Genomic DNA, 55252 nt, shown 5'->3' on the forward strand with positions numbered 1-55252 from the left:
CCAGCGTCGCCTCGGTCTCGGCCAAATCCTTACGCGCGCGGGACATATCCATCCACGCCGCGCGCACAGCTGCCAGAAGCCCCTCTGTCCCCGCATAGTCATCCAGCATTGCCCTATGCCCGCGCGGGTTCAGCAACCCGCGATCATCATGCTGGCCGTGCAGTTCGATCAACGTCTCGGACAGGGCGCGCAGTACCTCACCGGAACAGCGCCGGTCATTGACCCAAGCGGTCTTACGCCCCTCGGCTGAATTGACCCGGCGCAGGATCAGTTCCTCACCATCAGGCAAGCCTGCCTCGGCCAGAATCGCATGGGCGGGGTGACCATCTGGCAACTCAAACTCGGCTACAACCTCCCCCTGCGCAGCGCCTTGCCGAACCAATTCAGCCCGCCCTCGCCAGCCCAGCACGAAACCCAGCGAATCCAGCAAGATCGACTTGCCCGCCCCGGTTTCACCGGTCAATGCGTTCAAACCCGGCTGAAACGTCAATTCCAGCCGGTCAATGATCAGCATGTCGCGGATATCAAGGGCGCGCAGCATCGGGTCTTAGCGTCCCACGCCTTTAGCCATGACGATTACAACCACTCACCTTTAATGGTCTGACGGTAGATGGTGCTTAGCCAGTTGTTTCCACGGCTCTTCAATTCCAACCCACGCGAGGTCAGCAATGCATAGCCCGCATCGTACCATTCCGACGATTGATAGTTGTAACCCAAGATTGCACCGGCTGACTGCGCCTCATCCACCAAGCCCAGCGACAGATAGGCTTCTATCAGACGATACAGCGCCTCAGCTGTGTGGGTTGTGGTCTGGAAATCTTCGACCACGACACGGAATCGGTTGATTGCTGCGGTATAGTGATCCTGACGCAGATAATAGCGCCCGATCTCCATTTCCTTACCAGCAAGATGGTCGAAGGCCAGATCGAATTTCAGAACCGCCGACGTGGCATATTCGCTATCAGGATAAACCTCGATCACTGTACGCAATGACTGCAGCGCCTGAAAAGTCAGCCCTTGGTCGCGGCCAACCTCGTCAATCTGGTCATAGTAGCTGAGCGCCAAAAGATACTGCGCATAGGCCGCATCTTCGTCTGTCGGATAAAAGTCGATATAGCGCTGCGCCGCTGCCCGGCTTTCTTCATAGTTCTTGTCCGTGTGGAACGAGAACGCCTGCATGATCAGCGCGCGCTTGGCCCAATCCGAATAGGGATACAAACGCTCAACTTCCGAGAAGTACCACGCCGCATCATCCGAGCGATTCTGCGACAGCTCAAACTCGCCGCGTGTGTAAATCTGTTCTGGCGTAAAGCCTTCCAGGTTCTGATTGCGGTCTGCGCCTTTTCCGCCGCATGCCGTCAAAACTGCTGTCAGAAGAATCGCGCCTGCGAATCTGACTGCCGCTTTGGTGCCAACCATTCCGCCTATCCTCGTCGTATTGCTTATCGGGGCACGCCCCGGATTGGCCTTTGGTCTAGCATAGATAATTCCGGGGCAAAACGCCTTAGTACACTCACTAGCGGAATTGTCGGCAGAGTTGATCCAATCAGGCGACTTCGGGGATTTCGTCCCAAACAAGGCCCTGACCCGGCAGACGCGCGGCCTGTTCGGGGGTACACAGTACCGGACGCACCGCGCCAGGTGTTTCAAACAGCTTGCGCAGCAGCGTGTTGGTCATCGCGTGGCCGGATTTGTCGCCAGTGAAGTGACCCAGAATCGGGCCGCCCGCCAGGTAAAGGTCGCCCAGAGCATCCAGCATCTTGTGACGAACAGCCTCATCCGCATGGCGAAAACCGCCAGGGGTCAGAACTTCGTCACCCTGTACAACGACAGCGTTTTCCAGCGTCCCGCCCAAGGCCAGGCCGTTTTCGCGCATCGCTTCAACGTCTGTGCGGCGGCAGAATGTGCGGCAATCGCTAAGCTCACGCGCGAACGAGCCGTTACGCATGTCCAGCGTTTTGGTCTGATTGCCAATTGCGCCGTCTTCGAAATCGATGTGGAAATCGATGATCAACCCATCCGCAGGCGCGATTGATGCGCTGGCGCCTTCGCGCGTGGCAGTGACGGGCTTGAGAACTTCGAACGCAAGAACAGGGCTGGCCTGACGACGTACACCCTTGGCCATGATACCGCGCACGAAATCAATCGACGACCCATCCATGATCGGAACTTCGGGTCCGTCAATCTCGATCAGCGCGTTATGCACGCCGCATCCGGCGAGTGCGGCCATGATATGTTCGACGGTCGACACCGAAACATTTGCATCGTTCACCAGACGGGTGCAAAGCGGCGTCCGCTCGACCACGTCATAGATCGCGGGGATCAGCGCATTGCCCAGCTCGATATCCGTCCGTTTGAACCAGATGCCGTGACCGGCGGCTGCCGGTTTCAGGACCATCGTCGCAGGCTTGCCGCTGTGCAGCCCGACGCCTGTAAACGTGATCGGAGATTTGAGCGTATGTTGCAAAGTGAACCTCGGTGAGTGGTGTCCGGCCTTTTCGGTCCGTGTTGGACACTCACCTAAGGAAGCAAGCGTCAAGGCTCAACTCACTCTTTGTAACTGAATGAAACATGAATGTAACAGATCGGCAAAAGCCTGCTTACATGCAGTTAAAGCCGTGTATTTCAAAAGAAAAGGGTCGCCAAAAGGCGACCCTAAGTCGTTAATTTGTTACCGTGATCAGTTGGCCTGACGACGCAAGAAGGCGGGGATTTCGATCCGATCCTGATCGGGGTCGGCCTCATCATGCGCAGGTGCCGTAGCGTCAGCTTGGCGCATCGGGGGCTGCTGGCGCACCGGCTGTGCCGGCGTATCGGCGGCGTGGCCGGTCATCCGGTCGATCAGGCGGTTAAAGCCGAACCGGGAACGATCCTGCCCTTCAGCCTGCGGTGCGGGGGCCGGTTGCGGTGCCTGTGGACGCGGCGCCGCATACCCACGTTCAGAGGCCGGGACATTTTGTACAGCGGCCTGCAAACGCTGCAGCGCTTCGGGCGACGGTGTGCCTGCGGAGTGCTGTGGCTGCGGCGCTACAAAGCTTTCCGCCGCGGGTTCAACCGGTTCAGGTGTCGGCTCGAACTCAGCCACACGGGGCTGATAGGCCGGGGGTGGCAGACCGTCATCGTCACGCTCCACCTGCGGCTGCGCCGGTTCCTCGGCGGTTTCGAACAGCGAAGGTTCGCGGTTCACTTCTGGCTGGGGCGCGGGCTCCGCCACTTCGGCCACAGCAGCCGGGGTCTCATCCTGCTGCGCCTCTTCTGCGGAAACGGTGCGAGTCAGCGGCTCGGACATCGAGCGACGCGCAACCGGAACGTCGACGGGCTTTTCGCTGGCGTCGATACCAGTGGCCACAACCGACACACGCATACCGCCTTCCATCACGGTATCCAGGGTCGAACCGACGATGATGTTGGCCTCGGGGTCCACTTCCTCGCGGATGCGGTTGGCCGCTTCGTCCAACTCGAACAGGGTCAGGTCGTGCGAGCCGGTGATGTTGATCAGCACGCCCTTGGCACCCTTGAGGCTAATTTCGTCCAGCAGCGGGTTGGCAATCGCCTTCTCAGCCGCCTGAACCGCGCGATCTTCACCGGTGGCCTCGCCAGTGCCCATCATCGCCTTGCCCATCTCGTCCATCACGGCACGAACATCAGCAAAGTCGAGGTTGATCAGACCCGGACGGACCATCAGGTCAGTCACACCTTTAACGCCCTGATACAGAACGTCATCCGCCATCGAGAATGCCTCGGTGAACGTGGTCTTTTCGTTGGCCAGGCGGAACAGGTTCTGGTTCGGAATGATAATCAGCGTGTCGACAACCTTTTGCAGCGCCTCAACGCCGTCTTCGGCCTGACGCATCCGCTTGGCACCTTCAAACTGGAAGGGTTTTGTGACAACGCCAACAGTGAGAACGCCAAGCTCCCGCGCGGCCTGCGCGATGATCGGCGCCGCACCCGTACCGGTGCCACCGCCCATACCAGCTGTAATAAAGCACATATGTGCGCCAGCCAGATGGTCGACGATCTGCTCGATGCTTTCTTCGGCCGCCGCAGCGCCCACGGTCGGACGGGCCCCTGCCCCCAGACCTTCGGTCACTTTCACGCCCAATTGCACCCGCGCCGAAGACTGGCTTTGCTGCAGCGCCTGCGCATCAGTGTTGGCGACGACAAAATCAACGCCGTCCAGCTGTTTCTCAATCATGTTGTTGACAGCGTTGCCGCCCGCGCCACCAACGCCAAATACTGTAATCCGAGGCTTCAGTTCGTCGTGCCCGGGCATCGAAAGATTCAATGTCATGCTCTGTCCGCCTGTTTTATTGACCCGCCAAAGCGGTGTTTTTCTTACCTATCCGCTTACAATCCTACCGTTCCAAACGGCAAAGGTCACGCCAAAAATCGCCGATTCCCACAAAATATGGAGGAAATAAGGCAGTCGTCAGCGGTATTTTGCATTCATTGCCAGATGTTGCGGATTGAACTCAATCCACCACAAAGCAAGCGGCACACGCGCCGCAGTCAACATGCACGCCACTCGAGGGATTCACTGATTATTAAGATGCGGAAAACTGCTCAGGTCCTGCCGCAGGGCCTCTGACGGGCCTTGTGGATATCTTGCGGGATAAGACCGCTGGCTGCAACCCATTTCTTTAGCTAATTGGGGTACTTGGGCAATTCAAACCGTCTTCGGTAATGCTGCGCACCTCTTGAATTTCGCGTCGGTTGAAGTTGGCAAGTCGCACCAAAAGGCGGCCCTCGTGCTGAAAGGTCCACCAGCACACCGGCACGTCATCCGGGTCATCATCGTACAAAAAGCAGATCTGACCATTGGGTGTAGTGATCTGCCCATAGACACAACCCCGCCCCTCCATCCGCCAGACAGACAGTTTGGGGCTGAGAAATTCCTCGGTCCCCACCAGAAGGCCGCTGGGATAGTCGTAAAACGTAACGGTTTTACCCTGGACAGCAGCCAGAAATGCCTCAGGCGGTATCCGTGTCTGGGCGTGTGCGGCAAGCGGGGTTGCAACGACCAGCGCCGCAACGCCGACCGCTTTACCAATTGTCACGGAACCAGCGCATGGCGCGCTTGAAAGGTCGCGCGGCATAGGTATCGACCGGAATTTCGAAATCCCACCATTCGTCCTGCGGATGCGCAGCGAACAGGCTAAGCCCCACCGCTGACGAAAACCCCGGGCCTGTCGCCGATTGCGGCAGACCGTGAACGCGCAAGGGTCGACCCAAACGCACTCGCTGGCCCAGAATGCGGGTCGCGAGGCCATCCAACCCCATGATCTGACTGCCGCCGCCTGTCAAAACGATCTGCTGGCTGGGCATATGTTCGAACCCGGCTGCATCCAGACGCACGCGCACTTCTTCCAGAATCTCTTCGACACGCGGGCGCATGATACCGATCAACTCGGCCCGACTGACGGTGCGGCGGTCGTGTTCCCAATCACCGGTATCACCACCAATATCGATCAGGTCGCGATCATCCGCTCCGGTTGCGTGAACGCCACCGTTGAAGGTCTTGATCCGTTCTGCCACGGCGGCCGGTACGCCCAAGCCCATTGAAATATCGGCCGTCACATGATCGCCGCCCATACGCACGCAGTCCGCATAGATCATGTGTTTTTTCATGAAGATCGACACGCTGGTCGTACCGCCACCCATATCGATACAGGCGGCCCCCAATTCCTGCTCATCCTCGACTAGGGCCGAAACGCCAGACACGTAGGCCGAGTTCGCGATCCCTGCTAGTTCCAGATCGCAGCGTTTGATGCAGCGCACGATGTTCTGGATCGCGACGGCATCGACGGTCAGCATGTGCATGTCGACCGCAAGGCTTTGACCCATCTGCCCGCGCGGATCGATCAGCCCCGAGCGGTTATCCAAGGCAAAATTCACCGGCTGGGCATGCAACACTTCGCGCCCTGCCCCGTAATCGGGCACGTCGCAAGCGTTCAAAACACGGCCAACCTCGGCCTCGGACACAACCTGACCTTCCAGATCAACCTGAGCGTCCAGACCATAAGAACGCGGGTTTGCGCCCGAGAAACAGGCGATTACGTGATCCACCCGGATATCAGCCATCTTCTGCGCCGCCTGCAACGCGGTACGGATGGCGCGTTCGGTTTCCTGCATGGCAGTGACTTCACCAAACTGCACACCACGCGACCGCGTGGTCGCAGCGCCAATCACCCGAAATCCGGTCTGACCGGCCAGGGACCCGATGCTGTTATCTTCGCTCAAGCGGTTTGCGCCATCGAAGCGCAGCACAAGGCAGGCAATCTTGGAACTGCCGACATCCAGAATGGCGACAACACCGCGTTGCATCGCCTGCCTGCGCATCTGCCGCATGGCCCGTTGGGACTGATAAAGATCGGTCATCATGTTCGTTACTGCCCGTTACCCACTGTCACTTTTGTATTCCACCAGTCTTCGCTGGCAGCTTTGGTCATCCTTATTGTCGGGCGCTGCCCAAGCCGCATGTCCACCACGGCCACGTCACGCTCCAACAGGTCCTGCACCTCATTCACGGCAAGCACACGTTCCAGCGCACGCACGGGGCGTTCAGTTGGCAACATGATGCGTTGGCCGCGATCCAGAACTAGATCCCAACGTCGCTCGCCAATCCGCACCAGACCGCGAACCCGGCCACCCAAGCTGCGGGCAGTGGTCACCAGTTGCAACGCCTCGGCCACATGGGCATCCGCACCCTTGCCTGCGATCAGCGGCAGGTTGGTGTGTTCCTTACGCGAAGCGATGCGTTCCACATGCGCGCCGGTTTCATCCAACAGTTCGATCCCGCGGCGCGTGCGCCAGACGATGACGGGCTGACGCTCTTCAACATCCACTTGCAAAATACCACCGGGGCGTACCCGGACCGAGGCGGATTTGACCGGGTCCAGCCCGGTGATCGTGTCGCGGATTTGTTCGACATCCAGATCCCAGGAGCTTATCGGGAAATCCAACGGCACCACTTCGCGGATGTCTTCAGACAGATTGGTGCCCGCACCATCAATCGCCATCAGATTGACCATGAATTCAGGCCGCTGCTGGATCGAGGTCTTGATGTCGGCCACATAGGCCACCACAGTCTCGCGCCGCTCGGCCGAGCCGAAATAGATACCGGCCGCAGCGCAAAGCGCGAATATGGGTAAGCCAACCCGCAAACCCCGACGCACACCCGGCGTCAGCATCCAACGCTGCAATCGGTAATTCAGCCGCGACGGCGCCGGATCAAACCGTTGCGATTTGCGACCGAACAGCTTGACCCCACTCAGCCGCAGCTTTGGCTCCGCCTCGGACCGCGCGCCCGAGCCAAAATCCGCATCCGGTCCGGCCAGCGGCTTTGATCGGTGGATTACCGGCGCACGAGTGGCCCTTAGCGGTCGCATGAGGCGTCCTCCACCATCCACGCGCAAAGCTGGCCAAAGCTCATGCCGAAATGCTCGGCCTGTTCTGGCACAAGCGACGTTGGCGTCATGCCGGGCTGCGTGTTGGTTTCCAGCAGGAACAGCCCGTCAGCCCCCATGCCGTCATCCCAACGAAAGTCAGTGCGGCTTACCCCCTTGCACCCCAACGCATCATGGGCGCGCAATGCGTAATCCAGACAACGGTCAAAAATGTCCTGCGGGATTTCGGCTGGCAGCACATGCCAAGACCCGCCCGGCTTGTATTTGGCGTCATAGTCGTACCAACCGCCATCGGTCATGATCTCGGTCACGGTCAGGGCGCGGTCGCCCATCACGGTCACCGTCAATTCGCGACCCGCGATGTATTTCTCAACCATCACGAATTCCGGCATATCCTCAGACAGCTGCGGAGGGCCGTTCGATCCTTCATGCACGATATAAATGCCGACGCTGGAGCCTTCGTTATTTGGCTTGGCGACATAAGGAGGTTCCATCACATGAACCTCGATCACCTCGACCTTGGGCACGATCACGCTGGGTACTACGGGCAGACCTACGGCCTGATACACCTCTTTGCTGCGTTGCTTGTCCATCGCCAGCGCCGAAGCCAGCACGCCGGAATGCGTGTACGGAATCCGCATCCACTCCAGCAGACCCTGCACGCAACCATCCTCACCCCAGCGGCCATGCAGGGCGTTGAAAACCACATCTGGTTTGATGTCTAAAAGGCGCGCGTAAAGGTCGGGACCTGCGTCCAGCTCTACTACTTCAAAGCCTTCTCCCCGCAGGGCGGCTGCGCATTCGCGCCCAGAGCTGAGAGACACCTCGCGTTCCGCCGAGGGGCCACCCATCAATACCGCCACTTTGGGGCTTGTCCTGCTCGACTTACCCACTTAGCGCCTCAATGTCCCAGGACCTTATGTAGTGGTCCGTACTGCGTTATGCCTTTGATCCGTCGCCTGAATTTGCCTGTTATGGTCTGACGGTTGGGGCTTTATTCTTTCAGCGGATCACCGACCCGCATGATTTCCCACTCTAGCGTGATGCCGCTTGTTTCGTAAACCTTTTTTCGCACCTCTTCGCCCAGGCCTTCGAGGTCGGCAGCGGTAGCGGTGCCGGTATTGATCAGGAAGTTCGAGTGCTTGGGGCTCATTTGCGCCCCGCCCCGCGATGCCCCGCGCATACCGGCATCGTCGATGACTTTCCAGGCCTTGAGGTCATGCACGTCATCAGCGCGACCCGTGGACGAAAAGCCCGCCGGGTTGCGAAAGGTCGAACCGGCACTGCGGTCTTTGGTGGGTTGGGTCTCGTCGCGCTTTTGCAATTGTGCCGCCATGCGGGTGTGCAATTCCTCGGGATCACCAGCCGGACCTTCGAAGGTAGCGGAAACCAATACCGCCCCGTCGGGCAGATCGGACTGACGGTAACGAAAGTTCAGATCCTCTGGGCTCAGGTCCAGAACCTCACCCTGTCGCGTGACGATGGTGGCCTTGCGCAGCACATCCGCTGTGTAGCTGCCATAGCATCCCGCATTCATCCGCACAGCCCCCCCGATCGAGCCGGGAATGGTGCGCAGAAACGTCAGGTCCACACCCGCATCCGCCGCCTTGCGCGCCACATGCGCATCCAGCGCTGCCGCGCCAGCAGTGACGGTGTTGTCATCGACCGAAATACCGTTGAACCCGCGCCCAAGCCGGATCACCACCGCGCGCAACCCGCCATCCCGAACAATCAGGTTCGAACCGACACCCATTGGGAAGACGGGAACCTCAGCTGGCAAGTCGCGCAGGAAGTGCTGAAGGTCTTCGATATCTGCAGGCTGGAATAAATAGTCCGCAGGCCCACCGACCCGAAGCCAGGTTAAATCATTCAAAGGTCGGTTTTCAGTGAGTTTGCCGCGCGGCGCAGGAAGTGTTTGAACCATGGCGCTCTGGTAGTTCGATTCTGTTCGCTTGTCATCTATCTGGACTAAGTTTTGCATACGCTTTGACCGCTGTCGGCTACGCAAACCTGTACTGAATCCCAAAACCAACCCGGTTCCCAAAGGAAAGGCTGTGAACATAACGAAAAGATTATAGAAGTCTTCGGCCCGCCACCACATCGGCTCTAGCAATCCTACGTTGTCCGAAGCCAGAAACCCATAGGCACTGGACAAAACAAGAAACAACAAAAGATAGACGGGCCCACGAAAACGACCCCGTTTAACAAGATTGTGGGATACCAGCCCGGACAAAAATACCGGAAGCGCCATCGCCAACACGACAGCGGCTACTACTTCAATTATCTCCAATCCGTGTCCTCATCTGAAGGTTTGGTCAAAATGGTTCAGCTGTCCTCAACCAAGCGTTTCTTTGGAGCACAGCATTTTACCCTCTTGGGTTATTACACGGGCGCAATACTGGCATCAGACCTCAACTTCCTGAGCAAAATCCGGTGCAATCCACTAGTCAAAATTCCAAGGGTAAGACCTGGCACGAATTGGACGATCACGCTCGAGGTATAAGCGACTGTAAATAGCACAACGAACCCCTCGGCGCTCTGACTGGCGTACGCGCTAACTGGGGTCCAATACCACACGGCAAACGAAACAAACAAAAAAATAAGAAGATAGATCGGTCCTCTGAACTTCCCTTTAATAATAAGAATGTGTGAGGCTATCCAAATCAAAAACAGGGGCAGAAAGAATGCGAGAGTGTAAAAGACGTATTCGACCATGTCAGTGTCCAACAAGCCGTCGCACCCAACGCCCCAGATAAATCACCGGCCAGCGCAGCACCGACATGCCTGCTGCCATTACAATCAACCCGATCCACGGTCCGTTCTGAAGCGTCACGTATCCCAAAATCGGAATCCCCACCGCAATCAGGATATAGGCGCGGGTCCAGTGATTGTCTTTGCTGGGGATCATCGCCAGCACATTTGCGGCAATTCCCCAAAGCGCGGCAAGGGCGATGGACAAGTTCATTTCTGAACCTCCGCACCGGTCCAACGGCGCCAGTAAAACCGGATGGGATTGCGGAACATGGATACAAAGGCAGCGCTAGCCAACAGCCCAAATACCCAGCCATAGTCATGGCCCAGCCAGACAATCAGAGCAGGCGCCAAGACGAATAACACAACTCCAGGCGGGAATTGCAGACGCATCGGCAACATGGCCACAATTGTCGAGGCCACGACCCACAAGGCTGCAAACATTACCGAATATGCCATATGCCCCTCCGAGGACATCCCGTCTGCGATTGCGACGTCACACTTTATAGTTGCAATAGGCGAGAGTCCATTGCCTCAGACCGCCTGTTTTTGCTGCAATCGAGCGGGCAATCCGTTGGCCCAAGCACTGATCGTACCAGCCCCCAGGCAGACGACCATATCTCCCGGACGCGCCTGTTCGCGAACCAGACGTTCAAGATCGCCTTCGTCCAGCAATGCGCGGGCGTGTCGATGGCCGTGGCGGATCAGGCCCTGCACAAGATCATCGCGGGATGCACCCTTGATCGGGTCCTCTCCGGCGGCAAATATGTCAGCGATGGCAACGACATCAGCGTCGTTGAAACACGTGCAGAAATCATCAAACAGGTTGGACAGGCGGGAATACCGGTGCGGCTGATGCACGGCGATGACCCGTCCCTCGGTCGCCTGACGGGCAGCTTTCAGCACAGCAGCAATTTCCACAGGGTGATGGCCGTAATCGTCAATGATGGTGACCCCATCAACCTCACCCACCTTGGTAAAGCGGCGGTTCACGCCACCGAAATTGGCCAGCGCATCACGAATTTCCGAGGTCTTCATGCCCAGGTGCCGGGCCACTGCCGCCGCAGACAAGGCGTTTGAGACGTTGTGATCACCGGGCATCGGCAAGGTACAGCCTTCGATCACCGTATCTTCGAATTGCAGGTGGATGTCGAAATGCGCGATGCCGCCTTTGTAAGTCAGGTTTACTGCACGTACATCGGCCTGCGCATTGAAACCATAGGTCCGCACGCGCCGGTCAGTGATGCGGCCAACCAGCGTCTGCACCTCGGCATGATCGGTGCAGCACACGGCCAGACCGTAGAAAGGCAAGTTCGACACGAACTCGTAGAAACCGTCGCGCAATTTGTCGAAGTCGCCCCAGTGTTCCATATGCTCGGGGTCGATATTAGTAACAATGGCAATGGTCGCAGGTAGACGATTGAACGAGCCGTCGGATTCGTCGGCCTCGACCACCATCCATTCGCCCTGTCCCATCCGCGCGTTGGAGCCATAGGCGTGGATGATCCCACCATTGATCACCGTCGGGTCGAAATCACCGGCCACCATCAACTCGGCCATCATGGTGGTGGTGGTTGTTTTGCCGTGGGTTCCGGCAATCGCGATGTTGGACTTCAGGCGCATCAATTCGGCCAGCATGTCGGCCCGGCGTACAACCGGCAGTCCGCGCGCGCGGGCGCCATCCAATTCCGGGTTGCCCGGTTTGATCGCGGTCGACACCACTACTACGGCGGCGTTTTCCAGGTTCTCGGCGCGTTGGCCGACAAAAATCTCGCCCCCCAAGCTGGCCAGACGGTCAGTGATTTTCGAGGCCTTCAGGTCCGACCCCTGCACCCGGTAGCCAAGGTTCAGCAGCACCTCGGCAATGCCCGACATCCCGATCCCGCCGATCCCTACGAAATGGATCGGCCCTACATCTTGCGGCAGTTTGGTTGCAGGATTCATGCGGTCTCCTTCTACGCCAGTTGCTCGACAAGGGCCGTCAGACGCTCGGTTGCGTCCGGAGCTCCGGTCGAAAGGGCGGCATGGGCCATTTTTTGCGCGGCTTCAGGGTTAGTCAGAACTGCGGTGATTTGCTCGGTCAGCGAGGAAACGTCAAGGGCGATTTCAGGAATCATGATCGCCCCACCCGCCTGTACCAGCCCGCGTGCATTGGCGGTCTGGTGGTCGCCAGCGGCAGCCGCAAACGGGATCAGGATCGAGGGTCGCCCGATGACCGAAATATCGGCAACGCTTGACGCCCCCGAACGCGAGATAACCAATTGTGCATCAGACATGCGGCGGGGAACGTCGTGAAAAAACGGTTTGACCTCGGCACGGATGCCATGGTCGGCGTAGAACGCCGTGACCCGTTCGCCATCTTCGTCACGTGCCTGATGGGCAACGCGGATATGGCCGCGCAGCAATTCGGGCAAAGCTGCAATCGCGCCGGGCACCACATCGCTGAGGATGCGCGCGCCCTGCGATCCCCCCATCACCAGGATCGACATCGGGTAATCTCCGGGCGGAATGTAACCCGCCGCCGCGCGTTCAAGAACGGCGGCCCGAACCGGATTGCCAGTATGGATGCCCTTTGCCCCCTCGGGCAGGTCCGTGGGCCAAATACCGCAAGCTACCTGAGACACGCGGGTCGCAAACAGCTGGTTTACCCGTCCCAGAATACCGTTCTGTTCATGGATCATGCGCGGGATTTTCAACATCGTCGCCGCGCCCAGCGCCGGGATCGAAGGATAACCGCCAAATCCCACAACCACATCCGGCCGGTCGCGCATCATCTGCAATGACATGCTGGTCACGCCACCCGCAATCTTGGGTCCGACCAGCGCCTTTGCGGCCAAACCACCACGCGCGAAAGTGGCCGAGGACGCCTCGACAATTTCGGTGGAGTGCGGGAAGCCACTGGTATACCGTGCGCCGCGCGTATCGGTAGACAGGCGCACGCGCCAACCTTTTTGCAGCATCGCCTCGGCCAGCGCTTGTGCAGGGAACATGTGGCCCCCGGTGCCGCCAGCTGCAATCAGAAGGTAGGGTTTGTTCATTAACCTCGTCCGCGCAGAATATCGCCAAGCTCGCCCTGTGGGCGGGTGCGGGTGAAGGCTAACAACATGCCAACCGCGATGCCGCCCGCAATCAGGGATGAACCACCATAACTGACAAACGGCAGCGTCATGCCCTTGGCGGGCAACAGCCGCACCGCAACGCCCATATTGATCATCGCCTGCACGCCGAACATGCAGGCCAGACCGGTGCCTGCCAGACGGATGAACATGTCCCGCTCGCGCATCAACCGCAGCAGCGAGCGCACAACGATGATCGAATAGAGCGCGATGATGATCAGCACCAGGATCAGGCCGTATTCCTCAGCCGCGACAGCGATGATAAAATCGGTATGCGCATCGGGCAGCGACCATTTCACCTGCCCCTCGCCCACGCCAACACCGAACAATCCACCTTCGCGAATGGCGTTGGTGGCATAGCCCAGCTGCGTGGTCGGATCGACCTCTTGGTTCAGGAACCCGTCGATGCGGCGGGCAAAGTGTTCCGAGTTCGAATAGGCCAGCATACCGCCCAGCACGACCGCCCCGGCCATACCCAGCAAAAGCAGCATAGGTGCCCCTGCCACAAAATACATCACGCCCCAGCCAAACAGGATCAGACAGGCTTGACCGAAATCAGGTTGCAACACCAGCATGCCAACGATGGCCATGCACAGCGCAAAGGACCACAACCGCCCCGGAGGACCGTTGATTTCCTGCGACGCGGCCAGCAACCATGCGGCCACGACAATAAAGCCGGGCTTTAGAAACTCGGATGGCTGCATCGAGGCAAAGCCCAGCGAATACCAACGCACCGCCCCCTTGCCGAAATCGGTGCCAAAGACCGGCAGAAACGCCAGCGCCACAAACGACGCAAGAAAGCCCAGCACTGCCAGACGCCGCACCAGTGTCGGGGACATCATCGAGGTCAGCAGCATCGCAACCAGGGCCAGCCCGCCAAAGATCGCCTGCCGTTCGACATAGTGGAACGGGTCAAATCCGTTGCGCCCGGCCAACGGCGGCGACGAGGCCAGCCCCAGCAACAGCCCAATGACAAACAGGATCAGCACACAGGACATGGTCCAGCGATCAATCGTCCGCCACCACTTTGGTAGAATCGGTTCTCCGCGCTGGTCCTGGACCGCGCCATACACCATCTCAGTCATGAGATACCGCCACTTACTGCCTCGTTCATGTCCCTTTTTCGGGATCTGATTGAGAGTCTACAGACATTTTTGCGTTTGGGCTAGCGGAATGAGCGGATATGCGGAAAACGGCCCGTCAGTGGCGGTGACCTCAGCAATTGGACAAACGGCCCCAATCCCATCGCGGTGTCAAATGGGCTGAATAATGCCCGCGCAGGACAGCGCAGAATTTACTTCACTCTTTGATTGGATACCGATCCGGCTCTTCAAACACGTCGATCACACGGGTCCCGGCCTTGATCTGCCCGCCGTGTTCCACCCCGGCCGGAATCGAATAGCTGTCACCGGGACGATAGGTTTTGGTAACTCCTCCGATAGTCAGCTCGACCTCACCTTCGATGACCGTTCCCCATTGGGCCCCATGTGAATGCAATGGAAGCTCCATATCCTGAAGAAACGTAAAAAACGCTGCGAGGCCGGCGTCAGATCTTATGACCGCCGTCTGCACGACATCTTCGGGGAAAGGCACATCCAACTTTGGAAACGCAGTAATAAAGTCCGGAAATCGCATCCATTCATCCTTTTTCGAAAACGCGCGTCAAAAGGGCAGCATGTCAGCGCGTTGGGTAGCTGGCAATCTGTATTTCTACTGAACAAAGCGCTTCACGTGCAGTGACGCATGAAGGCTTTAGCAACGTGCCGAAACCGCGCTGGCTCTTGCCTTCCTTCCAATTCCACGCCATGCGCAGCCCATGACATATGACACGATCATCCTCGGTGCCGGTGCAGCCGGTATGATGTGCGCGATCCATTGCGGTGGGCGCGTTTTGGTGATCGATCATGCCAAAGCGGCCGGAGAGAAAATTCGCATCTCAGGTGGCGGGCGTTGCAATTTCACCAACATGTACGCCGGGCCGGGCAATTTCCTGTCGCAAAACCCGCATTTCTGCAAGTCGGCCTTGGCGCGATATACGCAGTGGGATTTCGTTGACCTGGTCGGGCGCCACGGCATCGCGTGGCATGAAAAAACCCTTGGCCAATTGTTCTGCGTCGGGCCCTCGAAACAGATCATTCAGATGCTGTTGACCGAGATGGAGCGCGCCGGGGCCCATCTGTGGGTGCGTACCGAGTTGAAAGATTTGCGCAAGACCGAGGCCGGTTTCGCGCTGGAGGTCGACCGCGAAGGGCAGCGCCTCAGCCTGACTTGCACCAATCTGGTTCTGGCAACGGGCGGTAAGTCGATCCCCAAGATGGGCGCAACCGGCTTGGCCCATGATATCGCCCGCCAGTTCGGTCTGCGGATCACCGACACACGCGCAGCATTGGTGCCGTTCACCTTCTCGGACGGGAAATTCAAGGACCTTTCCGGCGTGTCCCTGCCCGCACGCCTGTCAAACGAGCGCACCAGCTTTGACGAGGCGCTGCTGTTCACCCATCGCGGCCTCAGCGGGCCATCGGTGCTGCAATTGTCTTCTTATTGGCGCGAGGGTGAGGCGATCCGGGTCAACCTGATACCCGATCTTCCCCTTTTCGACCTGCTGCGCGATCAGCGGCAGAGCGGGGGCCGCAAGGCCCTGACCACCGAACTTGCCCGCCACTTGCCAACACGGCTGGTGGAGTACCTAAGCCAGCATATTCCGATGCAGGGCAACCTGGCCGACCAATCCGACGCGGCACTGACCGATTTGATTACGGCCCTGTCCAATTGGCCACTGACCCCTTCTGGCACCGAAGGTTATCGCACCGCCGAGGTCACCCTGGGCGGGATCGATACTGATGATCTGTCGTCAAAAACGATGGAGGCCAGGGATGTCCCCGGCCTCTATGCGATTGGCGAAGCGGTGGATGTCACCGGTTGGCTGGGCGGCTACAATTTCCAATGGGCGTGGTCCTCGGGCCACGCTGCTGGAGTTGCAATCGCAACCCGTTAGCCGACGACGTTATAGCCACGTCCGCGCATACAGTTGCGCACGATGACTTCTTTATTCTGGTTCTTGTTGATCACGTCCGCACCGGCACCGACCAGAGCGCCAGCGACCGCTGCACGACCCAGATTGTCGCTGCTGTCCTGAACGATCCCGGTAACCGCAGCCGCACCTGCCGCGCCGATTGCGGCGTTCCCGGCGGTGGAGCCATCAACGCTGGCTTGCGATGCAGCCAGCTGTTGGCATTGCTGCAGATCCACGTTGTAGTTCGGGCCAATCGGGCCATCGACAATCGGCTGATAATTGGCACCAACATTCGTGCAGGCACCAGCTACCAAAACGGCGGGTAGGATCAGAGAAAACTTACGGTATGGCATAGTCATTACCTCGTGTTGAATTTGCCCGGAGCCAAACGTAATTGTCACGGCGCGTCAAGCTGATAGCACTGTAGCTTGGCCCAACTGGCGGTCTATTGCAAATGACTATCCCGCCAACCGCTGCCGAACCTGTTCAGCGAAGTCCTCTCCCCGCTGTTCAAAATTGTCATACTGATCGAAACTTGCCGCTGCAGGGGCCAGCAGCACCGTCTCTCCCGGTTGCGCATCTGACATAGCCTGCGCCACGGCTTCCGCCATTGTGGTGCAGACCTGCGCCTCGGCTTCAAGTTGAAGCGCGAAATTGGCAGCTTCGCGCCCGATCACATAAGCCTTGAGCACCTGATCCGCAGCGCCGTTCAACGCTGAAAGACCACCCTCTTTTTCCAGCCCCCCACAAATCCACCGGATCTTTTTAAACGCGCTCAACGCCTTCAGCGCGCTGTCTACATTGGTGGCCTTGGAATCGTTCACATAGGTCACGCCGTCCACTTCGGCGATAATCTGGCTGCGATGCGGCAAGCCGGGATAGCTGTGCAGCGCATCCTCAATCACCCGTGGCGCCAGCCCTAACGCGCGGCAGGCAGCATAGGCGGCACAAGCGTTCTGATGGTTATGAACGCCGGGCAGGCCCTTGATCTGACGCAGGTCGATTGACCCAGCCTGCCGCCCCTTGCGGTACTCCGACAAGAACCCCTTGCGTGCAAAGACCTGCCACCCCGGCCCGGTCAGTTTGCGCGCCACCGAGACCCGGATGACCCGGTCGTCAGTCGGCCCTTCGGACAGCTGGCCCGCCAGAAACGCGCCTTCGTTTTCATCCACACCGATCACTGCGCGATCCGGTCCGCCCTCGGCAAATAACCGGCGTTTGGCTGCGAAATAGCCCCCCATCCCGCCATGCCGATCCAGATGATCAGGTGAGAGGTTGGTGAACACCGCCACATCCGGCGTCAACGCGCGGGCCAGATCGGTCTGATAGCTGGACAACTCCAACACAACCACCGACCCGTCTCCACCCGGATCAATGTCCAGTACTCCGCGGCCGATGTTTCCGGCCAGCTGTGCCTCACGCCCGGCTTCGGTCAGGACGTGATGAATCAATGCTGCAGTGGTTGATTTCCCGTTCGACCCAGTCACCGCAATAACGCGAGGCGGAGTGTCATAGTTGTTCCATTCCGACCCGGCAAAGGATCGGAAGAACAGCCCAATATCGTTGTCCACCGGCACTCCGGCGTCCAGCGCAGCAGCCACTATCGGGTTCGGTTCGGGATAGAGATGCGGAATTCCCGGCGACACGATCAGCGACGCGATGTCGTCAAACGCCCCGTGGCGGTGCAAATCGGCGCAAGTGAAACCTTCTGCCTCGGCTGTTTCGCGAGCGGCGGGATTGTCATCCCAACAGACAGGCTCAGCCTTACCTGCCCGCAATGCACGGGCCGTGGCCAGACCCGATCGGCCAAGCCCCAGAACCGCAACCTTTTGCCCTGAAAACCCTTTGACCGGGATCATGCCGCCCACCTTCTTCTGACGTCCAATTGGCCGTCACACTGCGCAGAAGAAAACTCTATTGGCAAGGGCAACAAAAGGCTCGCGCGTCAGCGCGAGCCGGGCTCAACAGGTGGCAGGTGGACCGCAGGTCCGCCGAACCTGGCGGGAGCGTTACCGGACTTTCAAAGTCGCCAGACCAATCATCGCCAGGATCAGCGAGATGATCCAGAACCGGATCACAATGGTCGGCTCGGCCCACCCCTTTTTCTCATAGTGGTGATGGATTGGTGCCATCAGAAACACGCGGCGACCGGTGCGTTTGAAGTACAGAACTTGAATAATCACACTCAGCGCTTCCACAACGAAAAGCCCACCGACAACGGCCAGTACCAGTTCGTGTTTGGTGGCCACCGCAATTGCACCTAGCGCGCCGCCCAAAGCCAGCGAACCGGTATCGCCCATGAACACAGCCGCGGGTGGCGCGTTGTACCACAGAAACCCAAGCCCCGCGCCAAACAGTGCCGAGGTAAAGATGAAAATCTCCCCCGTACCCGGCACATAATGCACGTCCAGATATTCGGTAAAGTCGACCCGACCGACCGCATAGGCAATGATGCCAAGTGTCGAGGCCGCAATCATCGCTGGCATAATCGCCAGCCCGTCCAGCCCATCGGTCAGGTTCACGGCGTTGGCCGCGCCCACGATCACAACAATTGCGAACGGAATATAGAAAATACCCAGATTGACCAGCGTGTCCTTGAAAACCGGCACCGCCAATTGGTTCTGCAGCGCCTCTGGGTGATGCAATGTCGCCCAAAGCGAAGCCAGAACCGCAATAATCACCCCCAGCGCCATCCTTGTCTTTCCGGACACACCCTTAGTGTTCTGCTTGGACACCTTGGCATAGTCATCTGCAAAACCGATTGCCGCATAAGCCAGCGTCACAAACAACACCATCCAGACATAAGGATTGTCCCACCGCGCCCAGACCAGCGTTGAGGTCACCAGCGCACCAACGATCAGCAACCCGCCCATGGTTGGCGTACCAGCCTTGGAAAAATGCCCCTCAGGACCGTCGTCTCGGATCGGCTGACCTTTACCCTGTTTCCTGCGCAATACGTTGATCAGCGGCTTGCCGAAGATAAAGCCAAAGATCAACGCGGTCAGAAAGGCTCCGCCCGCACGGAAGGTGATATAGCGGAAGAGGTTAAAGAAATCCCCCCCATCCGACAGGGCGGTCAACCAATAGAGCATGTCAAAACCTTTCTCATGCGGAGGTCATGGGTCAAGCGCGCTCCCTTGCCCCATTTTCCGCAAACCGTCAACAATCTGAGCCAGCGCCATGCTCAGCGACCCTTTGGCCAGAACCGTATCGCCTGCCCGGATCAAATCCGGCAGATGCGCGGCCATTTCGGTGCTTGTTTCACTCCACAACCCGCGCTTGCCCTCGGGCAGCGCTGCATGCAGAGCCTTCATCAGCGGACCGATACAGTGAACCTGATCGACCTGCGCCATTGCCGTGACATCCGCCATACCGGCATGCATGGCGATTTCCTGCGTGCCCAACTCTTTCATATCACCCAAAAAAGCGACCCGGCGTTTGCCCTCCGCCGCAGCCAGCACATCCAACGCGGCCTCCATCGAGGTCGGATTGGCGTTATAACTGTCATCCAACAGCTCAATCTGCCCGCCCGCCGCCAGCGGCAGCACCTCGCGCACGCCCCGCCCTTTGACCGGAGACCATTGGCGCAGACCTGCGATGGCTTCATCAAGATCAACACCCATTTCAACACAGGCCGCCAATGCACCCAGCGCATTCATGGCAAAATGCGTTCCTGCCGATTGCACGTCATAGGTGATGGTGGCATCCCCAACCACAGCTTCCGCACGCACCGAGTCGCCTCCTTGCGAGACATCAGTCAAAGCGTAATCTGCAGCCTTACGGCCAAAATCAACGATACCGGCCCTGTAGTCCTGCGCGATCTGACGCAAAATTTCTGCGTGTTCGATATCTGCATTCACGATGGCCGCTCCACCGGGCTCGAGCCCTTCAAAGATCGCGGCTTTTTCCTGAGCGATACCCGCAACCGAATCGAACGCCTCAAGATGGACCGCCGCAACTGTCGTCACCAACGCCACATGCGGGCGTGCCTGACGCGCCAACGGGGCAATCTCTCCGGGGTGGTTCATGCCGATCTCGATCACGGCGAATTTAATGTCGCGCGGCATCCGGGCCAGCGTCAGAGGAACGCCCCAATGGTTGTTATAGCTGGCCACGCTGGCGTGGGTTTTTCCCTGCTTTTCCAATATGGTCGCCAGCATTTCCTTGGTCGAGGTCTTTCCGACGCTTCCGGTAACACCCACCACGCGCGCGTCGGTTCGGGCGCGGCCTGCTTGCCCCAATGCCTCTAGCCCGGTCTGAACATCATCGACTATCAACAGCGGGGCGTCTTTCGAAACACCTTCGGGAATGCGCGACACCAATGCCGCGCCTGCGCCTTTTTCCAACGCCTGCGCCACAAAATCATGCCCGTCACGCTCGGCTTTAAGAGCAACGAACAAGTCGCCCGGCTCAATGGTCCTGGTGTCGATTGACACGCCATTTACCGCCCAATCGGTCGTGGCGCGCCCTCCGGTGGCCTCGGCCGCCTCGGTTGCTGTCCAAAGCGTCATGCCACCCTCCCGTCCAGCGCGGCCACACTGATACTGGCCTGTTCCACATCATCAAACGGCAACACCTGATCACCCACGATTTGCCCAGTCTCATGGCCTTTTCCGGCGATCAACAGCGCGTCACCGGGTTGCAGAGCGTCAATGCCGCGCAGGATGGCTTCGGCCCTATCGCCCACTTCGGTGGCCTCCGGCGCGCCCAGCAGAACAGCGGCGCGGATCGTGGCCGGGTCCTCGCTGCGTGGGTTGTCGTCGGTGACAAAGACAAGATCCGCATGATCGGCGGCTGCCTTACCCATCAGCGGGCGCTTGGTGGCATCCCGATCCCCACCCGCGCCGACAATGGCTATCAGGCGACCCATGACATGCGGCCGCATCGCCTTGAGCGCCGTTGCCACCGCGTCCGGCGTATGGGCGTAATCGACAAATACCGCCGCGCCGTTGTCACGGGTCGCAGCCAGCTGCATTCGGCCCCGAACGGTTGTCAGGTGCGGCAAGATTTCGAACACACGCTCGGGCTCTTCTCCGGCGGCGATGACCAGCCCGCAGGCAAGCAGGATATTCTCGGCCTGAAACCCTCCAATCAGGTTCAGACGGGTTTGCAACACCTTGCCCTGCCAGGAAAACCGCAAGTCTTGCCCGGTTGCGTCAAAACGCTGACCGATTAGGCACAAATCGGCATCGCCCAGCCCGACGGTCAATACACTTTGACCCCGCACTTCGGCTATTTTGCGAACCTCGACACCTTTGGGGTCGCTCATGTTGATTACCACGGTGCCGTCCTGTGGCAACACACGATCGAACAATCCCGCCTTGGCGGCGAAGTAGGCCTCGAAGGTTTCGTGATAGTCCAGGTGATCCTGCGTGAAATTCGAAAAGCCCGCAGCGGCCAGATGCACGCCATCCAGACGACGTTGTTCGAGCCCGTGCGAAGACGCCTCCATCGCAGCATGGGTCACGCCGTTTTCCGCAGCTTCGGCCAAACAGCGGTGCAAGGTAATCGGCTCGGGCGTGGTATGCGCCAGCGGTGCGGTCCACGCACCCTCAACCCCTGTTGTTCCAAGATTGACGGCGGCCAGTCCAAGCTCCATCCAAATCTGGCGCACAAAGGTGGCCACGGACGTTTTTCCGTTTGTCCCGGTGACAGCCACGATGTGCTGCGGCTGGGCCCCAAACCAAAGCGCGGCACATCCGGCCAGCGCTTGACGGGGGTCTTCAACCACGATCAAAGCAGCGTCCGATGCGGCCAGTTCCTCCGCCGCTATTTCAGCGCCTTCGGCATCCGTCAGGATCGCAGCGGCCCCCATACGCAGGGCGAATTGTATGAACTCTCCACCATGTACGCGGGTGCCGGGAAGCGCAGCGAACAGATAGCCATCCTTCACCTCACGGCTGTCAACGGCCAGTCCGGTAATGTCGGGATTCGCCCCGCCCCGCGCAGTCAGGGCCAATTGGCTAAGTGTTTTCGTCCTTGTGCCCATGACCCACCTCTGCTGGACAGCCTAATTTGAGGTCAGGGTTATAGCAGCGCGCGCCTCAGGCTCAAGCCGGGGACGCAACCCAAGTAGCGGGGCAATCCGTCCGATCAGCTCGGCAGCCACGGGAACTGCCGTCCAACCCGCCGTCCGCCGCTTTTCGCCGTAGGCCACGATGGACGGTTCATCCAGAGTGACGATCAACACATATTTCGGATCATAGGCCGGGAAGATCGTCGCGAACGTCGCGATTACCTTTTCATCATAATACCCACCACGCGGCTTGGGCTTATCCGCCGTGCCGGTCTTACCCGCCACGTCATAGCCTGCAACATCGCCAAAGCTGGCAGTGCCATCTGTCACCACACGGCGCAGCATGTTCTGCGCCTGTTTCGCGGCGCTTTCGGACATGACTCGCGGCCCGTATTGAGCACCATTTTTGCGCAGAATGGTCGGGCTGACATAATGCCCGCCATTGGCTATCGCTGCATATCCGGCTGCGAGATGCATAGGGCTGGTCGATAGGCCATGACCGTAAGAAATGGTCACCGTACTCAGCTCGCCCCATTTCTTGGGCTTGAGAGGTTCACCGCCTGCGGCCTCGACAATTTCAAAGGGGGTGGGTTCGAACATGCCCAGCGCCTCAAGGAAATCCTGCTGACGGCGCGACCCGATCTGCAAGGCCAATCGGCCCGTGCCACGGTTCGAGCTGTGGACGATCACATCCGCAACGCTGATCTTACCATAGTTCTTGCCGTTGAACTCACCAATCGGGAACCGCCCGATCCGCATCGGACCAGAGGTGTCGATGATTGTCTCAGAATTCACTAACCCCAACTGAACAGCCTGCGCGGCAGTAAAGATTTTGAATACCGAGCCCAGCTCATAAACGCCCTGCACATAGCGATTGAACAATGGGCTGTCCGACGGATCAAATCCCGAGGTTGGCGGGCGCGGACGGTCGTTCGGATCGAAGGACGGCAGCGACGCGGCCGAGATGACCTCGCCCGTGTGTGCGTTCATCAGCACCGCCGAGGCCCCTTTGGCGTTCATGATCTTCATGCCGCCATACAAAACCTGCTCAACCGCTGCTTGAATGGTCAGGTCCAGCGAAAGTTGCAGCGGCTTGTTGCCGTTGGCCGGGTCACGCAGATAATTGTCGAATTGCTTCTCGACCCCCGCCACGCCGATAACTTCGGCTGCGCTGACGCCTTCGCGGCCAAAGCCCGAACCACCCAGAATATGCGCGGCCAGACGCCCGTTCGGATATAACCGCATCTCGCGCGGGCCAAATAAGATGCCGGGATCGCCGATATCATGCACCGCCTGTTTCTGTTCCGGTGAGATACGTTTCTTGATCCACAGGAACTTGCGGTTACCGGTGAAATCCTTGACCAGACGCTCTTTTTCCAAATCAGGGAAGATCGCCACCAGCTGGTCCGCAGCGGCGACTGGGTCGATCATTGCAGGCGGCTGGGCATAGACAGAATAGGTGTCCAGATTGGTTGCCAGAATGCGCCCCTCGCGATCCACGATATTGGCGCGCTGCATCGCAATCGCAGCACCGGGGGCGCTTGCCAGCGGCTCTTGTGCCTCGGACGTCGCAAGCATGCCCATTCGGACCCCGACCACCGAGAAAGCGCAGAAGAAGAATAGGCCCAGCACCAGCAAACGCCCTTCGGCGCGGGCGCGGGCGCGATCTTTCATGTCTTCGTGACGCTGACGGATGTTTTCCCGCTCGATCGCCTTTGGGTTTTCCCCGCGGGCGCGAGCGTCAAGAACACGGGCCAGGGGGCGCAGAGGGGTACGGGTCATGGGATCTGCACCTCGCCCAGCGCCTGAGTACTGGTGATCGCCTGCAACTCGACCGGGTCGACGATAGGCAGGTCCGGGTCCTCGGCGTAAGAAATCTGATCAGCGCGTCCGAATTGTTCGGCGCGCAGCGGCAACAGGCCCAGACGTTCAAAGTTCAGGTCGGCCAATTCGCGCAGCCGGTCGGGACGGTTCAGGTAAGCCCATTCGGCGTTCAAAACGGCCAGCCGCACCTGCGCCATGCCAATCTCGCGCTGTAGCTTCTGTGTTTCCTTCACCACTTGCTGGGTGCGGTAATTCTCTTGATACGCCCAAAGCGCCAGTCCGAACACGGCCAGAGCAGTCAACACATACAAAACACTCTTCATTTTGCCCTTCCCCCCAGTTGCGGCATCCCAATGGCGCGGGCATCAATTTCCCCAGCCGGAGCCTCAGTCCGTACCGCCACACGCAGCTTGGCCGAGCGCGCACGCGGATTTTCCTGCAATTCCTGTTCATCCGGACCCACAGCTTTGCGGGTCTTGAGCGTGAACTGCGGCAGTTCTTGTTCCATTTCAGGTGCATAGCGATTGGCACGCCCGGTCTTGCCTGCGCGGGACTGAAAGAACTTTTTGACCATCCGATCCTCGATGGAATGGAAAGTCACAACAGCCAGTTGCCCGCCTGGCTTCAACGCGCGTTCGGCAGCCATAAGCCCCTGAAACAGCTCTTCATATTCCGCGTTCACCGCAATCCGCAGCCCCTGAAAGCTGCGCGTTGCCGGGTGCGACTGCCCCGGTTTGGGGCGCGGCAAGCAAGATTCGATGATCTGAACCAGACGCAGGGTCGTCGTAATCGGCTCATCCGCCCGCGCTTTCACAATCGCCTTGGCGATCCGTCGGCTGGCGCGTTCTTCACCATAGTGGAACAGAACATCGGCCAGTTGGGCCTCGGTCGCCGTGTTCACCAGATCGGCGGCGCTCTCTCCCTCCTGGCTCATTCGCATGTCCAGCGGGCCGTCCTTCATGAGGGAAAAGCCACGCTCGGCCTGATCCAACTGCATGGACGAGACGCCGAGGTCCAGCACCACGCCATCCAGATCTTGCGCGTATTCATCCATGCGGGAAAACACCCCGGGCTGCATAACCAACCGGTCGCCATAGCCACCCGCCCAGTCTGCCGCCATCTCAAAGGCCAACGGATCACGGTCCACGCCAATGACTTTGTCAGCCCCGGCCTCCAGTAGGCCACGTGTATAACCACCCGCCCCAAACGTCCCATCCAGCCAAGCACCGGACACCGGCGCCACAGCGGCCAGTAATGGGCGCAGCAGAACAGGGATATGAGGTTTGTCGGAAGGGGTGTCAGCGCCGGCCATGCCGTCACGCGTCCCCGACGCCATCTAGGAACTCCAGAGGATCGAAATCCTCGGGCTGTTCGTCCAGCCAATCTTCGGCGGCCGCCAGCTCTTCAGACTCATATGTCTCAGGCTTCCAGATCTGGAACGTATCACCCGCGGCAATAAAGAACGCCTCGTTTTCAAGCCCGATCTTGGTGCGCAACTTGGCCGGCAGCACAAGGCGACCCGTCTCATCCACAGTGGTCGGGAAAGACTGACCGTGGAACATGCGCTGCAGCATCTTCCGTTGCATCGAACCACGCGGAAGCGCGTCAATCTTGTGATCGACCTCGTCAATCGCCTGCATGGTATAGCATTCAAGGAATTTGCGGCGGTGATCTCCATAGACGATCACCAGTTCGGGGGTATCACCGGGCTGCCAGTTCGGGTCCGAAGCCTCAAGCACACGGCGAAACGAGGCCGGGATCGACACCCTGCCCTTCGTATCCACCTTGTGGTGGCTTTCACCTCTAAACCTGCGCGCCAAGACGACTGTCCCTTTCGCTTGCGCCCCACCCAAAATTCACGTTCCCCCCGGATGAAAAACGGCGGGTTGATCTGCTGCCACTGATCAACCCGCCGCATTGACCCGCTTTGCGGGATGTCCAGCTGCGCGCGCCACCTGGGGGGATGTCTGCTCGCCCGCGCGCCGGATCTCTTGATTGATGAAAGCGAGATGCCTGTATGAAACCTGTTTTTATTGGTTCGGGGTCGTTTGGCGCCCCATGTGCCTCGTCCTCATCGGATAAACAAGGGATGCCATGGGAATTCATGGAAATCAATAGGAAACTTCAAGGTACTCAAGCAAGAATCGCAATATAGACACATGGCAATCAATTGAAAACCACCCGCGCTACACCATAATTAGAATTCATATCGAGGTAAAATACCATATATAGCTAAAAATTTACACTGAACATCATGTCCCATGAATTCCCAAAAATTTTCCAGATTCTTGAAAATTCAATCACCCAGAGGTCAATCTCACAGCCTCCACCGTACGAATCACCTTCCATTTGCGGCCCCCTATGCAAATCGCGAAGGCATTCCCAGGCGTCGCCCATGATTTCCCATGCACACCGGAACACACTTTTAGTGAGGCAAGAGGCGCACCTTAATTAAAAGATGCTCAACTTAGAAACATCGCGCTTAAAGAAGCGCCAATTTTTACTAACCAGTAAAATTCGGAAGATTGCCACCGTGGGCAAGGCACTCATAAAACTCCTGTTTTTAAGGCCCAAATGACAACAGCTAACCAACACGTTGATATCTATGCACTTGCTGCATAGCAGCATTGACGAGTTCACCTATTGTGCATGTGCAGCATTTCCTTATCTTCATCCTCAAGCAAACGCCGAGACACAGCGGCAAAGAAAAAACATATCGGGTAACACAGATGGCTGTAGCAACACATCAGACCGCGCTCAAAGGCGCACCGGCAACCGGCCTGGCATCACTGATTGAGGCTGCAAAAACCAGGTTCGTTCGGTACCGGGTCTACCGCCGGACCGTGAATGAACTGTCCGAACTGTCGAACCGAGAGCTGGCCGATCTGGGCCTGCACCGTTCGATGATCCGCCGCGTGGCAATGCAGGCGGCCGAAGAATACGTCGCGCACTAAGCGCGCACTGACATAACCGAGATCAGGTCCTTCCTCCTCCCTTTAGGATCTGTATTTCAGCGGCGATATCTCTCCTCCTCCCTGATATCGCCGCACCTTATACCGGCCCTGAACGCCGGACACTGACACACCGGGTACTTCTCCTCCCTTTCCCGGTGTTGAAAGCGCGCGGCGACGTCTTCCTCCTCCCTGACGTCGCCGCGACTTACACATACCGGGATCAAACCCGGGTTCAGATACATCAGGGCTCTTCTCCTCCCTGCCTTGATGTTGAAAGCGCGCGGCGACACCTCTCCTCCTCCCTGGTGTCGCCGCGACTTACACATACCGGGATCAAACCCGGGTTCGGACACATCGGGGCTCTTCTCCTCCCTGCCCTGATGTTGAAATGAACGGCGGTTCCCCTCCTCCTCCCTGGGAACCGCCGTTTTTCTTTTTCACAAATGAAACAGGGCGCCGCAGCAATGGCCGGGCGCCCAAAAAAACCGAGCATGTGCCGTCAGGCACATTCCTTTTGATTAAAAGGGTATGTCGTCCTTAGCCGACAGGAACCGCGAGACCACCTTTTTGGTGCCCGCCTTTTCGAAATCCACCTCGACCTTGTCGCCTTCGATGCCGACCACCGCGCCATAGCCGAATTTCTGGTGAAACACGCGCTCGCCCAGGGTGAAGCTGGCGACCGCGGTTGCATCGATCACCGTGTTGCGGGTTTCGCGTGGCTGAGACATCCCATACTGCCCCTGCCGCGCTTGCATCCGCTTCCAACCGGGCGAGTTATAAACATTTGCCTCAGCCGCGCGGGTTTCAATTCCCACCGCAGGCTGACCGCCGCCATACAGGCCCGGAGGTGTCAGTACCTCGACATGATCTTCGGGCAATTCGTCGATAAACCGCGACGGCATCGAATTTTGCCACTGGCCGAACACGCGTCGATTGGCGGCGAAGGATATCGTACAAATTTCTTCCGCGCGGGTGATGCCCACATAGGCCAGCCGTCGTTCTTCCTCGAGACCCTTAAGGCCGGATTCGTCCATCGACCGTTGCGATGGGAACAGCCCATCTTCCCACCCCGGCAGGAACACGGCGGGAAACTCCAGCCCCTTGGCCGCGTGTAGGGTCATGATCGAAACCTTGGCCCCGTCCCCCTCCTGCTCGTTATCCATAACCAGGCTGACATGTTCCAAAAACCCTTGCAGGTTCTCGAAATTGTCCAACTGGTTCACCAATTCCTTGAGGTTTTCCAATCGTCCCGGCGCCTCGGGCGTTTTTTCGTTTTGCCAATGCGCGGTATAGCCGGATTCATCCAGAACGATCTGCGCCAGTTCGATATGTGAAACCTCTGGCTCGCCGAACCGCATGGGCGCAGTGCCGTCATCAATCACCGAATCGTCGTCGACCTCGATCCGCGGCCCGCGGGTCATCGCATTCCAGCGCGCCAAACCATCGATCAACTCGCGCAGCGCCTTACCGCCCTTGCCCTTGATCAACCCATTGTCGACTGCAATCCGCGCGCCATCGACCAGTGACACACCACGCTCGCGCGCTGTCATCTGAATCGTCTGCTGCGCCTTGTCGCCAAGGCCGCGTTTCGGAGTGTTCACAATCCGCTCAAACGCCAGATCATCGCCGGGGCTGACCACCAGCCGGAAATAAGCCATCGCATCGCGGATCTCCATCCGCTCATAGAAACGCGGGCCGCCAATAACCTTGTAGGGTAAACCGATGGTCAGGAACCGGTCTTCAAACGCGCGCATCTGATGCGAAGCACGGACCAGAATGGCAATCTCATCCAAATTGAAGGGCCGCGCACCCCGAGTTCCACCTTGCATCGCGTCGATCTCTTCGCCGATCCAACGGGCCTCCTCCTCGCCATCCCAGTGGCCGATCAGACGAACTTTTTCGCCCTCTTGCGCGTCGGTCCAAAGTTCCTTGCCCAGACGGTTTTCGTTTCCGCGGATGACATTCGACGCAGCGGCCAGAATATGCGGGGTCGAGCGATAGTTCTGTTCTAACCGTACCACGTAAGCGCCGGGAAAGTCTTTTTCGAACCGCAGGATGTTGCCTACTTCGGCCCCGCGCCAGCCATAGATCGACTGGTCATCATCGCCTACGCAGCAAATATTCTTATGCGCCCCGGCCAGCAGGCGCAGCCATAAATACTGGGCCACGTTGGTATCCTGATACTCGTCCACCAGAATATAGCGGAACCAACGCTGGTATTGCTCCAACACATCCTGATGGGTTTGAAAGATCGTGACCATATGCAACAGCAGGTCGCCGAAATCCACCGCGTTCAGCTCGCGCAGGCGGACTTGATACTGAGCGTAAAGCTCAATGCCCTTATTGTTATAGGCCCCGGCATCCGCTGCGGGCACCTTGTCTGGCGTCAGAGCGCGGTTTTTCCAATCGTCGATGATTCCGGCCAGCATTCGTGCGGGCCAGCGTTTGTCGTCGATATTGGCGGCCTGAATCAACTGCTTAAGCAAACGCAACTGATCGTCCGTATCCAGGATGGTGAAATTCGACTTCAACCCTGCAAGCTCAGCATGGCGCCGCAGTAGCTTGACGCAGATAGAATGAAAGGTGCCAAGCCAAGGCATCCCTTCGGCGGGCTGGCCCAGCAGGCGGCCCACCCGGTCTTTCATTTCGCGTGCAGCCTTGTTGGTGAACGTCACAGACAGAATCTCATTCGGTCGCGCCCGCGCCGTGCTAAGCAAGTGGGCAATACGCGCGGTCAGGGCCTTGGTTTTACCCGTCCCCGCCCCGGCCAGCATCAGAACCGGACCGTCCAACCGCTCAACCGCGTCACGTTGCGCCGGGTTCAACTCATCCAGATAAGGTGCGGGCCGCGCTGCCATGGCGCGTGCCGAAAGCGATGCGCCCTCAAAGGCGTCCATTTCGTCGAAACTGCTCATGCCTCCAAACTACGCTGGTTCCGCGACAAGGGAAAGGGTTTGTTCACGGCTTGTTCGCCTAAAAAGCAACAAATCCTTAGCTACAGCTCTGAGCAATTCGAGCTTTCTTGTCTGCTCCTTTGCCGGTCTCGTTAACTCTCTCTCAAACTCTGGCCTCAATGCTGATGTCAGATTGCGGGAGGACGGGATATGAAACTCACGGCTCGGGGACGGCTTGCCCATCGGGTAAAATGGGCGGGGATCACCGTTTTGTTGATAGCGCTGGCGGCGGTTGCAGGTTGGGGAGTCTATTCTCTTCCGGCACCGGTTGTGGACCGAATGCTGAAAACTGACATATTGAAACAGTCCGAACTGTGGAAACGCCGCGTTGTTCTGCATCTAAAAGATCCCGAAACGGCGCTGCAAACCGGCAAGATCGACCCGCATGATGCCGAATTTCTTTCTTCGATGCCCGAAGCGTCGGATGTGTATCGGTTCAAAATGTTCGACACGGCCGGGCGCGTTGTCTGGTCAACACGTCCCGAGGAAATCGGATCCTACGAAACGCGTGCCTTTTTCCGCAGTGATGTTGCACGCGGAATGACGCATTATATTCAGGAAGCGCTCCCACTGTCTGAGATCGACGGACTCGACCTGCATTCCGAAAGCACGCGTACCGCCCTGCAACATCAGGTGGCTGAGGTGTTCGTTCCGATCACAAAAAACGGACGCTTCATCGGCGCGATTGAGTTTTTCACCGATTTCACCGATCTGCGCACAACATTTATTACCCGACTGAGGGTTTCACTTTCGATCCTTTGCGGCATTGCTTTGGTTGCTTTGGCCAGCGTCTCATTGGTGACATATCGTACCAACCGTCTGCAGGTACGCGCGCTGCAACGGCAATCAGCCAAAGAACGCAACCTGATGGATGAACAACTTAGGTTGGCGCGTGAGGTACGCCTGTTGGGCGAATTGAATGAATGGCTACAGTCGAGCCGATCTCTGGATGAACTGTTCGACATGGTTTCACGGTTTATGACCCACATCCTGCCTGAGGCAGAGGGCAGCGTGTATGTCTACTCCAACTCGCGCGATGTTCTGGATGGCTGCGCAAGCTGGAACGGCGGCACTCACAAGGCGCATATCCACCCTGAAGGATGCTGGGGTCTGCGTCGCGGTCGCACATACCAATACGGCGCGTCTGAGATTGATTTTGTCTGCGAACATGCCGAACCCCATGATGGCCGCCCCTATTTCTGTTTTCCCATTCTGGCGCATGGCGAAACAGTTGGCCTGCTCCATCTGCGGGCGCATGAAGGCAGCCAAAAAGTGTTTCATTCCAATAGAAAACTGGCCCAACTGTGTGCAGAACAAATCAGCATGGCGATTGCAAATGTGCGGATGCGGGACCAATTGCATGACCAATCGGTCCGTGATCCGCTGACCGGCTTGTTCAATCGTCGGCATATGACCGACACGTTGCGCAAATCCATTAGCCGCAGCCAACAGACAGGCGCACCGCTTAGCTTGATCGCTGTGGATGTGGATCACTTCAAGAAATTCAACGACACCCATGGTCATGATGCGGGCGACATGGTGCTGCGCGCGGTGGGCTCGGCCTTGGAACAGGGCTGTGACCGGGACGAGGTTGCCTGCCGCATCGGAGGTGAGGAATTCATGCTGATCCTGCCCGACAACACCCCCGAAGACGCCATGACCCGGGCCGAACAATTGCGGCAGGCGGTCGAAGCTGTCTCGGTCCGCTATGGTGAGAAATCACTGCCGCGCATCACGATTTCCGTTGGCGTTGCCCATTATCCTGCGCACGGTTCTATGCCCCAGGATTTGATGCGTGCATCGGATGACGCCCTGTATGTGGCCAAAGACAAGGGTCGAAATCAGGTGCATGTCGCCAATGGCGCTGATCCGGCACAGGGTAATAAAAGCAAGCCCGAGCAACCGACCAAATCCACAACTCAAGCATCAGCGGCCTGAAAACCTTGCAGAATCACTGTGTAGGTCGGATCAATTCGTATGGACCTGCACAGCTCATTCCCCAGCATTGGCGATCTGAAACGCCACGCACGGCGCAAGGTTCCGCATTTCGTCTGGGAATATCTGGATAGCGGTACAGGGTCCGAGGTCACGCTGCACAAAAACAGGGCCGCACTGGATGATGTGGAGTTTTTACCCTCAATCCTGCATGGTCCTATCGAATGTGACACCAGAACACAGTTTTTGGGCCAAGACTTTCCCTTGCCCTTCGGTATTGCACCGATTGGAATGTCGGGACTGATCTGGCCGGATGCTGAGAAACTGCTGGCCCTCGCCGGTGCCAAGGCAGGGTTGCCGTATACTTTGTCGACCGTCGCCAGCCAAAGCCCCGAAGATCTGGCTCCTCATCTTGGTCAAAACGCCTGGTTTCAACTTTACCCTCCAAAGGACCCGGATATTCGCGCGGACATGTTAGGTCGCATCAAATCCGCCGGGTTTTCAACGCTTGTGCTGACAGTTGACGTCCCGGTTGCATCGCGGCGCGAACGGCAGGTGCGATCTGGCCTGACCCATCCACCCAGACTGACGCCACGCTTGCTGGCGCAGATCGCCCAACGCCCGACTTGGGCCTTGGGCATGGCGCGACATGGTATGCCGCGAATGAGGACGCTCGACAAATACATCGATGGCGATAGCGCGCTGTCCCCCACGGCACATATCGGATACCTGCTGCGCACATCGCCGGATATGGACTATGTCAAATGGTTGCGCGATGCATGGGATGGTCCGTTCGTTGTGAAAGGCGTGATGCGCGCCGAAGACGCGGCTCGCCTGAAACAAGCCGGTGTTGATGCGCTTTGGGTCTCGAATCACGGTGGGCGGCAGTTCGATGGCGCCCCGGCTAGCATTTGCGCGCTTCCCGCCATACGAGCGGCCACAGACTTGCCGCTGATCTTTGACAGTGGCGTTGAAGGCGGGCTTGATGTTCTGCGAGCTTTGGCGCTTGGGGCGGATTTCGTCATGCTGGGGCGGGGTTTTCTTTATGGGTTGGCTGCCCTTGGGTCACGCGGCCCGGCCCATGTCATCGACATTCTGCGACAGGACATGCTGGCGAATATGGGCCAGATGGGTTTGGCAAAGTTGGATCAACTTACGCTACGTCAATACAGCAATTGATGCTGCAGCGCAGAATTGCTAGTAAGTTTGCGCCACCAAGCGGCGTTTGCGAGCGTTAACATGCCGGTTCTACCCAGAACGACTGATATACGAGCGCGTATTGTCCGCCTATGAATACGGCCAAACCACCAAGACCGGGACCTGATATGACCAACTTCAACAAGATCCTGATCGCCAATCGCGGCGAGATAGCCATTCGCGTGATGCGCGCAGCAAACGAGATGGGCAAACGCACCGTCGCTGTCTTCGCCGAAGAAGATAAGCTGGGCCTGCACCGGTTTAAGGCGGATGAGGCCTATCGCATCGGCGAGGGGATGGGACCGGTTGCTGCCTATCTGAGCATCGACGAGATCATCCGCGTGGCCAAGGAATGCGGCGCGGACGCGATCCACCCAGGCTATGGTCTGCTGTCCGAGAACCCCGATTTCGTGGATGCCTGCGTTCAGAATGGCATCACCTTCATCGGTCCCAAAGCTGAAACCATGCGTGCGCTTGGTGACAAGGCCAGCGCACGACGTGTGGCTATCGCGGCGGGCGTACCCGTCATCCCGGCGACCGAGGTTCTGGGCGATGACATGGACGCGATCCGCAAGGAAGCTGCCGAGATCGGTTATCCGCTGATGCTCAAGGCCAGTTGGGGTGGCGGCGGACGCGGGATGCGCCCGATCGAATCCGAGGACGAGCTGGAAGAAAAGGTTCTGGAAGGCCGCCGTGAGGCCGAGGCTGCGTTCGGCAACGGCGAGGGGTATCTGGAAAAGATGATCACCCGCGCCCGCCATGTCGAGGTGCAAATTCTCGGCGACAAACATGGCGAGATCTATCACCTCTATGAACGCGACTGTTCGGTCCAGCGCCGGAACCAGAAGGTCGTGGAACGCGCCCCTGCCCCGTATCTGTCCGAAGAACAGCGCACGGAAATCTGCGAACTGGGCCGTAAAATCTGCGCCCATGTGAACTATGAATGCGCGGGCACTGTCGAATTCCTGATGGATATGGAAACCGGCAAGTTCTACTTCATCGAAGTGAACCCGCGCGTGCAGGTGGAACACACCGTCACCGAAGAAGTCACCGGAATCGACATCGTGCAGGCGCAGATCCTGATCGCCGAGGGCAAAACCCTGGCCGAGGCCACAGGTGCCGCCAGCCAGGCCGATGTGCATCTGAACGGTCACGCGCTGCAGACCCGGATCACCACCGAAGACCCGCAGAACAACTTCATCCCCGATTACGGCCGCATCACCGCCTATCGCTCGGCCACGGGTATGGGTATCCGTCTGGATGGCGGCACGGCTTATGCGGGTGGCGTGATTACGCGGTACTATGACTCGTTGCTGACAAAGGTGACCGCCAAGGCCCCAACGCCCGACGCGGCGATTGCCCGGATGGACCGGGCCCTGCGCGAGTTCCGTATTCGCGGCGTCAGCACCAATATCGACTTTGTCATCAACCTGCTGAAACACCCGACCTTCCTGTCGAATGAATACACCACCAAATTCATCGACACGACGCCGGACCTGTTCACCTTCAAGCGTCGTCGCGACCGCGGCACCAAGGTTCTGACCTATATCGCGGATATCACCGTGAACGGGCATCCCGAGACCGCAGATCGTCCCGCCCCGCGCGCTGATCTAAAAGAAGCCAAAGCCCCCGCGCCCAAGGCCGAGCCGCAAATGGGCACCCGCAATCTGCTGGAGCAAAAGGGCCCGCAGGCTGTAGCCGACTGGATGAAAGCGCAGCGTCAGCTGCTGATCACCGACACCACTATGCGTGATGGCCACCAGTCGCTGCTGGCCACCCGGATGCGCTCAATCGACATGATCAAGGTGGCACCGACCTATGCGGCCAACCTGCCACAACTGTTCAGCGTCGAATGCTGGGGCGGCGCAACTTTCGATGTGGCCTATCGCTTCTTGCAGGAATGCCCGTGGCAGCGCCTGCGTGACCTGCGCGAAGCGATGCCGAACCTGATGACCCAAATGCTGCTGCGCGGGGCGAACGGGGTTGGCTACACCAACTATCCCGACAATGTGGTACAGGAATTCGTACGTCAGGCGTCCAAGAATATCGACGTGTTCCGCGTGTTCGACTCGCTAAACTGGGTCGAGAACATGCGCGTTGCGATGGATGCAGTGGTCGAGAATGGCAAAATCTGCGAAGGCACCGTTTGCTATACCGGTGACATTCTGGACCCGGACCGCTCCAAGTACGACCTGAAATACTATGTCGGCATGGCGAAAGAGTTGCGCGATGCAGGGGCACACGTTCTGGGCCTGAAGGACATGGCGGGTTTGCTGAAACCGGCCTCGGCCAAGATTCTGATCCGGGCGCTGAAAGAAGAGGTCGGGCTACCGATCCACTTCCACACGCACGACACCGCCGGCATCGCCAGCGCCACCATTCTGGCCGCATCCGAGGCCGGCGTAGACGCGGTGGATTGCGCGATGGACAGCTTCAGCGGCAACACCTCGCAGGCGACGCTGGGCACTGTGGTCGAAGCGCTGCGCCATACCGAGCGCGACACCGGACTGGATATCAAGGCAATCCGGGAGATCAGCGATTACTTCGAGGCAGTGCGCGGCCAGTACGCGGCTTTTGAGTCCAGCCTTCAAGCCCCCGCGTCTGAGGTGTATCTGCACGAAATGCCAGGTGGTCAGTTCACCAATCTCAAGGCACAGGCGCGCAGCCTCGGCCTTGAAGAGCGTTGGCACGAAGTGGCGCAGATGTATGCGGACGTGAACCAGATGTTCGGTGATATCGTGAAAGTAACGCCGTCATCCAAGGTCGTCGGTGACATGGCGCTGATGATGGTCAGTCAGAACATGACACGTGACGATGTGGAAAGCCCGGATTCTGACGTGGCCTTCCCCGACTCGGTCGTCGACATGATGCGTGGCAATCTGGGTCAGCCTCCTGGAGGGTTCCCGGACACCATCATCAAGAAGGTGCTAAAAGACGAGGCACCGAACACCGACCGCCCGGGCAAGGACGTGCCGGCGGTTGATCTGGAAGCCACCCGCGCCGAGCTATCCAAGCAATTGGAAGGCAAAGAGGTCGATGACGAGGATCTGAACGGCTACCTGATGTATCCCAAGGTCTTCCTGGACTACATGGGCCGTCACCGCGTCTATGGTCCGGTCCGCACCCTACCCACGCGCACGTTCTTCTATGGCATGGAGCCAGGCGAAGAGATCACCGCCGAGATCGATCCGGGCAAGACATTGGAAATCCGCTGTCAGGCCATCGGCGATACGGATGAAAAGGGCGAGGTCAAAGTCTTCTTCGAACTGAACGGCCAGCCCCGCGTGATCCGGGTACCGAACCGCATGGTCACTTCGACCACGCAGGCGCGGCCCAAGGCCGAGGCGGGCAACCACGACCATGTCGGCGCACCGATGCCAGGTGTTGTGGCCACTGTCGCCGTCACAGCTGGTCAGCAGGTCAAGGAAGGCGACATGCTGCTGACCATCGAAGCGATGAAAATGGAAACCGGCATCCACGCCGAACGCGACGCGACGGTCAAGGCCGTTCACGTGCAGCCCGGAGGCCAGATTGACGCTAAGGACCTGCTGGTCGAACTGGAATAACCGGTTTAGCTTTCTAAATTAACAAGGGCCGCGCGGGGAACCGGGCGGCCTTTTTTACGCCGAGGAGGATCAAGATGCTGTCCGTCACCCCAATCTATGCCGCACTGCTGGCGATTTTGTACGTCGTGCTGAGTGCCAAGGTCATCAGCCAACGTCGCAGCGACAAGATTTCCTACGGCGACGGCGGGAATACGGCGATGCTCAAAGTGATGCGGACGCATTCCAACTTTGTCGAATACACACCCTTTGCCCTGCTGCTGATCGCGATGGTCGAACTGCAAGGCGCGGGTGGGCTGCTGCTGAACCTGCTGGGACTGGCGCTGCTGAGTGGGCGGGTGATGCATGCCTATGGCTTCGGTCGCAGTCCGCAGATCGTGATTCTGCGCCAGATCGGGATGCTGCTGACCTTCACGGCCATTCTGGTGGCCGCAATTGCAAATCTCGTGCTGGCGCTCTGATCCGGCTGGCGGGGGCTTATCCCGCCAATATCTGCGTCTCAATCAGTGGTGCTTTCATTAGGACCGGCTCAACCTCGACCAGTTTGTCCTCATCTTCCGCACAGAACACGGCCGTCAACACGATCAGTGCGGCCAGCAGTGCCATTTTCATATCTGCAACCCGTATCATTTCCTCTCCTCGAACCCTCTTGTTTTATAATGCTCTGTGGTTTGAACGTGCGGCGGCGGGGTTTCCGTCGAAAGATTTTTCCGCCTTTTTGTCTTTTTCTGCTTGCAGGCCCGCGTGGGAATTTATACATCCCTCCTCACTCAACGGCGCGGGCGTAGCTCAGGGGTAGAGCATAACCTTGCCAAGGTTAGGGTCGGGCGTTCGAATCGCCTCGCCCGCTCCATTGAGAGGTCTTCGGACCAACATATGTATCTGATGCGGGCGTAGCTCAGGGGTAGAGCATAACCTTGCCAAGGTTAGGGTCGGGCGTTCGAATCGCCTCGCCCGCTCCAGATACAAACCCTTTCAAACACACTGGTTTCTTCGTAAGCGTTGCGCCATTCTGGCCGTGATTTCAATCATGCACGGAATTCGCCCATGTCGGACTATGTCATTCGCCCCCTTACTGCCGCCGAAGTCGAACACGCCGTGGATTGGGCCGGTCGCGAAGGGTGGAATCCGGGCAAACATGATGCCGAGTGCTTTCGCACGACAGACCCGGATGGGTTTCTGGGTGGGTTTCTGAATGGCGAGATGATCGCGTCGGTATCAGCGGTAAATTACGACGAAACCTTCGCATTCCTGGGGTTCTATATCGTCAAACCCGAGTTTCGCCACCATGGCCACGGGCTTGAGATCGCTCAGCATGCGTTGGCCCATTGTACCGGGCGCAATATGGGGCTGGATGGCGTGGTCGAGCAACAGGACAATTACCGCAAGTCCGGCTTTACCTTTGCCTATAACAACTATCGTTTTGCCGGCACGAAAAGTCGGATGTTGGCTAAGCTGGGAACCAGACAGAACGATCAAATCACCGATCTGACCCAAGCATCCGACGCCTTGAAAGACTATGATCGCGAACTGTTTCCCGCGCCACGCGACTTGTTTCTGGGCAACTGGCTGAGTGCCTATAGCCACGTATCGAAAGTCTTTACCGAGAACGGCAGAATCAGAGGGTACGCAACACTTCGCCCCTGCCTCACTGGGTATAAGGTTGGCCCCCTGTTTGCGGATAACTCCGACATCGCAAGGGCTTTGCTGGCCGCAATTCTGACTGCAATCCCTGAGGATCACAATGAGCATGAGGTTTTCGTGGACATGCCTCAACCCAACCCATCAGCGTTCGCGCTGGCCGATGAACTTGGGTTGGACAAGGTGTTCGAAACAGCCCGGATGTATTCAGACTACGAACCAGACATCGATCTGAGCCGCATCTTTGGCGTCACGACCTTTGAGCTTGGTTAAAACGCCTTGAACGTCATCGTGGTCAGCGACCGTTCGATATTGGGAATCACCAGCAGGTTTTCATTGATGAAATGGCCTACATCTTCGGTCTCGGGGATGTAAAGCTTTAGCAGCAGGTCAAACTCACCGCTGGTCGAATACAGCTCAGAATGGATTTCGCGCAGGGCGATTTCCTCGGCCACCTTGTAGGTAGTGCCGGGTTTGCAGCGAATCTGGATGAAAACGCAAGTGGACATGGGCCGTGCCTTGTTGGTTCAGTTTCCCGCAGGCTGGCATGGGCCGCGACCGGGCGCAATCCCCTGAAACAGTTTGCGGTGAATGCCACGCTTGGTCTGGATAAGGCGGGCCATCCCCGTCTATAAGCGCGCCTGTAGCAAAAGGAATTCGCCCATGCGCAGCGCAAAGATCAGCCGTCAAACCGCCGAGACCGAAATATCGGTCGAGGTCAATCTGGACGGCACCGGCACCTATGACAACCAGACCGGCGTCGGTTTCTTCGATCATATGCTGGACCAGCTGGCGCGCCATTCGCTGATCGACATGACGATCTGTGCCAAGGGTGATTATCACATCGACGACCACCACACGGTCGAGGATACCGGCATCGCGCTGGGTCAGGCGTTGACCCAGGCCCTAGGCGACAAGAAAGGTATCCGCCGCTATGGCGAATGCCACCTGCCCATGGATGACGCCCAGGTGCGGTGTGCGCTGGATCTGTCGGGCCGTCCGTTCCTGATCTGGAACGTGGACCTGCCGACGCCCAAGATCGGCGCGTTCGACACCGAACTGGTACGCGAGTTCTTTCAGGCGCTCAGCACCCATGGCGGCATCACGTTGCACATCGACCAGTTGCACGGCTTCAACAGCCACCACATTGCCGAGGCCGCGTTCAAAGCCGTCGCCCGCGCCCTGCGTCTGGCGGTTGAGACTGACGCGCGCAAGGCCGATGCGATTCCGTCCACAAAGGGTGCGCTGTAAATGCTCACTGCCATTATCGACTACGAAAGCGGCAACCTGCACTCGGCCGAAAAGGCGTTTCAGCGCATGGCGCGCGAAATGGATGCCGGTCAGGTCGTTGTGACTTCGGACGCGGATGTTGTGGCGCGGGCCGACCGTCTGGTTCTGCCCGGTGACGGCGCCTTTCCAGCCTGCGCGTCCGAACTGCGCGGCCACAAAGGCATCTATGACGCGATGGTCGAGGCGGTGGAACAAAATGGCCGCCCGTTTCTTGGCATCTGCGTCGGGATGCAGCTGATGGCCTCAAAAGGTCATGAATACACCGAGACCGACGGCCTGGATTGGGTGGCAGGTGATGTGCTGCGGATCGAACCCTCGGACGATGCGCTGAAGGTGCCCCATATGGGTTGGAACGATCTGGTGCTGGAAAGCGATCATCCAGTGTTCAGTGGCGTCAAAACGGGTGATCATGTCTATTTCGTCCACTCCTACCATTTTCGGGTGACAGACCCGGCAGAGCGGTTGGCTTATGTGGACTATGGCCAAGAGGTCACGGCCGTGATTGGCCGCGACACAATGGTTGGCATGCAGTTCCACCCCGAGAAAAGCCAGGACGTGGGCCTACGCATGATCGGAAACTTCCTGACCTGGATGCCCTGAACGGTTACTGAACCCGCGTCCAGGTCTGCCCACGGCAGACTAGGCCACCAGCAACACAGCCTTTGACAGTCAGCTCATTCTGACTGTCCAGTGTCATTTTCGAGTTGTAGGTCTTGTCGCGGTCCGGTGCCCAGATTTTTCCGCTGTCGTACTGACCATCCCCCTCGGGCACCATATCCCAGATGATCTGTTTGCCCAGGTTTTCGTATTCCAACTGCTGGTTGCCATCACCGTCGAAGGCGCTGTCAATTGTGCCGCAAATCGCACTGCCACATTCCGCAATGGTTACATGCAGATAGCCGCCCGTATCCCCCGGCTGGGTCTTCCACAGCCCATCAACTGGGTCAGCCGCAAAAGCGGTGGTCGCCATGGTGGCAAAACCTGCTGCAAGTAGAAGTTTCTTCATAATGCTCTCCCTGTGTTGCGATCACTCTGGCCCGGCGATCGGCTTCGGGCAAGAATGACTTTGCGTCGCGTTGCATCCCCTGCCCTGACTGTGCGATATCCCGCGCGACTGACCAAGATATAGGGCCGCCCGACATGATCCTCTACCCCGCCATCGACCTCAAAGACGGCCAGGCCGTGCGCCTGCTGCGCGGTGAAATGGACAAGGCCACCGTGTTCAACGACGATCCGGCCGCGCAAGCCCGCGCCTTTGTCGAGGCCGGGTGCGAGTGGCTGCATCTTGTCGATCTGAACGGCGCTTTTGCGGGTGAGCCGGTCAATGCCGCGCCGGTCGAGGCCATTCTGAAAGCCTGCAACGTGCCCGCGCAGTTGGGTGGCGGCATTCGCGACATGGCCACAATCGAAACCTGGATCGAAAAAGGCCTCGCTCGCGTAATTCTGGGTACGGTTGCAGTGGAAAACCCCGATCTGGTGCGTGAAGCAGCAAAGGCATTCCCCGGCAAGGTCGCTGTGGGCATTGACGCGCGGAACGGTATGGTCGCCACCAAGGGCTGGGCCGAAGAGACCGACGTTCAGGTCACCGATCTGGCCCGCAGTTTCGAGGATGCAGGCGTCGCAGCCATCATCTACACAGACATCAACCGCGATGGCGCGATGCAGGGCCCGAATATTGAAGCAACCGCCGATCTGGCCCGCGCCGTCTCAATCCCGGTCATTGCCTCGGGAGGTGTCAGTTCGCTGGATGATCTCATCGCCCTGCGCGATTGTGGCGTCGAATTGAACGGGGCGATTTCTGGTCGGGCGCTCTATGACGGAGCCCTCGATCTGAAAGAGGCCTTAGCCACCCTGAGCAACTAGAGCGGGTCCGAATGCGCCAGCAAGAAGTGCAGCTGGCGCATTCCTGATGTTATTGAGCCGCGACCGAAGTCAGTTTGGCCAACGCACCGCGCATCTTTTCGATGACCGGAGATTTCTCGACGTCGTCAAGCTCATCCATGGTCTCTTTCGGGTCTTCATAAGCCAGCCAAACCTGACCGTTTTCATCCTCATAGGCTTGAACTTTCAGTGGCAGGAACAATCCCGCCCTCGGGTCGATCTGCATCGCGGGCGTTCCCAGCGCCGGGTTGCCGAAGATCAGCACCTGATTGGCTGGGATACTCAGCCCGACCTTTTCCGCACCAGCCGCGTGATCGACGCGCGCAAATACGGTCGCGCCTGCATTGCCAACGGCGGCTTCAAGTGCATCCATTACCTCGGGCACGGATTTAGCTGTGTTTACCTTGATGATATCGTCTGCCATCGCTGCGACGGTCCCCCCAAATACAAAAGCGGCTGTCAAAAAAAGTTTACGCATCTCTTTGATCTCCTGATGAATTTGGGCGCAGTGTTCACAGTTTTGAACCGGGTGGCAATCACATCTCCGGCATCGGCGAGGCTTTGCCGGTTACGAATTAAATGGGTTTCAATGGGCCCGCCGCGACCGATGACAAATCGTGAACAATTCCACGTTTCCGGTAAGAGTTTGCACATATCAGCCGCAAAATAGTCTTATTCCGTCGCTAGGGCTGAACCGCAATCTAATGCCGGAGTTTCATTGTGTCCGTTTCAAACGTATCTCAACCGACTGAAAATTGGCGCTATTATGCTCCGGTCATCAGTTTTTGCGCGACAATTTTTATCAGCGCCAGCCTTCTGTTTTTTGTTCAACCGCTTTTCGCAAAACTCGTCTTGCCCAAAATCGGCGGTGCACCGGCGGTTTGGACAACAGCTATGCTGTTTTTCCAACTTATGTTGATCATGGGATATCTGTACGCCCATATCCTGACTCGGTGGTTTAGCCTGCGTTGGCAACTTGTTACACATCTGGCCCTTTGGCTGATCGCCCTCAGCTTTTTACCCTTGGCCACGCAAGAAGGCTGGAGATTCGATTCTTCGCAATCTATTGCCCTTCAAACGCTGATTCTGTTTGCGGCAGGGGTAGGCGTTCCATTTGCAGTGCTGTCCGCAAATGCCCCGCTTCTTCAGGCATGGTATTCGCGCTCAGGCGGTCCATCGGCCAACGATCCATATTTTCTGTACGCAGCCAGCAATGTTGGATCGCTGCTGGCCCTGTTGGCGTTCCCACTGATGGCCGATCCTTTCTTTGGTGCGCAAGACATCAGCCTGTTCTGGTCCGTCGGATTTGTCGTGTTTGGTATTCTTATGGCCGTCAGTGGTGTGTTTGCCCTTCGTGGTGGAACCGAACCTGTCGCCGTACATGAACCGCAAACGACAGGCAGCGCCCTGAGCGTCAAGACAATTTCCACTTGGGTGTTCATTGCATTCATTCCGTCATCCCTGATGCTGGCCACAACAACCAAGCTCAGCATCGATCTTGGTGCCATCCCGCTAATCTGGGTTCTGCCACTGGCGACATATATCCTGACCTTCATTCTCGCTTTTACCAAATGGCGTCGCGTCACCCTGGATAGTCTGAAAGTTCCGGTTTTGATCGCGCTGGCAATCGCCGTGGTCCTGCTGTCCAAGGTTGCACCGACGCACAAGGCCTTGGCGTTGATGATGCTGTATGTTCCGATCCTCTTTCTGGTCGCCCTGTTTGCGCATAGGCTTCTGTATGAACTTCGGCCACCAGCCGAGCATCTGACCGTCTTCTATCTGGCGCTTTCGGTTGGAGGGGCTTGTGGAGGCCTGTTCAACTCGATCATTGCGCCGGTCTTCTTTGACCGCGAGATCGAATTCGCCCTGACACTCATTGCGACCGGTGGACTGTTTCTGCTGCACGCAGGTACTTTCAGTATCCGTCACGTTGCCATTGGAATCATTGCGTCGATTCCGCTGTTGTTCGTGACAGGCGCACTGCGCTTCAGCCTCGTGTTCGACTCTCGCACACTTGGTATCTTGGTGGCGTCCTCACTTGTTGCCGCAGTGCTACTGGCCTTTAGAAATGCCCCGACCCGATTGGCGACAGTTCTGCTGATCGTTTTGGCACCGAACCTGATCTCGAAGACTCAGGTCTATTTCCGCGATCGCAGCTTTTTCGGAACCCACGCCGTCTATGATTTTAAAGAGTTCCGGGTCTACAAGAACGGAACCACCGTACACGGCTGGCAAAGGCAAACACCGCCTAGTACGCGGCCGGTTGGGTCTTCGTATTATCATCCGAACGGGCCAATGGCCGAAATCCTGACATCGGAATACGGCCAGAACTCGGACAATGTCGCAATTGTCGGCCTTGGGACCGGTGCGTTGGCTTGCTATGGGCAACCGCATCAGACGTGGGATTTCTTTGAGATCGACCAAACCGTTGATCGCATTGCACGCGACCCTGAGCTGTTCACGTATATGTCCACATGTGCACCGGACACGACCACCCATCTGGGCGACGCCCGGATCGTTCTGGAATATCAAAAGTTCGACTTTGATATCATGGTGCTGGACGCCTACAGTTCCGACGCGATACCGCTCCACCTGATCACGCAGGAGGCAATCGAGGTCTATCTGAACCATCTGGATCAGGATGGCACGTTGGTCTTCCATATCTCGAACCAGTATTACGATCTTTCACCGCAACTGGCGCGAGCCGCAGCAACGCTGAACCTGCACGCGGCACTTCAAATGGACGATGCCACCGAGGAAGAAGAAAAAACCGGCGCGTCTGACACGCATGTCGTCATCCTGAGCCGAGACAAAAATCGCATCGAATCGTTCATCGATACCGGCAAGTGGGAGCCTTTGGTCACCGACGGTCAGGTTCCGTGGACGGATGACAAGGCGAACCTTCTGTCGGCCCTCAAGATACTGCACACAAACTGATTGCACATAACGCAACCTGTGCCCCGCCACAGTCAGGCTGTTCAGCACTGGCATCGGCGGGGCTTTGTAGGTAGAGGTGCGGCAACAAAGGATGCCGACATGCTGAAAACCCGCATCATTCCCTGTCTGGATGTCGCTGATGGCCGTGTGGTCAAGGGCGTGAATTTCGTTGGTCTGCGTGATGCCGGTGACCCGGTTGAATCGGCCAAGGCCTACGACGCCGCCGGCGCAGATGAGATCTGCTTTCTGGACATCCACGCCACCCATGAAAACCGCGGTACAATGTTTGACGTGGTACAACGCACCGCCGAGCAGTGCTTTGTGCCCCTCACCGTGGGTGGCGGTGTGCGTACTAAAGATGACGTGCGCGCCCTACTACTGGCTGGTGCGGACAAGGTCAGTTTCAACTCGGCCGCCGTGGCAAACCCGGATGTGATCGCGGAATCAGCCGATCAGTTCGGCAGCCAGTGCATTGTCTGTGCCATCGACGCCAAGACCGTCAGCCCCGGCAAGTGGGAGATTTTCACCCACGGCGGCCGCAAACCCACCGGCATTGACGCGGTGGAATTCGCCAAAACCGTCGTCGCCAAAGGTGCCGGGGAAATCCTGCTGACGTCAATGGACCGCGACGGCACCAAGGCCGGGTTCAACCTGCCCCTGACCCGCGCGATTTCCGACGCAGTGGATGTACCAGTGATCGCTTCGGGCGGGGTTGGCAACCTTGACCACCTGGTCGAAGGCGTCACTGAGGGCGGGGCAAGCGCCGTTCTTGCCGCCTCGATCTTTCATTTCGGCGAATACACCATCCGCGAAGCCAAGGAACACATGACCGCCGCAGGTATCCCGATGAGGCTGACATGAGTATTCTACACGATCTGGCCGCCACAATTGAGGCCCGCAAAAACGCTGATCCTGACTCCAGTTGGACCGCCAAGCTACTGGCAAAAGGGCCCGAGAAATGCGCCGAAAAATTCGGCGAAGAGGCCGTCGAAGCCATTATCGAGGCCGTCAAGGACAACAAGGCCGCGCTTACGGCAGAGGCGGCGGATGTGCTCTATCATCTGCTTGTCATGCTGGCTGCGCGGGATGTGGCACTGGATGATGTGCTGGCGGAATTGGAACGTCGTCAGGGCACCAGCGGCATCGCCGAAAAAGCCGCGCGCCCCGAGGGGTAATCGGCAGGGTTTCGTCATACCGCTCAACCCTTTATCATCGTGTTTCACGCTTTGCAGATCGAAGGGCATGCAGATGATCAAAGCTTTGGCCTTGGTGCTGGCCCTTGTGACGCTGGGCGCTTGTGCGTCCCCTCCCCCTTCGACCGGAGATGAAGTTCAACGGCTGGCCAGTGAAATACGCAGCCTCGGCCCCGATATCGACCCGGAAGAGGCTGACCGCGCCGCGCGTATTGCCTATTCCTATACGGCGCAATTGGTGCAGGAATACGAAATCACCGACCCTCCGTTGATCCACAACGCCAAGGTCAATAAGGGTCTGCGCCCGCGCGGGCTGTGCTGGCATTGGGCCGAAGATATCGAGCGCCGCCTGAAGCAGGAAAGCTTCCAGACGCTTGACCTGCACCGCGCCATCGCCAACGCCGACAACCCGTTCAGAATCGATCACAGCACGGCCATCATCAGCCGCAGAGGGGAAACGATGTATGACGGTGTGGTGTTGGATCCGTGGCGCTATGGCGGAGTGCTGTTTTGGTCGCCGCTGATCGAAGACACAAAATACGAATGGGTGCCACGCGACGTCGTTTTGGAGAAGCGCCGAGTGGAACAATACGGCGATCTCTTGCCCTATACCGGCGGCTAGATTTTGGACGAGATGACACCAGTGGCAAATCCGCCCATGCGCAACTCACCAAACAGGCGTTGATATTCGATCTTGGGGCAACGGTTCATCACCACATCCACCCCGCGCGCCTGTGCCTTGGCGGCAGCATCAGCGTTTTCGACACCGATCTGCATCCAAATGGTGCGCAGGTTCGGGAATGCGTCCAATGCCTCATCCACAATCGGCGGCACGGATTCGGAGCGGCGGAAGATATCGACCATATCTACGGGTTCAGAAATCTCGGACAACGACGCCCTGACGGTCTGACCAAACAGCTCTTTGCCTGCGTGGCCCGGGTTGACCGGAATGACCGTAAAACCCTTCAACGACAGATATCGCGCCACATAATAACTGGGGCGTACCGGGTTCATTGACACACCCACAACAGCGACAACTTTGGTGCGCTGCAGAATCTCTCTAAGGTGCTTATCGGAATAGTCGGCCATCTGCGCACCCTATGCCGTCCTTAACAAAGAAAAAAGCGCCCAGGTCGAACCTGAGCGCCAGTTGTTGGAACGAGGGACAGTGAAATGACCCGCGGCAGTTCCGTTCCGCGGTCACTGTGACATTTAGGCATAAATTGAGAGAAAAAAAGAGGGGATGCGCATTTTTGTGATGACAGATCACGAAAAGCGAAAACCCGCCTATTGCTCGTAAAGAATTACAGGCCAATGCGCTTCGGCCATACGGATATATTCCGTCCTGGCTTCACGCCACATCGCTTCGATTTCGGGTGAGTGGGTCAGATACAGCCGACCGTCCACGACCTGCCATGCCTTGGGATCGGTGCTAACAAGCGATCCATGCGCCATGGCATAGGCGCAATATCCACCGAATTGAGGGGCAAAGGCACGTGGATCACGTTCAAACGCGTCACGGTTCTCAGCGGTTGCAAAGTGCCATTGGGCCCCTTTCCAGACGACGGCGTATTTCGGCTGACCATGAACCGGAGCATCGCCATTGAAATACGACACCACGTCATACCCGGACATCGCGGTGCCATCGGTCACGTAGAAGACAGGTATCTCCTGCGCTGTTGCGGCAGGAGTGATCAAAGCGGCGGCAATCGCGCCCAGAAGAAAACGTCGGGTCAACATCACAGAAATCGGAACAAGGTCATCAGGGTCTCAAGATGCAAGTTTTATGACCAAGTGACACCCCACTTAACGGGCTTGTGATCACCTGTGTCGCCCAGGCGCCACATCAATCAAAGATGTCTTCGATGACATCCCATGCCTCATCCAACACGTGTGAGAAGACACTCTTTTTCTTTTTCTGCTTCTTTTTCTTGTGGCTTGCAGTCAGCTTTGCCGCACCACGCTTTGATTGGCTTTCGGACAATTTACGCTTGGGCATCATCTTGAGGTTATGCAATGGCGCCCCGCAGCTGGAACAGCTCAGCTCATGACGGTCCTGACCTTTCAGAACCAGCGCAGCGCGGGTCCCGCAATAACAACAGGTGGCGATTTTGGACGGGCTGGGAATGGCACTCTCCTGTCTATCTGTGCCTTGAGGCATATAGGGCAATTGCGGCAGCATTTGAGACGTTAAGTGACCCAAACCCGCCCGCTGCGTCGATTTTCACCAGTTGATCAACTGTTTCTTTGGTTTTTTGCCGCAAGCCCGGCCCCTCGGCCCCCAATACCAAGGCAACCGGCTGATCAAGTTTGCCACCCAACGCTGTCTCGATGGTTTCTTCGGCCTCACCATCCAGACCAAGAACCAGAAATCCCATGTTCTGAAGCTCGACGATGGCGTCGGCCAGATTGCGAACCCGCAAATACGGCTGACGTTCCAACGCGCCGCTAGCGGTTTTGGCCAGCGCCCCGGTTTCCGGCGCCGAATGGTGCCGCGTGCCGATAACCGCACTGGCCCCCAAAACCTCGGCTGAGCGCAGAATCGCCCCGACGTTATGCGGGTCGGTCACCCGGTCCAGCAGAATCACGCGAGGATGTTCGCGCCCGATGCAATTCTCGGCCAGCCCACCCCAATCCAGCGATTTAACCTCAAGCGCTGCGCCTTGATGGACAGACCCCGGATCAATCGGCGCGGTGAATTTGCGCGGATCGACCATTTCGACCTCAATCCCTGCAAAATCAATGGCCTCTGTCAGCTTGTCCCGCGCATTTCGCGTCACGATCAAACGCAGTTTTTGCCGCTTCGGATTCATCAACGCATCGCGTACAGCGTGAAGGCCAAACAGCCAGACAGTTTCGGACGCAGCCGCTTTGCGGGCTTGTTCTTTCTCAACGACCCACTTGGGTTTCTTCATTTCTTGGGCCTCCGGGCCGGGAAATCGGTTTCCTGCGTCAAAGCGGTATTTTCCTGTTGACGCTCCTTTAAGGCGCTAGTAATCACGCCTCCACGTCAGGTGCAACGCCTGACAGTGGGCGACAGGCCGCAAGGTGTGGCAGGGGACTGTAACTCCCTCGCGGAGACGCACGCCTGGTTCGATTCCAGGGTCGCCCACCATCTTCTTCTGATGGTGACAAAGTGCAAGGGGCCGTTAATTCGGCAGGCATTCCCATTCGTCTACCACCTGACCACCCCTAACCGCCAATACGATCCCGAACTGATTCAGCACAGCTTCGCTCTGGCTTGGGTGTAGCAGGGCGATGTCGCCAGGTTTGACAGGCGCATCAGGTGGGCCTGTCCAGACCTCCTGATTGGTTGAACGTCCGAAAATGGAGGAATAGCCAAAGCCGTTGGGAAATACCGGTTTAGCGCGGAAATACCCCCCGACAATCGCAAGATCGGTTTTGCGCCGGGCCAGAAAATCCAATCCCGGCAGCGAATTACCGGGCATGGTTTTCAAAACCGGAGTCGCGATGAACGCTGCGGGTTGAAATCCCTGTGTCGTTTTGTGGTCGAAATCTGTGGGTTTCACGAGGACCGACCCAAAAGCGATCTCGGTGGTCTTACCTGTTGTGCGGTAGGACTGAAAAGTCAGACTGCCACCCGTGTTGAGGCACAGCCCTTTGGCCTCATTCGGCAGGTTGGAAACGGCGAGATCGAACGCATCCGCGCTGGCCCGAAAGGCACGTTTGCCCAAAAAATGCGGCAGTTTGGCCAGATGCGCCTCGTACCCCATAACACCGGACAACCGCGCATTAGGGTTTGTCTCAATTTCTTGCGCAATGCACGCAACTTGATCTGGTTGAAAGCCACCGCGATGCAGGCCGATATCAACCTCAAGCGACAGGCGCAGGGCTAACTGACGATCCGCTGCAAGGGCCAGATAGGATTGCAACCGTTCCGACGAGTCGATCAGCCATTGAACCCGCGCAGCAGCGTCTGGACATTCGCTCAGAACCCGCGCAGCTGACCGGACCGGCAACGGTTTGCCGATCAAATGGTCGGCTTTCGGCTCGGCCTTCAAAAGCGCCAGCAGCATAGGCTCGGAAAACGTCATCAAACCTGAAGTTTGGATCAGGCCCCGAATATGATCCAGCAGCGGCAAACAAGGCAGGGATTTGGCGACCAATCGACGGCCCAACCCATCATCCGACCTGTCCACCGCCAAGGCACAATTTGCATCGATCCTGTCCAGGTCAACCACCGCGACCGGCTTGTCCACGCCATACGCACGCAGCGTTTCAGAGAGGGATTGCAGATAGTTCGTCATGGTCGAAACAGCCTGGCAAGCGCGGGCATTAGGAACTTGCCCGACGGGTCCAATTGTTCCCGCAGCGCGCAGAAACGGTCGAAGTCAGGATACATGGTGGATAGTTCTGCGTAGGCGAGGCTGTGCATTTTGCCCCAATGCGGTCGTCCGCCCGCTTCGACAAATAATGGCTCAATCGCGTCAAAGTATCGCCGGTGATCCTCGTCCGCATCTGTGTGGATTGCTATTGAAATGCGCGGCTTGCCCTGAAATGGGGATAGGCAGGCCGAGTCGCCCGCAGTTTGGCGGACTTCAATTGGGAAATAGATATCCTTGTGGTCGCGATGCAGCCGGGTAATGACCTCTTGCAGAACATCTTGGGCGACGTCGGGCGGCAGGTGGTATTCCATTTCTTTGAACCGAATATGCCTGTCACTGCACAGCACCCGCCAGCTTTCGCCCACATAGTCTTCGTCCGATTGCGCTATGGTCAGTAGTCGCAACAGCAAATCGCGTAGCCCACTGCTGAGCCGACCAACATTGCGCGCCAGCTTCAGCACTTTGACGGCAATCATGTCCAGATCACGTGGTGCCCTGCTTTCGGCTGCGTCTGAAATTTCATGGCGCAGCTCGACGGCCTTACCGGTGAAAGGGATATAGAAGAACTCGAAATTTCGGTTCTGTGCCCAGTTCTGGTGCATGTTGGCGATGCAGTCCTGCAGATCAGCCAATCGTACCCTTCGGCGCAGGTTGTATTTCGGCACGACCGAGATTTGGGCCTCGGTCAAAATGCCCAACATGCCCAAAGTGACTTGCGCCATCTCAAGCGGAAGGTCGTCGGTTGTCAGAATATCCCCACCCGCGCTGACCAGTTTTGCGGCGGTAATTTCCGCTGCCAGACAGGGCAGCGAGCGTCCGGTGCCGTGTGTGGCGGTTGATACTGCACCGGCCAAAGACTGTGTGTTGATGTCACCGAGATTGCGAAAGGCCATCCCCTGCCCCGCCAAGGCCGGAGACAAGTCGCGCAGCCGGGCATTTGCGTTCACCCAAACCTTGTCTTCCACGACTTCTCTCACCACTGGCAAGTCGATATCCGACAAGTCCAGTATCCGATCCCCACCGGCAACAATGGGTGTGAACGAATGACCCGCGCCTACAACCCGCAGCGTACCTGACTGCGCTACCGCCTGCTGTAACTCGGAAACCGAGGTCGGGCGTGTGATCGGCGTCTGCGCGCGCTGGTTTCCGGCCCAGTTGGTCCACATGTGCAATCTCCCCTTGGATCGAAGATTGCAGCACAGGTGGAACGAAACAAGTCAGGATTACAGAGGTTTACCCAACGAGAGGTTAACTCAGGCCGCAGCCGCGCGTTGCGCGTTGACCCGGTCGAACCAAGCAGAGATGGCTTCGAGGTTCGGCTCCAGCTGCTCGGCCGCGCCGCCGGTGAACTCTTGAAACTTTTCCTTGTTCAAACCGTTCACGCCGACCAGCACGGGGATATCCAGTGTCAACGCTTCGGCGATCACCGGGCGAAAACCGCGCCCGTCAGCCTCATGCTTGCCGAACTTGTTGATGATCAGCAACTGCGGCGCATCCTCAAGCGAGTTGGTGACATACCCCACAGCCCGCTCCAACGCAGCCGGGTCCAGCCGACAACCGCGCGAATGCTCGCCCAGAGATTGCGAGATGCGGATGGTCTCGCCGTCTGGCAGTACACGGACATCCATGTCGCATTTGCTGCTGTCGGCGCATTCGGTGTTAGTTTGAACCACGCCGACCAGACGGGCATCGTTGGCCAGAAGATGTTCGGCAACGGCGCTCAGCAGGCGGTCGGTCGCGCCGCGATCGGAGGTGGTAACATAGGCCAGATACATTGAAAGACCCTCATAGTCCTAAAGTGTGACTTTCCAGATAGCACGCATGACCCGGTCCGGCCACTCCTTGCGTTATGGCAGGGGCGAAAGGCCGATCACAGGCGCGTGCAGGTGAAGCAGAACCACAAATGCAGCCAAGGAAATCAGCGCGATCCCCAAGCCCGGCCAAGGTCGCGGCGCGCGCAGGGAAAACCGCGCCGTATTGCGGGATAGGCGTACCCATTCGATCCCCATATCGCGCGCCTTGCGCTGATCGATCAGCGCCATGCCCCACGCCGCAAAACCTGCAAAAAGACCGAATAAGATGACATGCGACAGGCTGCCATTCGCCAGAAGATGTGCCAAGGCCCACAGCATCATGGCAGCAAGAAGCGGGTGACGCGTGGTGCGCAGGATACCGGGGTTTTCGGGGTCGAACCGACGGTGACCCAGGCCGCCAAAAGAAAACGGATTTTGGATTGTCAAACCTGCCACCGCCAACCAGCACACCACAGGCATGGTCAACAGCGGCACCCAACGCAGGATGGGAAGCGGTGGAATTACTTCAACATAGGGCGCTTGCGCTGCGGCGACAATCAGCCAGCCCAAAACTAGCAGGGACAACGCGGAATAGGCTGTAAAATACCCCCTGCGTCCCATCACGTCGATCAACCGCCCGCGCACGACGGGTCGGGCGGGGATGGCGTGGGTCAGCAGAAAGGTGATCAGTGCGGCAAGGAAAAGAGCCCAACCCAGCATGGTATTCTCCGTCAATGTTGGCCCCTATTTAGGTCCGTGACGCGGCATGATCCTTGTCCGAAATCAAGTCGGGTGCGGCGCATGGGCTTTCCGCGCATGTTCTGGGCATATTGTTTCAACGCTTGCAACCCGACAATGAACAGGCAACCCTGCCTGCGGAGGACACCGATGCACCATTTCGATGAGATCTACACCATGGCTGCCAATCGCCACGGTGGGCCCGACGCTTTGCGGGCCAAGCTGAGCAAACCTAAAAGCGTGGCTGAGTTGACCGCCCTGCCCGATGATCGCTGGCTGTCGATCATCACGAAATGCGTCTTTCAGGCCGGGTTCAACTGGAAGGTTATCGAAAACAAATGGGTAGGGTTTGAAGCTGCCTTTGATGGTTTTGACGTCGGTCGCTGTGCCTTTATGGATGATGAGAAGTTCGACGCCCTGCTGCAAGACACCCGCATTGTCCGCAACGGCACCAAGATCGCCACGGTCCGCGACAACGCCGCGTTTCTGTTGGAACTGCGTCAGGAAGGTGGCGTGGGAAAGGTGCTGGGCGGCTGGCCCTCGGCTGATTACGTCGGCTTGCTGGCGATGCTAGGCAAGCGCGGGTCGCGTCTGGGTGGGGCCTCGGCGCAATACGCCATGCGATTTGCCGGGCGCGACAGTTTCATCCTGTCGCAGGACGTCACCGCCCGATTGATTGCTGAAGGCGTGATCGACAAAGCGCCAAGCTCCAAGAAGGCGATGGCTGCCGTTCAAGACGCATTCAACACCTGGATGGACCAATCCGGGCGGTCGTTGACGGAAATCAGCCGGGTTTTGGCGATGAGCCTGTAAAACCGGTTGCAGTGTGGGTGCTTCACACTAGGCTCACTTCATGACCTGCCGCATTTTGATGATGGTTCTCCTTCTGCTTGCATCCTGCGGTCGCCCGCTGACCGAGCAGGAACGTGCTTTTGCCACCGCTGTTCAGGGCGAGTCGCTGAATCTGGATCGGGTGCGCCTGGTCGAGGGGGCTCCGGTCGCGCCAATCACGTTTTACCGCAAGGAACGGCCCCGTCTGGCCTGCCGTGAACGCATATTGCCAGCCCCGACCGAAGGGGTCGTCACAGCAAAACCCGCCGCCGTAGCCCTGTTCAACAAGGTCTATTTCACGCGTGAGTGGTATCTTGAGGACTATATGTCCGACTTCCCCGAGCAGATGAACCTAATCGCCGGAATGCTGCTGGCGCATGAGCTGACACATGTGTGGCAATGGCAAAACCGGAAAACCACAGGCTATCACCCTTTGCGTGCAGCGGCCGAGCATGGTGGCAACAAGGACCCCTATCTGTTTGATATCGAAACCTCGTCCGACTTCCTATCCTACGGGTTTGAACAACAAGGCGCGATTGTCGAGGAATATGTCTGCTGTCGGGCGCTGGACCCTCAAGCCCCCCGCACCCAACGCTTGCACGACATGCTGGGCGCGCATTTCGACATTTCACCCCTGCCGACCCAACCGCGTGAGCGTGACATCGTGATACCGTGGAGCGAGGCAAAGATCGAAGGTATTTGCCGTTAGACGTTACCCGCCCTGCAATGTTTCAAGATAGGCGATCAAATCCACGATCGGCTGGCTGGTCAGAATCGGCTGCCCCTCGGGTGTTTTCATCGAGGTATCCTGACCGTCGAAATATGGCCCATAAACTGGCATCGGGCTACCGTGGCTGACCAGCGGATCGCGCCCGTCAATCCGCGCAACAACGCGCGCAGTTGGGAAAACACCGTCTTCTCCGGCCAGCTTGGTCAGATCAACCGGCTGAATGACCAATATCCCTGCCATCGGCCCATGCCCGGTCGCATCGATTCCGTGGCACGTTGCACAATAGTGCTGATACAGCTCGGCCCCGGTATCCACATCCTGCGCCGCGACCTGCGCAGCGGTCACAAGCACTCCGAACGAAACGGCAGTCATTAGGGGTCTGGGCATCGCATCCTCCTGTCAAGATTGACATATACAGGCTTGCCCGAGGGCCGGCTTGGCGCAATGATCCAGATCAACGAAGCAGATGGGTACGGGCAATGACACAATATGCAGTTATCATGCTGGCCGCCGGGATTGGCGTTCCAATCCTTGCCGCTCTGAACGCGGCGCTTGGAAAGCTGATCGGATCACCGACCACCGCCGCCGTCATCCTGTTCGCCATCGCGTTCGGAGCATCCACGCTGGTGATGGTTCTTTTTACCGGCACGGGCGCGCTGCCCAAAGTCACGCAGGCCCCGAAACACCTGCTATTGGCCGGTGTCCTGATCGCCTTTTACGTCCTATCCATCACCCATGTCGCACCGCATTTCGGTGTCGGTAATGCGGTGTTCTTCGTTTTACTCGGGCAACTGATCAGCACGGCAGCCATCGACCACTTCGGACTTTTCGGCGCGCAAGTCACGCCACTGACATGGATACGCGCAGGTGGGATCGCCGTGATGGCCGCGGGCGTTGCGATCACTCAACTGGCCTGAGTAAACCGCCCTCCAACCGCAGCTTGCGGTCCATCCGCGCGGCAAGTTCCATGTTATGCGTGGCGATGAGTGCCGACAGCCCCTCGTCCCGCACCAGCGTCATTAATGCATCGAACACCTGATCCGAGGTTTCGGGATCCAGATTGCCTGTCGGCTCATCCGCCAGCAACACACGCGGCTTGTTGGCCAGCGCCCGGCAAAACGCGACCCGCTGTTGTTCACCGCC

56 protein-coding genes and 3 tRNA genes (2 of these 59 cut by a window edge) are annotated in these 55252 nt (G+C 58.1%); 20 read left to right on the forward strand and 39 right to left on the reverse strand.

Features of this window, described 5'->3' with window-relative positions; translation table 11 throughout:
• From recN to ACR0M2_RS03730, 15 genes are all read right to left on the reverse strand, one after another.
• Positions 1 to 541 carry the 5' end (the start) of a DNA repair protein RecN gene (gene recN / locus ACR0M2_RS03660; protein ID WP_480704060.1) on the reverse strand. Its footprint begins 1109 nt before the window's first position, so the window shows 541 of its 1650 coding nt (coding positions 1–541); its start codon is at positions 539 to 541; its stop codon lies beyond the left edge, outside the window.
• Between the two features lie 35 nt (positions 542 to 576).
• Positions 577 to 1419 carry an outer membrane protein assembly factor BamD gene (locus ACR0M2_RS03665; RefSeq protein ID WP_170360251.1) on the reverse strand — a complete coding sequence of 281 codons (843 nt, stop codon included), beginning with the start codon at positions 1417 to 1419 and terminating at the stop codon, positions 577 to 579.
• 127 nt (positions 1420 to 1546) lie between these two features.
• A complete protein-coding gene (gene lpxC, locus ACR0M2_RS03670) occupies positions 1547 to 2467 on the reverse strand; it encodes a UDP-3-O-acyl-N-acetylglucosamine deacetylase (protein WP_170348052.1) in 921 nt (306 codons plus the stop codon).
• A 213-nt stretch (positions 2468 to 2680) separates the two neighbouring features.
• Positions 2681 to 4291 carry a cell division protein FtsZ gene (ftsZ, locus tag ACR0M2_RS03675; protein ID WP_170395664.1) on the reverse strand — a complete coding sequence of 537 codons (1611 nt, stop codon included), beginning with the start codon at positions 4289 to 4291 and terminating at the stop codon, positions 2681 to 2683.
• 349 nt (positions 4292 to 4640) lie between these two features.
• Positions 4641 to 5057, reverse strand: coding sequence for a hypothetical protein (locus ACR0M2_RS03680; protein WP_480704061.1), 417 nt, complete (start codon positions 5055 to 5057; stop codon positions 4641 to 4643).
• Positions 5044 to 6378 (reverse strand): cell division protein FtsA, encoded by a 1335-nt coding sequence (gene ftsA / locus ACR0M2_RS03685; RefSeq protein ID WP_170360645.1) that lies wholly within the window; start codon positions 6376 to 6378, stop codon positions 5044 to 5046. Before ftsA ends, ACR0M2_RS03680 begins: the two co-directional genes overlap by 14 nt.
• Positions 6379 to 6386: 8 nt before the next feature.
• Complete coding sequence (locus ACR0M2_RS03690) at positions 6387 to 7388, reverse strand: cell division protein FtsQ/DivIB (RefSeq protein ID WP_480704062.1); 1002 nt, start codon at positions 7386 to 7388, stop codon at positions 6387 to 6389.
• Positions 7376 to 8299: a D-alanine--D-alanine ligase gene (locus ACR0M2_RS03695; protein ID WP_480704063.1), complete on the reverse strand. Its 924-nt coding sequence runs from the start codon at positions 8297 to 8299 to the stop codon at positions 7376 to 7378. Before ACR0M2_RS03695 ends, ACR0M2_RS03690 begins: the two co-directional genes overlap by 13 nt.
• 101 nt (positions 8300 to 8400) lie before the next feature.
• Entirely contained in the window at positions 8401 to 9330 is a 930-nt protein-coding gene (gene murB / locus ACR0M2_RS03700) for a UDP-N-acetylmuramate dehydrogenase (RefSeq protein ID WP_170548059.1), read from the reverse strand.
• Positions 9331 to 10122: 792 nt separating this feature from the next.
• Positions 10123 to 10371, reverse strand: a complete 249-nt coding sequence (locus tag ACR0M2_RS03705) for a DUF2484 family protein (protein WP_170348045.1) — start codon at positions 10369 to 10371, stop codon at positions 10123 to 10125.
• Complete coding sequence (locus ACR0M2_RS03710) at positions 10368 to 10616, reverse strand: DUF2484 family protein (RefSeq protein ID WP_480704064.1); 249 nt, start codon at positions 10614 to 10616, stop codon at positions 10368 to 10370. Before ACR0M2_RS03710 ends, ACR0M2_RS03705 begins: the two co-directional genes overlap by 4 nt.
• Positions 10617 to 10691: 75 nt before the next feature.
• Positions 10692 to 12101: a UDP-N-acetylmuramate--L-alanine ligase gene (gene murC / locus ACR0M2_RS03715; RefSeq protein WP_480704065.1), complete on the reverse strand. Its 1410-nt coding sequence runs from the start codon at positions 12099 to 12101 to the stop codon at positions 10692 to 10694.
• 11 nt (positions 12102 to 12112) lie between these two features.
• Positions 12113 to 13195 carry a UDP-N-acetylglucosamine--N-acetylmuramyl-(pentapeptide) pyrophosphoryl-undecaprenol N-acetylglucosamine transferase gene (locus tag ACR0M2_RS03720; protein ID WP_480704066.1) on the reverse strand — a complete coding sequence of 361 codons (1083 nt, stop codon included), beginning with the start codon at positions 13193 to 13195 and terminating at the stop codon, positions 12113 to 12115.
• Complete coding sequence (gene ftsW, locus ACR0M2_RS03725; RefSeq protein WP_170348041.1) at positions 13195 to 14358, reverse strand: putative lipid II flippase FtsW; 1164 nt, start codon at positions 14356 to 14358, stop codon at positions 13195 to 13197. Before ftsW ends, ACR0M2_RS03720 begins: the two co-directional genes overlap by 1 nt.
• 214 nt (positions 14359 to 14572) lie before the next feature.
• Positions 14573 to 14908, reverse strand: coding sequence for a cupin domain-containing protein (locus ACR0M2_RS03730; protein WP_170374536.1), 336 nt, complete (start codon positions 14906 to 14908; stop codon positions 14573 to 14575).
• 181 nt (positions 14909 to 15089) lie between these two features.
• Between ACR0M2_RS03730 and ACR0M2_RS03735 the strand changes: the two genes are divergently transcribed.
• A complete protein-coding gene (locus ACR0M2_RS03735) occupies positions 15090 to 16268 on the forward strand; it encodes a BaiN/RdsA family NAD(P)/FAD-dependent oxidoreductase (protein WP_480704067.1) in 1179 nt (392 codons plus the stop codon).
• On the opposite strand, the gene ACR0M2_RS03740 is transcribed toward ACR0M2_RS03735, so the two are convergent.
• The 9 genes from ACR0M2_RS03740 to mraZ all read right to left on the reverse strand — a co-directional run bounded on the left by ACR0M2_RS03740 (position 16265) and on the right by mraZ (position 25946).
• Complete coding sequence (locus tag ACR0M2_RS03740) at positions 16265 to 16639, reverse strand: glycine zipper family protein (RefSeq protein WP_254428516.1); 375 nt, start codon at positions 16637 to 16639, stop codon at positions 16265 to 16267. The two genes, ACR0M2_RS03735 and ACR0M2_RS03740, sit on opposite strands and share 4 nt — an antisense overlap.
• Before the next feature lie 105 nt (positions 16640 to 16744).
• Positions 16745 to 18145: a UDP-N-acetylmuramoyl-L-alanine--D-glutamate ligase gene (gene murD, locus ACR0M2_RS03745; RefSeq protein WP_170348034.1), complete on the reverse strand. Its 1401-nt coding sequence runs from the start codon at positions 18143 to 18145 to the stop codon at positions 16745 to 16747.
• Positions 18146 to 18295: 150 nt separating this feature from the next.
• The gene (gene mraY / locus ACR0M2_RS03750; protein ID WP_170360278.1) at positions 18296 to 19378 is read right to left on the reverse strand and encodes a phospho-N-acetylmuramoyl-pentapeptide-transferase; all 1083 of its coding nucleotides are present in this window, start codon (positions 19376 to 19378) and stop codon (positions 18296 to 18298) included.
• A gap of 24 nt (positions 19379 to 19402) precedes the next feature.
• Entirely contained in the window at positions 19403 to 20797 is a 1395-nt protein-coding gene (locus ACR0M2_RS03755) for a UDP-N-acetylmuramoyl-tripeptide--D-alanyl-D-alanine ligase (protein ID WP_480704068.1), read from the reverse strand.
• Positions 20794 to 22275 carry a UDP-N-acetylmuramoyl-L-alanyl-D-glutamate--2,6-diaminopimelate ligase gene (locus ACR0M2_RS03760; protein ID WP_480704069.1) on the reverse strand — a complete coding sequence of 494 codons (1482 nt, stop codon included), beginning with the start codon at positions 22273 to 22275 and terminating at the stop codon, positions 20794 to 20796. The genes ACR0M2_RS03755 and ACR0M2_RS03760 overlap by 4 nt, the downstream gene beginning before the upstream one ends.
• A gap of 21 nt (positions 22276 to 22296) precedes the next feature.
• Positions 22297 to 24084, reverse strand: a complete 1788-nt coding sequence (locus ACR0M2_RS03765; protein WP_480704070.1) for a peptidoglycan D,D-transpeptidase FtsI family protein — start codon at positions 24082 to 24084, stop codon at positions 22297 to 22299.
• Positions 24081 to 24449 (reverse strand): cell division protein FtsL, encoded by a 369-nt coding sequence (gene ftsL, locus ACR0M2_RS03770; RefSeq protein WP_170348029.1) that lies wholly within the window; start codon positions 24447 to 24449, stop codon positions 24081 to 24083. The genes ACR0M2_RS03765 and ftsL overlap by 4 nt, the downstream gene beginning before the upstream one ends.
• Complete coding sequence (rsmH, locus tag ACR0M2_RS03775; RefSeq protein WP_480704215.1) at positions 24446 to 25438, reverse strand: 16S rRNA (cytosine(1402)-N(4))-methyltransferase RsmH; 993 nt, start codon at positions 25436 to 25438, stop codon at positions 24446 to 24448. Before rsmH ends, ftsL begins: the two co-directional genes overlap by 4 nt.
• Before the next feature lie 4 nt (positions 25439 to 25442).
• Positions 25443 to 25946, reverse strand: coding sequence for a division/cell wall cluster transcriptional repressor MraZ (gene mraZ, locus ACR0M2_RS03780; RefSeq protein ID WP_170348028.1), 504 nt, complete (start codon positions 25944 to 25946; stop codon positions 25443 to 25445).
• 909 nt (positions 25947 to 26855) lie between these two features.
• On the opposite strand from mraZ, the gene ACR0M2_RS03785 reads away from it, so the two are divergent.
• Positions 26856 to 27080, forward strand: coding sequence for a DUF1127 domain-containing protein (locus ACR0M2_RS03785; RefSeq protein WP_170374516.1), 225 nt, complete (start codon positions 26856 to 26858; stop codon positions 27078 to 27080).
• Between the two features lie 518 nt (positions 27081 to 27598).
• On the opposite strand, the gene ACR0M2_RS03790 is transcribed toward ACR0M2_RS03785, so the two are convergent.
• Complete coding sequence (locus ACR0M2_RS03790) at positions 27599 to 29995, reverse strand: ATP-dependent helicase (protein WP_480704071.1); 2397 nt, start codon at positions 29993 to 29995, stop codon at positions 27599 to 27601.
• 189 nt (positions 29996 to 30184) lie between these two features.
• Between ACR0M2_RS03790 and ACR0M2_RS03795 the strand changes: the two genes are divergently transcribed.
• The 4 genes from ACR0M2_RS03795 to ACR0M2_RS03810 all read left to right on the forward strand — a co-directional run bounded on the left by ACR0M2_RS03795 (position 30185) and on the right by ACR0M2_RS03810 (position 37190).
• The gene (locus ACR0M2_RS03795) at positions 30185 to 31972 is read left to right on the forward strand and encodes a sensor domain-containing diguanylate cyclase (RefSeq protein WP_480704072.1); all 1788 of its coding nucleotides are present in this window, start codon (positions 30185 to 30187) and stop codon (positions 31970 to 31972) included.
• A 39-nt stretch (positions 31973 to 32011) separates the two neighbouring features.
• The gene (locus ACR0M2_RS03800) at positions 32012 to 33148 is read left to right on the forward strand and encodes an alpha-hydroxy acid oxidase (protein WP_480704073.1); all 1137 of its coding nucleotides are present in this window, start codon (positions 32012 to 32014) and stop codon (positions 33146 to 33148) included.
• Positions 33149 to 33294: 146 nt separating this feature from the next.
• Positions 33295 to 36732 carry a pyruvate carboxylase gene (locus ACR0M2_RS03805; RefSeq protein WP_480704074.1) on the forward strand — a complete coding sequence of 1146 codons (3438 nt, stop codon included), beginning with the start codon at positions 33295 to 33297 and terminating at the stop codon, positions 36730 to 36732.
• A 74-nt stretch (positions 36733 to 36806) separates the two neighbouring features.
• A complete protein-coding gene (locus ACR0M2_RS03810) occupies positions 36807 to 37190 on the forward strand; it encodes an MAPEG family protein (RefSeq protein ID WP_170374503.1) in 384 nt (127 codons plus the stop codon).
• A 16-nt stretch (positions 37191 to 37206) separates the two neighbouring features.
• Here the strand turns inward: ACR0M2_RS03810 and ACR0M2_RS03815 are convergent, their stop codons facing one another.
• A complete protein-coding gene (locus ACR0M2_RS03815) occupies positions 37207 to 37359 on the reverse strand; it encodes a hypothetical protein (protein ID WP_170374500.1) in 153 nt (50 codons plus the stop codon).
• A gap of 148 nt (positions 37360 to 37507) precedes the next feature.
• Between ACR0M2_RS03815 and ACR0M2_RS03820 the strand changes: the two genes are divergently transcribed.
• The 3 genes from ACR0M2_RS03820 to ACR0M2_RS03830 all read left to right on the forward strand — a co-directional run bounded on the left by ACR0M2_RS03820 (position 37508) and on the right by ACR0M2_RS03830 (position 38643).
• Positions 37508 to 37582 (forward strand) — tRNA-Gly (locus tag ACR0M2_RS03820).
• Between the two features lie 34 nt (positions 37583 to 37616).
• Positions 37617 to 37691 (forward strand) — tRNA-Gly (locus ACR0M2_RS03825).
• 85 nt (positions 37692 to 37776) lie between these two features.
• The gene (locus tag ACR0M2_RS03830; protein WP_170374497.1) at positions 37777 to 38643 is read left to right on the forward strand and encodes a GNAT family N-acetyltransferase; all 867 of its coding nucleotides are present in this window, start codon (positions 37777 to 37779) and stop codon (positions 38641 to 38643) included.
• On the opposite strand, the gene ACR0M2_RS03835 is transcribed toward ACR0M2_RS03830, so the two are convergent.
• A complete protein-coding gene (locus ACR0M2_RS03835; protein ID WP_170331970.1) occupies positions 38640 to 38879 on the reverse strand; it encodes an Lrp/AsnC family transcriptional regulator in 240 nt (79 codons plus the stop codon). The two genes, ACR0M2_RS03830 and ACR0M2_RS03835, sit on opposite strands and share 4 nt — an antisense overlap.
• A gap of 154 nt (positions 38880 to 39033) precedes the next feature.
• On the opposite strand from ACR0M2_RS03835, the gene hisB reads away from it, so the two are divergent.
• Together hisB and hisH are read left to right on the forward strand one after the other, a co-directional pair.
• On the forward strand, positions 39034 to 39621 hold the full coding sequence (gene hisB, locus ACR0M2_RS03840; protein ID WP_480704075.1) for an imidazoleglycerol-phosphate dehydratase HisB: 588 nt from the start codon (positions 39034 to 39036) through the stop codon (positions 39619 to 39621).
• On the forward strand, positions 39622 to 40260 hold the full coding sequence (gene hisH / locus ACR0M2_RS03845) for an imidazole glycerol phosphate synthase subunit HisH (protein WP_480704076.1): 639 nt from the start codon (positions 39622 to 39624) through the stop codon (positions 40258 to 40260).
• Between the two features lie 4 nt (positions 40261 to 40264).
• On the opposite strand, the gene ACR0M2_RS03850 is transcribed toward hisH, so the two are convergent.
• Complete coding sequence (locus tag ACR0M2_RS03850) at positions 40265 to 40666, reverse strand: DUF2147 domain-containing protein (protein ID WP_226688714.1); 402 nt, start codon at positions 40664 to 40666, stop codon at positions 40265 to 40267.
• A 134-nt stretch (positions 40667 to 40800) separates the two neighbouring features.
• Here ACR0M2_RS03850 and hisA point away from each other — a divergent pair, with 134 nt between their 5' ends.
• Positions 40801 to 41523: a 1-(5-phosphoribosyl)-5-[(5-phosphoribosylamino)methylideneamino]imidazole-4-carboxamide isomerase gene (gene hisA / locus ACR0M2_RS03855; protein ID WP_170360311.1), complete on the forward strand. Its 723-nt coding sequence runs from the start codon at positions 40801 to 40803 to the stop codon at positions 41521 to 41523.
• A 49-nt stretch (positions 41524 to 41572) separates the two neighbouring features.
• Here the strand turns inward: hisA and ACR0M2_RS03860 are convergent, their stop codons facing one another.
• Entirely contained in the window at positions 41573 to 42019 is a 447-nt protein-coding gene (locus ACR0M2_RS03860) for a DUF302 domain-containing protein (RefSeq protein WP_254429466.1), read from the reverse strand.
• A 416-nt stretch (positions 42020 to 42435) separates the two neighbouring features.
• Here ACR0M2_RS03860 and ACR0M2_RS03865 point away from each other — a divergent pair, with 416 nt between their 5' ends.
• The 4 genes from ACR0M2_RS03865 (at position 42436) to ACR0M2_RS03880 (ending at position 46293) form a co-directional block, all read left to right on the forward strand.
• Positions 42436 to 44478: a fused MFS/spermidine synthase gene (locus tag ACR0M2_RS03865; protein WP_480704077.1), complete on the forward strand. Its 2043-nt coding sequence runs from the start codon at positions 42436 to 42438 to the stop codon at positions 44476 to 44478.
• A gap of 99 nt (positions 44479 to 44577) precedes the next feature.
• Complete coding sequence (gene hisF, locus ACR0M2_RS03870) at positions 44578 to 45339, forward strand: imidazole glycerol phosphate synthase subunit HisF (protein WP_170374487.1); 762 nt, start codon at positions 44578 to 44580, stop codon at positions 45337 to 45339.
• Positions 45336 to 45653 (forward strand): phosphoribosyl-ATP diphosphatase, encoded by a 318-nt coding sequence (locus tag ACR0M2_RS03875; RefSeq protein ID WP_170409106.1) that lies wholly within the window; start codon positions 45336 to 45338, stop codon positions 45651 to 45653. The genes hisF and ACR0M2_RS03875 overlap by 4 nt, the downstream gene beginning before the upstream one ends.
• A gap of 73 nt (positions 45654 to 45726) precedes the next feature.
• The gene (locus tag ACR0M2_RS03880; protein ID WP_170409104.1) at positions 45727 to 46293 is read left to right on the forward strand and encodes a hypothetical protein; all 567 of its coding nucleotides are present in this window, start codon (positions 45727 to 45729) and stop codon (positions 46291 to 46293) included.
• On the opposite strand, the gene ACR0M2_RS03885 is transcribed toward ACR0M2_RS03880, so the two are convergent.
• The 4 genes from ACR0M2_RS03885 to rlmB all read right to left on the reverse strand — a co-directional run bounded on the left by ACR0M2_RS03885 (position 46290) and on the right by rlmB (position 48586).
• The gene (locus tag ACR0M2_RS03885; RefSeq protein WP_170409102.1) at positions 46290 to 46760 is read right to left on the reverse strand and encodes a CoA-binding protein; all 471 of its coding nucleotides are present in this window, start codon (positions 46758 to 46760) and stop codon (positions 46290 to 46292) included. The two genes, ACR0M2_RS03880 and ACR0M2_RS03885, sit on opposite strands and share 4 nt — an antisense overlap.
• A gap of 198 nt (positions 46761 to 46958) precedes the next feature.
• The gene (locus ACR0M2_RS03890) at positions 46959 to 47411 is read right to left on the reverse strand and encodes a YHS domain-containing (seleno)protein (RefSeq protein WP_170360318.1); all 453 of its coding nucleotides are present in this window, start codon (positions 47409 to 47411) and stop codon (positions 46959 to 46961) included.
• A 106-nt stretch (positions 47412 to 47517) separates the two neighbouring features.
• On the reverse strand, positions 47518 to 47832 hold the full coding sequence (locus ACR0M2_RS03895; RefSeq protein WP_480704078.1) for a hypothetical protein: 315 nt from the start codon (positions 47830 to 47832) through the stop codon (positions 47518 to 47520).
• On the reverse strand, positions 47813 to 48586 hold the full coding sequence (gene rlmB / locus ACR0M2_RS03900; protein WP_480704079.1) for a 23S rRNA (guanosine(2251)-2'-O)-methyltransferase RlmB: 774 nt from the start codon (positions 48584 to 48586) through the stop codon (positions 47813 to 47815). Before rlmB ends, ACR0M2_RS03895 begins: the two co-directional genes overlap by 20 nt.
• Positions 48587 to 48702: 116 nt before the next feature.
• Here rlmB and ACR0M2_RS03905 point away from each other — a divergent pair.
• Positions 48703 to 48786 (forward strand) — tRNA-Tyr (locus ACR0M2_RS03905).
• Between the two features lie 34 nt (positions 48787 to 48820).
• Here the strand turns inward: ACR0M2_RS03905 and ACR0M2_RS03910 are convergent.
• From ACR0M2_RS03910 to ACR0M2_RS03925, 4 genes are all read right to left on the reverse strand, one after another.
• Positions 48821 to 49939: an alanine racemase gene (locus ACR0M2_RS03910; protein WP_480704080.1), complete on the reverse strand. Its 1119-nt coding sequence runs from the start codon at positions 49937 to 49939 to the stop codon at positions 48821 to 48823.
• Positions 49936 to 51183, reverse strand: a complete 1248-nt coding sequence (locus ACR0M2_RS03915) for a D-arabinono-1,4-lactone oxidase (RefSeq protein ID WP_480704081.1) — start codon at positions 51181 to 51183, stop codon at positions 49936 to 49938. The genes ACR0M2_RS03910 and ACR0M2_RS03915 overlap by 4 nt, the downstream gene beginning before the upstream one ends.
• Before the next feature lie 87 nt (positions 51184 to 51270).
• Positions 51271 to 51792, reverse strand: coding sequence for a DUF2478 domain-containing protein (locus tag ACR0M2_RS03920; RefSeq protein ID WP_480704082.1), 522 nt, complete (start codon positions 51790 to 51792; stop codon positions 51271 to 51273).
• A 72-nt stretch (positions 51793 to 51864) separates the two neighbouring features.
• Complete coding sequence (locus tag ACR0M2_RS03925; RefSeq protein WP_170516475.1) at positions 51865 to 52530, reverse strand: NnrU family protein; 666 nt, start codon at positions 52528 to 52530, stop codon at positions 51865 to 51867.
• A 168-nt stretch (positions 52531 to 52698) separates the two neighbouring features.
• Between ACR0M2_RS03925 and ACR0M2_RS03930 the strand changes: the two genes are divergently transcribed.
• The gene (locus ACR0M2_RS03930) at positions 52699 to 53361 is read left to right on the forward strand and encodes a DNA-3-methyladenine glycosylase I (protein ID WP_480704083.1); all 663 of its coding nucleotides are present in this window, start codon (positions 52699 to 52701) and stop codon (positions 53359 to 53361) included.
• Positions 53362 to 53401: 40 nt separating this feature from the next.
• On the forward strand, positions 53402 to 54088 hold the full coding sequence (locus ACR0M2_RS03935) for a hypothetical protein (RefSeq protein WP_170360328.1): 687 nt from the start codon (positions 53402 to 53404) through the stop codon (positions 54086 to 54088).
• A 3-nt stretch (positions 54089 to 54091) separates the two neighbouring features.
• Here ACR0M2_RS03935 and ACR0M2_RS03940 read toward each other — a convergent pair whose 3' ends face one another.
• On the reverse strand, positions 54092 to 54496 hold the full coding sequence (locus tag ACR0M2_RS03940; protein WP_170348001.1) for a c-type cytochrome: 405 nt from the start codon (positions 54494 to 54496) through the stop codon (positions 54092 to 54094).
• Positions 54497 to 54588: 92 nt separating this feature from the next.
• On the opposite strand from ACR0M2_RS03940, the gene ACR0M2_RS03945 reads away from it, so the two are divergent.
• A complete protein-coding gene (locus ACR0M2_RS03945; protein WP_170348000.1) occupies positions 54589 to 55026 on the forward strand; it encodes a DMT family transporter in 438 nt (145 codons plus the stop codon).
• Here ACR0M2_RS03945 and ACR0M2_RS03950 read toward each other — a convergent pair.
• On the reverse strand, positions 55010 to 55252 hold the end of the coding sequence (locus ACR0M2_RS03950) for an ABC transporter ATP-binding protein (protein ID WP_480704084.1). 444 nt of this gene lie beyond the right edge of the window; 243 of the gene's 687 nt are visible here — the last part of the coding sequence; the start codon falls outside the window, past its right edge; the stop codon is at positions 55010 to 55012. The genes ACR0M2_RS03945 and ACR0M2_RS03950 overlap by 17 nt on opposite strands.

This window comes from Ruegeria sp. BE10, assembly GCF_056538905.1.

Bases quoted from the DNA above. Each gene is read 5' to 3' on its own strand.
- ACR0M2_RS03915 (WP_480704081.1), bottom strand. From the start codon at position 51,183: ATGTGGACCAACTGGGCCGGAAACCAGCGCGCGCAGACGCCGATCACA.
- hisA (WP_170360311.1), top strand. From the start codon at position 40,801: ATGATCCTCTACCCCGCCATCGACCTCAAAGACGGCCAGGCCGTGCGC.
- ACR0M2_RS03930 (WP_480704083.1), top strand. From the start codon at position 52,699: ATGCACCATTTCGATGAGATCTACACCATGGCTGCCAATCGCCACGGT.
- hisH (WP_480704076.1), top strand. From the start codon at position 39,622: ATGCTCACTGCCATTATCGACTACGAAAGCGGCAACCTGCACTCGGCC.
- murC (WP_480704065.1), bottom strand. From the start codon at position 12,101: ATGAATCCTGCAACCAAACTGCCGCAAGATGTAGGGCCGATCCATTTC.
- ACR0M2_RS03850 (WP_226688714.1), bottom strand. From the start codon at position 40,666: ATGAAGAAACTTCTACTTGCAGCAGGTTTTGCCACCATGGCGACCACC.
- hisB (WP_480704075.1), top strand. From the start codon at position 39,034: ATGCGCAGCGCAAAGATCAGCCGTCAAACCGCCGAGACCGAAATATCG.
- ACR0M2_RS03890 (WP_170360318.1), bottom strand. From the start codon at position 47,411: ATGTTGACCCGACGTTTTCTTCTGGGCGCGATTGCCGCCGCTTTGATC.
- ACR0M2_RS03705 (WP_170348045.1), bottom strand. From the start codon at position 10,371: ATGAACTTGTCCATCGCCCTTGCCGCGCTTTGGGGAATTGCCGCAAAT.
- ACR0M2_RS03815 (WP_170374500.1), bottom strand. From the start codon at position 37,359: ATGATACGGGTTGCAGATATGAAAATGGCACTGCTGGCCGCACTGATC.
- ftsL (WP_170348029.1), bottom strand. From the start codon at position 24,449: ATGAAGAGTGTTTTGTATGTGTTGACTGCTCTGGCCGTGTTCGGACTG.
- ACR0M2_RS03665 (WP_170360251.1), bottom strand. From the start codon at position 1,419: ATGGTTGGCACCAAAGCGGCAGTCAGATTCGCAGGCGCGATTCTTCTG.
- ACR0M2_RS03925 (WP_170516475.1), bottom strand. From the start codon at position 52,530: ATGCTGGGTTGGGCTCTTTTCCTTGCCGCACTGATCACCTTTCTGCTG.
- hisF (WP_170374487.1), top strand. From the start codon at position 44,578: ATGCTGAAAACCCGCATCATTCCCTGTCTGGATGTCGCTGATGGCCGT.
- ACR0M2_RS03720 (WP_480704066.1), bottom strand. From the start codon at position 13,195: ATGAACAAACCCTACCTTCTGATTGCAGCTGGCGGCACCGGGGGCCAC.
- ACR0M2_RS03880 (WP_170409104.1), top strand. From the start codon at position 45,727: ATGATCAAAGCTTTGGCCTTGGTGCTGGCCCTTGTGACGCTGGGCGCT.
- murB (WP_170548059.1), bottom strand. From the start codon at position 9,330: ATGGTTCAAACACTTCCTGCGCCGCGCGGCAAACTCACTGAAAACCGA.
- ACR0M2_RS03885 (WP_170409102.1), bottom strand. From the start codon at position 46,760: ATGGCCGACTATTCCGATAAGCACCTTAGAGAGATTCTGCAGCGCACC.
- ACR0M2_RS03895 (WP_480704078.1), bottom strand. From the start codon at position 47,832: ATGCCTCAAGGCACAGATAGACAGGAGAGTGCCATTCCCAGCCCGTCC.
- ACR0M2_RS03940 (WP_170348001.1), bottom strand. From the start codon at position 54,496: ATGCCCAGACCCCTAATGACTGCCGTTTCGTTCGGAGTGCTTGTGACC.
- rsmH (WP_480704215.1), bottom strand. From the start codon at position 25,438: ATGGCCGGCGCTGACACCCCTTCCGACAAACCTCATATCCCTGTTCTG.
- ACR0M2_RS03810 (WP_170374503.1), top strand. From the start codon at position 36,807: ATGCTGTCCGTCACCCCAATCTATGCCGCACTGCTGGCGATTTTGTAC.
- ACR0M2_RS03865 (WP_480704077.1), top strand. From the start codon at position 42,436: ATGCTGTTTTTCCAACTTATGTTGATCATGGGATATCTGTACGCCCAT.
- ACR0M2_RS03910 (WP_480704080.1), bottom strand. From the start codon at position 49,939: ATGACGAACTATCTGCAATCCCTCTCTGAAACGCTGCGTGCGTATGGC.
- ACR0M2_RS03785 (WP_170374516.1), top strand. From the start codon at position 26,856: ATGGCTGTAGCAACACATCAGACCGCGCTCAAAGGCGCACCGGCAACC.
- ACR0M2_RS03710 (WP_480704064.1), bottom strand. From the start codon at position 10,616: ATGGCATATTCGGTAATGTTTGCAGCCTTGTGGGTCGTGGCCTCGACA.
- ACR0M2_RS03760 (WP_480704069.1), bottom strand. From the start codon at position 22,275: ATGGGCACAAGGACGAAAACACTTAGCCAATTGGCCCTGACTGCGCGG.
- rlmB (WP_480704079.1), bottom strand. From the start codon at position 48,586: ATGAAGAAACCCAAGTGGGTCGTTGAGAAAGAACAAGCCCGCAAAGCG.
- ftsZ (WP_170395664.1), bottom strand. From the start codon at position 4,291: ATGACATTGAATCTTTCGATGCCCGGGCACGACGAACTGAAGCCTCGG.
- ACR0M2_RS03935 (WP_170360328.1), top strand. From the start codon at position 53,402: ATGACCTGCCGCATTTTGATGATGGTTCTCCTTCTGCTTGCATCCTGC.
- ACR0M2_RS03765 (WP_480704070.1), bottom strand. From the start codon at position 24,084: ATGACCCGTACCCCTCTGCGCCCCCTGGCCCGTGTTCTTGACGCTCGC.
- ACR0M2_RS03800 (WP_480704073.1), top strand. From the start codon at position 32,012: ATGGACCTGCACAGCTCATTCCCCAGCATTGGCGATCTGAAACGCCAC.
- ACR0M2_RS03795 (WP_480704072.1), top strand. From the start codon at position 30,185: ATGAAACTCACGGCTCGGGGACGGCTTGCCCATCGGGTAAAATGGGCG.
- ACR0M2_RS03690 (WP_480704062.1), bottom strand. From the start codon at position 7,388: ATGCGACCGCTAAGGGCCACTCGTGCGCCGGTAATCCACCGATCAAAG.
- ACR0M2_RS03875 (WP_170409106.1), top strand. From the start codon at position 45,336: ATGAGTATTCTACACGATCTGGCCGCCACAATTGAGGCCCGCAAAAAC.
- ACR0M2_RS03835 (WP_170331970.1), bottom strand. From the start codon at position 38,879: ATGTCCACTTGCGTTTTCATCCAGATTCGCTGCAAACCCGGCACTACC.
- ftsA (WP_170360645.1), bottom strand. From the start codon at position 6,378: ATGACCGATCTTTATCAGTCCCAACGGGCCATGCGGCAGATGCGCAGG.
- ACR0M2_RS03755 (WP_480704068.1), bottom strand. From the start codon at position 20,797: ATGACGCTTTGGACAGCAACCGAGGCGGCCGAGGCCACCGGAGGGCGC.
- ACR0M2_RS03945 (WP_170348000.1), top strand. From the start codon at position 54,589: ATGACACAATATGCAGTTATCATGCTGGCCGCCGGGATTGGCGTTCCA.
- ftsW (WP_170348041.1), bottom strand. From the start codon at position 14,358: ATGACTGAGATGGTGTATGGCGCGGTCCAGGACCAGCGCGGAGAACCG.
- ACR0M2_RS03805 (WP_480704074.1), top strand. From the start codon at position 33,295: ATGACCAACTTCAACAAGATCCTGATCGCCAATCGCGGCGAGATAGCC.
- ACR0M2_RS03740 (WP_254428516.1), bottom strand. From the start codon at position 16,639: ATGCCATACCGTAAGTTTTCTCTGATCCTACCCGCCGTTTTGGTAGCT.
- ACR0M2_RS03920 (WP_480704082.1), bottom strand. From the start codon at position 51,792: ATGTATCTGGCCTATGTTACCACCTCCGATCGCGGCGCGACCGACCGC.
- ACR0M2_RS03830 (WP_170374497.1), top strand. From the start codon at position 37,777: ATGTCGGACTATGTCATTCGCCCCCTTACTGCCGCCGAAGTCGAACAC.
- mraY (WP_170360278.1), bottom strand. From the start codon at position 19,378: ATGCTCTATTGGTTGACCGCCCTGTCGGATGGGGGGGATTTCTTTAAC.
- ACR0M2_RS03860 (WP_254429466.1), bottom strand. From the start codon at position 42,019: ATGCGTAAACTTTTTTTGACAGCCGCTTTTGTATTTGGGGGGACCGTC.
- ACR0M2_RS03790 (WP_480704071.1), bottom strand. From the start codon at position 29,995: ATGAGCAGTTTCGACGAAATGGACGCCTTTGAGGGCGCATCGCTTTCG.
- ACR0M2_RS03730 (WP_170374536.1), bottom strand. From the start codon at position 14,908: ATGCGATTTCCGGACTTTATTACTGCGTTTCCAAAGTTGGATGTGCCT.
- ACR0M2_RS03735 (WP_480704067.1), top strand. From the start codon at position 15,090: ATGACATATGACACGATCATCCTCGGTGCCGGTGCAGCCGGTATGATG.
- murD (WP_170348034.1), bottom strand. From the start codon at position 18,145: ATGATCCCGGTCAAAGGGTTTTCAGGGCAAAAGGTTGCGGTTCTGGGG.